Genomic DNA, 56,321 nt, shown 5'->3' on the forward strand with positions numbered 1-56,321 from the left:
ACCACCAGCGCGTCGGCGATCGCGATCCGGTCATCGAGCGAGAGGTAGCGGTCACTGACCGTGGTGGCTGAAGCATCGACTCGGTCCAAGACAGTCTGGTCACCGGCTGTTTATAGACCGATCCGGTGCGATAGTCCACGACCATGCCGTCCGGGTAGATTCGCCTACCGCTGGTGCGTCGGATTCCCTTGCGCCAGTCTCGGGCGGTGCGTTCGTTCACCCCCACCTCACGGGCAGCACGCGCCGACGACCACCCCGGCTCAATCAGCGCAAGGAACCGCGTCCTCGCCTCCGGTTTGCCGACCTCTTTGAGTTTGTCCGCCGTGACCACACCGGCATCGACCAGAACCCGGCGTGCGACCGAGAACGCCACCTCACACTCGATCGACGCCTTGTTGATCGACCCAGTCCGAGCGAACACCGCCACGATCCGCTCTGCATCAACCGGCCTCCCTGGCCCACGCGGGCGCCCCACAGGCCGTCCGATCGCCCGCAAGATCGCATAACACCGCTGCCGCGACACACCAACCACGACAGCGGCCTCCTTCACCAGAACACCGCAATCAACCAGCCGCACCAGCTGATCACCGAACCGGGCACAGTCCTCCTGAAACGACATGATCGCCGCAACCTCTCATCGAGAGTGTTGCGACGATCATGTGAACCCGCCCCCGGCAGACGACCTGGCCCGGTGAACCATCCGCGCCGCCAGTCGAAGACGTTCTCATCGAGGACCGCGACGCTGAGTTTGTCGAATTCGTCTACGCGCAGGTCGCTGAACGCGAGGCACAAGAGGAAGAGTTCTACCGAACCCTCGATGAACACACCGGGGAAAAACGATGAGCACCGCACCGAGCACAAAGGAATCCACCGAACTCGACCGACTCCGACAGGCAGGCCGGGAACTCGGTGCGTCCTTCATGCCGCTGACCAAGAGGCAGGCCGCGGCGGTTCGCACTATCCTGATCGGCTCCACTGGTAAGAGTCAGGAACAGCAAAGCGAGGCGTGATCTTGATCCGCTCGGGATCGAAGATGCCCCCAAGCTGGCGAGCCTTCACGATACGGATATCGAACAGCATCTTCACCAGTCGCCGCTTCTCCAGCAGCACCAGACCCTCCCAAGCCGCGTCAAGGTCCTGAGTTCGAACCAATTCGAGCAGCCCCGCGTCAGACACAGGAGGCACCGCGGCCTTCGCCGCCTGCTCGATCTGCGGGTTCAGGCGCCGCTCGATACTCGACAGCATCGTCAAGCTGATGGCTCCCTCAGAATACTGTTCGGCAGCCTCGTCCAGACGCTGCCGCAGTGCCGCCAAGCGCTCTTCGGCCTCGCCGACACGCTCGCTCCAGCTCTCATCCGACGCAGCAATGACGGCCATGCTCTCGGGCTCGGACAACCAACCCAGGAGCGCACCGACGACGAACGCATCGGTTCGACCGACATCGATGCTGACCTTGCGGCATCCGGCGATCGGACAGACATAGTTGTTCCGGGAGCTTCCGTCCTTGCGCGGGATCACGCCGTTGAGGCGGACCAACGGGCGCGAGCAGTAGCCGCACTTCGCGATGAACGACAGCAACCACTTGGGATGACTGTGATTGTCCTCCTCGACATAGCGCGTGCGGACAGCGCGATCCGACAGCACGCGGTTGACCTCCTCCCAACGCTCCCGAGGGATGATCGCCGGCCAATCAGCATCACCGATCACTTCACCCCGGTACTTCCGCAGTCCCGCGATCGTCGGGCTCTTCAGCAGTTGCCGCAACGAGGAGTTCATCCAGCCGCGGGAGTGATCGCTGGTCGGCTTCATCGGCGTCGGGACGCCTTGCTTGTTCAATCGAGTGACGATCGCGTTCATCGGAACGCCGCTCAAAATCTCGTCCACCGCGTTGACGATGACCGCTGCCTTCTCCGGATCGATCTCCTGACGTAACAGGGCACCCGTGCGCTCGTCGTATACCCTCCGGTATCCATAGGGCAAGCGACCGTGCGGTCGACCCTTCTGCGCGTTGAGACGGACCGTCCGAAGCTGCCGCTCCCGGATGACCGCGGCATCCTTCTCCGCGGTCAGGAACTCCAACCCCATCATGAACGCGTCATCACTGCGCTCGAAGTCATAGACCCGACCACGTGTCAGGTACAGGACGCCAGCCTCCTGACACGCGGCACGGAGCTGGACGTAGGCGAGAAGTTCGCGGCCGGCCCTGGACGGCTCCCACGTGACGAAGGCGTCGTACTCCTTCGACGCGATGAGCTGTAGCGCTTCCTCGAAGCCCTCCCGCTCACGGGTGCGCCACTGAGAGGCGGAGCGGTTCGCGTCGGTGATGACCTTGCCAACCTGCCAGCCCTGCTGGTCACACCAGGCGCGGCAGTCGGTCTCCTGGTCGTCGGTGGCGCGCATCAGATAGTGGCGGTCCATTGAGGCCCGGGTGTATATAAGTGCTGTGGTCTCCATAGCAGTAGGTGCTCTTCCTGTATCTGCTATCGGAGTGCTTGGTGAGACAGACTTGAATGTCGACGGTTCGGAAAAGGGACTGCTCGCCATCCTGACGCCGAAGCTGGACTTTCTCACCGAGGGCGCGAAAACGAACACTGGCGCGGCTGCTGAGCTCGGCCGCGCCGCCGGCAGGGAGCTCGGCAAGGCGGCGCGCTACTACGACAATACGGATCTCGGCGAAGCGGCGAATCTGGACGCGCAGTACCCGCCGGAGCGCTCCGAACCGGTGGACTCGCAGGACGTGCGTGATCCGGCGGCGGCCGAGTCCTTCCGGGATGTCGCCGATCCGCAGGCAGACGCGTCCGGCGAGCCGTTCAGCCCGCGCATGCTGGCGAACACCGGTGATGAGCAGCTGGCCAGGGACCTCACCAGGGACGAGGGCTGGCCAACCGGGCTGGAACAGGAAATCACCGAGATCATCGGCTTCGGCGGTCGGCTGACCTCGATCAACGACTTCATCGCCGAGCAAACCGGGTTCGACATCCTCGAAGAGTGCATCGAGCTGTTCGCCGGTGACTGGCAGGCGCTCTACCGGCAGTCTGTCCTTTTTGATCAGATCGGTACCGCGTTCGACGCGATCAAGGCGAATATTGACCAGGGCAGGGCGGGGATCGCGCCGAACTGGGACGGCAATGCCGCGAGCAACGCGGAGAACTGGCTCGCCCAGTACTCCCGGTCGAGCGCGGCCCACAGCACCTTCATGACCGAGGCCGCGGACCGGATCAGGGATTTCGCGCAGAGCGCGTATCACTACGTGGTCTACATCAAGGACGTGCTCGGGGTCATCGTCGACCTGGCGCTGGAGATCCTGGGCGCGTTCACCGGCGGCACCCTGAACAAGGTGTTGGATGTCATCGGCAAGATCCTCGAAGGTGGGTCCATCGGGACAACGGCCGTCGACCTCGCCGAGAGCCTTGGCGATGGCGTGGATGCGCGGGACATTCTCAAGCTCGTCGCGCTCGTGGCGCAGCTCGAGTCCACGGTCGCTCTACTCGTACAGGCGGTAAGCCTGCTCGTCGGTCTGGCCCATGGCGCGGCCGGTCTGATCGAAGTGATCGCGGCCGCGCAGCCCGTGGAGTCACAGCCGTGGCCGGCGGAACCCTACGACCACCCGGAGGTGTGAGCAATGGACCTGAACATCGAGAACCCGTGGCACAGCACGGAAGGCCGGCGCGCGCGGCAGCACACCTTCGCGGCGCTGGCCGAGGGCAACGGGCCGATCGCGGACTTTGCCGCAGACGTGACCTCCGGACACCGGCAACCCGCTGACCTGCTGAGTTACCCGCCGGCGGCCGAAGATATCCACAAGCGACTGAGTGCCTGCGGCAAGCTCCTGGCGAAACTGTCCACAGCGGAACGCGCGCGCATCGCCCCGCACGCCCCGGCCGTGCTCCGTGAAATGATCTCTACAGCTGCTGGTTAGGCGCTGGCTTTCGTGCGGAACTCGTTGATCGTCACCACCGTGATCCCCGGGTCGCTCTGCTGTGCCAGGTCAATAGCGCCGCCCAGCTCGTAGATCTCGCCGCTTGGTGGTTGTTCGCTGGTCTCGGCGTCCAGCCGCAGGCTTGAACCGGTGTACACGACGAGATCACCAATCCGGTTCGGCACGTGAAACGGCTTCTCCACGGCGAGGCTGAAATCCAGCCGCAACGTGGCAGCCCACCGTGGCTCGTCCGCATCAACAAGCACCAGCTCGCTCGGCGCGGTGCCGGCCGCCGCGTCGAGGTTGATCTCCAGCAGGCCGTAGCCATCCACCGGGCCATCGGCGCCATCTCGTGCGGTCATCCGCAGTTCGCGCACTTCGAGCCGAACCGCGTTGGGCTGACCAGGTTCGGTCCCGGTGACTTCGAGCTCGATCTGACCAGTGAATTTCCTGTTGAGTACGTCGTTCTGGATGGTGAGTTCGGCATCGGTGGACAGATCCATGGAGATCGATGAGCCAACCGCGGGTGGTTTGGTGGCGGCGACCGGGGTGATGTCACCTGCGGGGAGCCGGCCGGTATCCGATTGGCTAGCGACAACCGGTGCACTGCCGAAAGCAGCGATGGCGAGGGCGGCGAGGCTCAGCACTACGGCGCGCTTCGGGAAGCTACGTCGGTGGTGGACCCGCTTTTTCCGGTGCTTCCCGCCCTTGCGTATGGTGGGACGACCCATCTCCGGCGTTGTCCTTTCGTTACCGAATCGTACGGCTCTGAAGCTAGTTCGGTAACGACCCGAGCACAGTGGGTGGTTCTACTCTGCCGCACGGTTGGGCGATCAGGTTCACCCGCTTGTGCAAGCGATTAAGCCGTTCCGGTAACCGCCGATGTGCCCATTCGCCACGTCTTTCAGGTGCTGGGGACGAGGGTGATGGTGCAGCGCGTTCCGGGTGCTCGGGTTAGCCGGGCGTCCGCGGTGAGCAGGGGGCACGCGAGGAACTCGGCCAGCGCGACGTAGGACGCGTCATATGCCGAGATGTTCTCGCGCAGCTCCCATACGCGAGCCAGCAAGGGGAACGTGGGATGGCGCGTCACGCCGAGCTTTTGCCATACGCGCAGGCAGTCCCGTGCCGCCTCTGGGGCGACACGCCCCGCGGTTACCTGCCGGCGAAGCCCGCTGGCTATTTCGGAGTCGATGAGGTGCGGAAGGTGTGCCTGCTGCGTGGACAGGGCTTGCCGGGCGTGTCCGGCGTTCAGTAGTGCGTCGATTGCGGCGGAAGCGTCAACGACGATCACCGCGCGCTGCGCTCCTGGTCCAGGTCGGTGCGGATTGACTCGGTGCTGACGTTGTGGTCCGGCAGTGCATCCAGTAGTTCCAGGTTGTTGGCGCGCCAGGAGACATCGGCAAGTTCTCGTACTGCTATCGCACTGACCGAGGAAACGCCTTCCTGCTTGGCCAGCCGTTCCAGGCGCTCTACGACGTCATCAGGGACGTTCCGCAGGTACAGGGTCTTCATGTTGCACAATGCTAGCACATAATTCGCTAATAGCGACAGCTCTTCATCGTCGAACTGGTTGCGATGTACCCCCCGGGGGTATATATTGCTTACATCCGGGTGAGTTACCGGATACGTGTAAGGGGTATATATGGGTGAGGGTAGAGCGTACCGCGCCCAGCGAGCAAAGGAGAGCACCGTGACCGAGGCGACCTACACCGTAACCGGCATGACCTGCGACCACTGCGCCAGCTCGGTGACCGAAGAGGTTTCCAAGCTCGCCGGCGTTTCCCAGGTCGACGTGGAACTGTCGACCGGTGCCGTCACGGTTACCAGTGCCGCCCCGCTGCCGGCTGAGCAGCTGCGCGAGGCGGTCGAGGAAGCCGGTTACACCTTGTCGGGGGCGTGATGAACGCCGCGACCAAACTATCCGCCTACCTGGGCACGCTCGTGGTCGTCGCCGGCGCGGCCTGGGCCATCGGTTCAGCGGTTGGCCCGCTGAACGTGGCCGCCGACCAGAACGGCGCCGAATCGGGTGGGCACCAGACCGGCGGGCATGGATCCTCCGGCAAGAGCGAGGCCGGTCAGCACGGCGCAGGTCACGGGGCTGGTACCGAGGTCGACGGTCTGGCCAGCAGTGCGAACGGTCTGACCCTCGCGCCGCTGGCCACCACGTTGTCGCGCGGTGCGGACCAGGAGTTCGCGTTCCGCGTGCTGAACGAGGCGGGGCAGCCGGTGACCGAATTCGCGGTCGAACATGAGAAGCGCATGCACCTGGTCGTGGTGCGCAGGGACACCGCGAACTTCCAGCACGTGCACCCGCAAATGGATTCGGACGGCACCTGGCGGGTCGACCTGGACCTGCGCGAAGCGGGCTCCTACCGGGCGTTCGCGGATTTCGTGCCGGCCGATGGCGCGGACAGCACGCTCGGCGTGGACCTCGCGGTGCCCGGCAAGTTCGCGCCACGCGAATACGAGCAGTCCCGTACAGATACGGTGCAGGGGTATGATGTCGAACTGGCCGGCGAGCTGACTGCCGGGCACACCTCGACGCTGTCCATGACCGTACGCAAGGACGGCAAGGAGGTCACCGACCTGCAGCCGTACCTCGGTGCCGCTGGGCACCTGGTCGCGCTGCGGACCGGCGATCTCGGGTATGTGCACGTCCATCCGGACGAGTCGGCGGCCGGGCTGTCCTTCGAGGCAGAGGTGCCCTCTGGGGGTATGTACCGGCTGTTCCTCGACTTCAAACACGACGGCAAGGTCCGCACCGCGGAGTTCACCGTCCCCGCTACGACTGAGGGGGGTCACCGATGAGTTCGACACTCCAGGAAGGCCAGACCAACCAGGTCGAGCTGGCGATCACCGGCATGACCTGTGCTTCCTGCGCGGCGCGGATCGAGAAGCGACTGAACAAGCTCTCCGGCGTCACCGCGTCGGTCAACTACGCCACGGAGAAGGCCAAGGTCAGCTTCGGCGCGGAGGTTTCCCCGGAACAGCTGGTTGAGCAGGTCGCCGAGGCCGGCTACGCCGCCGAGCTGCCCAGCTCTTCGGCGGACGAACCGCAGTCCACCGAGTCCGGCGCGGACGACGAGACCCGCGCCGCCCGGCAGCGGTTGATCGTCTCGGCGGTGCTTTCCGTGCCGGTGATCGTGCTGGCCATGGTCCCGGCTTTCCAGTTCGACTACTGGCAGTGGATCTCGCTGGTACTGGCCGCGCCGGTCGTCGTATGGGCGGGGCTGCCGTTCCACCGCGCCGCCTGGGTGAACCTGAAGCACGGCGCGGCGACCATGGACACGCTGATCTCGATGGGCACCATCGCGGCGCTGCTCTGGTCGATGTACGCGCTGCTGTTCGGCAGCGCCGGCATACCGGGGATGACGCATCCGTTTGAGTTCAGCATCGAACGGATGGCCGGCGACGGGAATATCTACCTCGAGGTCGCGGCCGGCGTGATCACCTTCATCCTGGCCGGCCGGTACTTCGAGGTGCGCTCCAAACGGCGGGCCGGTTCGGCGCTGCGTGCCCTGCTCGAGCTCGGCGCGAAGGACGTCGCGGTACTGCGCGACGGCAAGGAAGAGCGGATCCCGACCGATCAGCTCGCGGTGGGGGATCGCTTCGTGGTTCGCCCTGGCGAGAAGATCGCCACCGACGGCGAGGTCGTGGAAGGCGGCTCCGCGGTCGACGCGAGCATGCTGACCGGTGAGTCGGTTCCGGTGGAGGTGTCGCCAGGAGATGCCGTCACCGGCGGCACGGTGAACGTCGGCGGCCGGTTGGTGGTGCGCGCGACCAGGGTCGGCGCGGATACCCAGCTCGCGCAGATGGCCAAGCTGGTCGAGGACGCGCAGAACGGCAAGGCGGCGATCCAGCGCCTCGCCGACCGCGTGTCCGGCGTGTTCGTGCCGATCGTGATCGCGCTCGCGGTGGGCACGCTGGCCTTCTGGCTTGGTTCCGGCGGTACGACCGGAGCGGCCTTCACCGCCGCCGTTGCCGTGCTGATCATCGCCTGCCCGTGTGCGCTGGGGCTGGCCACGCCGACCGCGCTGATGGTGGGCACCGGGCGGGGTGCCCAGCTGGGCATCCTGATCAAGGGGCCCGAGGTGCTGGAATCCACCCGGCGGATCGACACCGTGGTGCTGGACAAGACCGGCACGGTCACCACCGGCAAGATGTCGCTGGTCGAGGTGCACACCGCGGACGGTGTTGCCGAGGACGAACTGGTGCGGCTGGCTGGCGCGCTCGAGGCGGCTTCCGAGCACCCGATCGCGCAGGCAATCGCGGTTGGCGCGGCCGAGCGGGTTGGCGCACTGCCCGAAGTGGACGGATTCGAGAACGTCGCGGGGCTTGGCGTGCAGGGCCAGGTCGACGGGCACGCCGTGCTCGTTGGGCGCACCGCGCTGCTTGCCGAGTGGAGTCAGCGGTTGCCGGAATCGCTTGCCACGGCGAAAGCCGCTGCGGAGGCGCGCGGGCAGACCGCGGTCGCCGTCGGCTGGGATGGCGCGGCACGGGGCGTGCTGGTTGTCGCGGACACCGTGAAGGCCAGCTCCACCGAAGCGATCCGGCAGTTGCGCGGGCTCGGACTGACCCCGATGTTGCTGACCGGAGACAACGAGGCGGTGGCCCGCTCCATCGCGGGTGAAGTGGGCATCGACGAGGTGATCGCCGAGGTGCTGCCCAAGGACAAGGCCGACGTGGTCGCGCGGCTGCAGTCCGAGGGCAAGGTGGTCGCGATGGTCGGCGACGGCGTGAACGACGCGGCGGCGTTGGCCCAGGCCGACCTCGGGTTGGCGATGGGCACCGGCACGGACGTGGCGATCGAGGCGAGTGACCTGACGCTGGTGCGCGGTGACCTCACCGTGGCCGCGGACGCGATCCGGTTGTCCAGGCGGACCCTTGGCACCATCAAGGGCAACCTGTTCTGGGCGTTCGCGTACAACACCTCCGCGCTGCCGCTGGCGGCCGCCGGCCTGTTGAACCCGATGCTCGCGGGCGCGGCGATGGCACTGTCCTCGGTGTTCGTCGTGTCGAACAGCCTCCGGCTGCGCCGCTTCAAGTAACTCGTCAAGAGGGAGCGTGCTCGACGGTAGGCGCAGGACCGGTGTAGCGGGCGGCAGGACGGATGATCTTGCCGTCCCGCGCCTGTTCCAGGACGTTCGCGCACCAGCCGATCACCCGGCTGGTCGCGAACGTCGGCGTGAACATCTCGCGCGGCAGCCCGCACTGCGACATCACCACACCGGCGTAGAACTCGACGTTCGCATACAGCTCCCTGCCCGGCTTCAGCTCCGCGAGTGCTTCGACCACCCCGCGTTCCACCGCCGTCGCGAACTCCGCGAGCTCACCACCGAGCGTCAACGCGATCTCCCGCAGCAGCGCCGAACGCGGATCCTCGGTGCGATAAACCGCGTGGCCGAACCCCATGATCCGATCACCCGCCGCGACCCTGGCGCGTACCCACGGGCGAATCCGATCAGCGGTGCCGATCTCGTCCAGGCTGGCCAGCGCGCGATCCGGCGCGCCACCGTGCAGCGGACCGGCGAACGCCCCGATCGCGGCGCTCACCGCGGACACTGGATCCGAGCCGGTGGAGGCGACCACCCGCGCGGTGAACGTGGACGCGTTGAACCCGTGGTCGATCGTGGCGATCAGGTACTGCTCGATCGCGCGCACCTGTGCGGGCGCCGGTTCCGTGCCGGTGACCAGATACAGCCAGTTCGCCGCCGCACTGAGGTCGGGGCGGGGTCGCAGCGGTGCCAGCCCGCGGCGTAGCCGGTACAGCGCGGCGAGAATGGTGGGGGTGACCGCGCAGATCGCGAGCGTATTGGCCTTCCTGCGCGCCTCATCCGTGTCCAGCATCGGCGGCACGCCGCGCGCCATGCCGAACATGGACAGCGCGGTGCGCAGCCCGGCTAGTGCGTCGAACCGCTCACCGGTAGTCGCGATCGCCGGCAGTAGCGCGGCGAGTTCCGCGGGCAGCTCGCGCAGCGGGGCCAGTTCGTCGCGCAATCGTGCGGTTTCGGCCGGCTCCGGCAGGCGACCTTCCAGCAGCAGGAACCACACTTCCTCCAGTGTTTTGCTCCGGGCCAGTTCGATCGCCGAGTACTGCCGGTAGTGGTAGAAGCCTTCGCTACCGCGCACATCGCCGAGCTCGGTGTTCGTGACGACGACATTGCGCAAACCAGGTGGCACATCGATGGTCCCAGTCATAGCCGCTTCCTCTCCTGAGTTCCCGTTCCAACCATTGATCTATTGATAGCTAGCTGTCAACGTTGACTAGTCAATACATGTGGATAAAGGCCAGGTCAGGATGCGAATCAGCACTGTGGAAGCAGCGCGCCGGCTGGGGGTGAAGCCGGAGACTGTGTACGCCTACGTCAGCAGGGGACTGCTGCGCAGCGATCGGCAGCCTGGGCAGCGCGGCAGCTTGTTTGACGCCGCCGAGGTGGACGCGCTGGCCGCGCGTGGGCAGGCGGCCCGCCGGCCGGACAACGAGCTCGACCGGATCCGCACCCAGCTGACCTCGTTGGACGATGACGTGTTGCGGTACAGGGGACACGCGGTCGCCGAACTGGCCGCAACCCATCCCGTCGAGTCGATCGCCTGGCTGCTCTGGGCCGGCGAGCTGGCCGAGGCGGAAGCGTTTCCGGTACGCGTCGAGCAGGTTGCCACCGCGCGAGCCGCCATGGCCGCGTTGCCAACCAGCGCGCGGCTTGTTGATCACCTACAGCTCGCGGTGGTCGCGCTCGGCGCGGTTGACCCGCTGCGGTTTGACCGCAACCCGGCGGCGGTGTTGCGTACCGGGCGGGCGCTGCTCGGCAATCTCTGCGCGGGGTTACCCGGTGCGCATACTGGTTTCGGTTACGGGCTGGCCGCACGGCTGTGGCCGGCGTTGGCGCCGGTGCCGGCGATGCCCGCTGATGTCCAGGTGCTGGATGCCGCGCTTGGCCTGCTCGCCGATCACGGTCTTGCGGTGTCCACTGTGGCCGCTCGGGTTGCGGCGAGCGCGCGGGCGAACATCTACGCGGTCATCTCCGCGGGGCTCGGCGCGGCCGATGGTCAGTACCACGGCGCCGCGAGCACATTCGCCTACCGGTTTCTCGAGGATGCGCGCCAGAACATGCCCGGCGCGCTCGCCGAATGGTCGCGCGGAGCCGATGGGATTCCCGGGTTCGGGCATCGCGTGTACCGCCGGCACGATCCGCGGGCCGAGGCGTTGCTTGCATTGCTGCCCGCACATCCGGTGCTCGATGTGGTTCGTACGGTGTGCGCCGAGCTGGCCGAGCGCACCGGGACTTTCCCGAATGTGGATCTCGCGCTTGCCGCGATGATGCACGTCTACGGGATGCGCGCGGATGCCGGCGAGACGGTGTTTCTACTCGCCCGCATCATCGGCTGGATCGCGCATGCCGTGGAGGAATACGCCGAACCGCGCCTGCGCTTTCGCGCCCTCGGTGTGTACACCGGCGATACGCCTGGCTGAACCGGGCTAGGGCCGCATCCGGTTACGCCGCCGGACGAGCCAGACGGTGACGGCCGCGCCACCGAGAAGCACCGCGCCGCCCGCGCCCGCGAGCACGGGGACCAGCGGGAACGAATCGGTGGTTGGCGACTCGGCGATTGCCGGACTGTTCTCGGCATTCCCGTCGCCGAACACGTCGCCGTTGCCCGAATCACCGCCGGAGGCGTATTCGGGGCCGTTCTCCGGTTCGCCGGTAACGGTCAGCTCCAGCTCAGTGTCCACAAGCGCGGGAGGCGGGTCGCCCTCGACGCCCCTGCCGAGTTTGACGCCGATGTAGTACCAGCCGGCAACCGAGGTGGCGCCGCCTTCGTATTCGTCGCGGTTCAGATAGCGAACGGGTGTGGTGGCCAGCGGGCCGAGTGTTGCCGGTGCCCCGTCGTAGGAGTCGGTGTCCTCGCCATCCGACGGCGGTACCTTGCGAAACGGGCTGTAGAGCATGGTGGAGACGTTCGCGAGCCCCGCTTGCTTGTTGCCCGCGTAGTTCACCCGGTAGGCCAGCCCCTGGCCCCATTCCAGCCGCACCCGGTAGAACACGTACTCACCGTGGGCGAGGGAGTCCCGGTACACCTCAGAGCCATCGAGCGTCGCGGCGGAACTGAACGAACCACCACCGACAACGGGTTGTGCCTGGCCGTTCTGTTCCTGGAAACGCACGGTGTCCATTTCGGATGGTTCACCCTTGTTGCCGGTTACCGCCGGCTCCACGCCTACCTGCACCTCGATTGGCAGTTCGGCTTGTTGCGCGGTATCCGAGTCGCGGAGCACGTACATCGTGTAAGTGCCGGCCTCCTGGCAGTCGCCACCCATATTTCCTTCCGTCGTGTCCACAACGGCCGATGTGGACAGTGGCACGCCGTCCTGGCCCATGGTCGATAGCGAGCGGACCCCACCGTCGGTGCAGCTTTCCCCGGATGGGGAGGTCACGTCGATCTCAAGCGAGTTGATATCGCCCATGCCGCCTTCCCCTCGGGTGAGCGGCACGGTGGCGCTGAAGTAGCCGACGCCTCCCTTGGGGATGTGCACGGAGTAGTGCTTGCGCTGTTGTGGCCCGAGGCTGTCCACGTACTGGCCTGGTCCGATTTCCGGTGCGCCGGCTGGCTGCTCGGAGCCTTTCGCTGGGGTGCCGGTTGGTTGGTAGTTGCGCAGCGCGACGGTGGTAACTCGGGGTAGGGCCTTTTCGAGTGCTGTGGCGTCGGGTGCGCGGGTGTAGGTGCCGCCGGTGGTTTCGGCGATGCAGTTGAGTTGTTCGCTGGCTTCGTCGTCGACGCCGAAGCCGACGGCGTGTACGACGGTGTTGATGCCTTCCTCGGCGAGTTCGTCGGCGACTTCGCAGGGGTCGGGTGGTGCGCAGGTGTCGAGTCCGTCGGAGACGAGCACGATGGCGCGTTGCTTGTCGTCGGGTAGTTGGTCGGCTGCGGTGCGCAGGGAGTGTCCGATGGGGGTGTAGCCACTGGGTTGGATGCCGTCCACTGCTGAGGTGATGGCTTGGCGGTCTAGTTGTTTCACGTCTTGCAACACGGAGGTGTCTTGGCAGCCGGTCTCTTTCTCGGCGGGTGTTTCGCCGGTTTCGGTGCCGTAGGTGGTGAGTCCAAATTGGGCGTCGTCGGGCAGCATGTCGACCAGTGAGCGCACCGAGTTCTTCGCGGCCGCCATCTTGGTGCCGCCGCTGGGATCGTTGCCGGTCATGGATCCCGAGCCGTCCAGGACCAACATCGTTGGCGCGTACTCGACCTGCACCCGCGAGTCCTGCTCGTTCCCGGACTGCTGTGCCGCTGCCGGTGTCGCGAGCAGTACAGCGACGATGGATACCGTGGTGAGCGCGGCCAGCTTGCTTCGCCAACGATTCACGTGATTCCCCTAACGCGTTCGCTGTGCCGGTGTGGCAGACATGATCGCGCTAGGACGCAAATGTGGACGGTTCAGTTCCCCGGGCGCGCTCTTGGGGCTACTGCGGGTTGGTGACCTCGCTGGCGTACTTCTTCGTCATATGTTCCACGGCGGACAGTTGTGCTTCGGCGTGCCCGCTGCGGGTATCCGTCGCGTGTTGCTTGGCGAGCAATGTGGACTCCGCGTGCGTTCGGCCGGGACCCTGGAAATGCGGCAGCACGTGTTGTGCGATCAACTCGTACGAGCGTTTTGTCGCTTCCGGGTTCGCCCATTCATGCGCGAGTAGCAGCATCGCGCCGAATCCGCCCGACTGGTCGGCAAGCCGCTGCACCTGGGCACGAGCGTCCTCGGCGGTGCCGATCGCGCCGATACCGGACTCGTTGATGAAATCGATCATCTCCGTGCGGTTGCCGCCTTCCACGACCATCTGCGGGAAAGCAGCGACCTTCTGGAAGTAGCGGAACCACTGCTCGATGCCGTATTCCACGTCTCGGTACGCCTGCTCGCGCGTTTCCGCGATATGCATCAAGCCAACCAGTCGCCAGCCGGAACGATCCGGTGTCGGCTGGCCGAAGTGTGTCGCCCGTTCCTCGACGACATTCCAGTGGTGTGCCAGCGCGTCGAAGCCTTCCTTCGTCAGCGTCGCGCCGATGGAGAGCAGTCCGGTCCCGTACCGGCCGGCCAGCCGCGGTCCGGTGGGCGAAGCAACCGCGGCGACCGCGACATCGAAACATGGTTCGGTGTACGGGCGCAGTTGCAGCCGTGCGTCGACAAGGTTGTGCGTACGGGTTTGTTCGGTGACTGTTTCACCGGCGAGCAGCCGCATGATGATGTCGAAGTTGACGTCCAGCAGTTCCCTGGTGTCCGTGGGATTCAGCCCGATCATCGAGGAGTCCGTCGGCAGCGAACCCGGCCCGACACCGAGCATCGTGCGGCCTCGCGTCAGGTGATCAAGCAGCACCATCCGGTCGGCGACCCACAGCGGATTGTGATAGCTGATCGAGGTCACCCCGGTGCCGAACTTGATGTTCTTGGTGCGCTCGGCGGCTGCCGCCATGACGATCTCCGGCGAGGCGATGATCTCGCTGCCAGCCGAATGGTGCTCGCCGATCCACGCTTCGTCGAAGCCCAGGTAGTCGAGGTGTTCCAGCAGCCGCAAATCGCGTTGCAGCGCGAGGGTGGGGTTCTGTCCGGCCGGATGAAAGGGTGCGAGAAACACGCCGAAGCGCAACCTGCTCATGTGCGGCTCCTAGCTCAGGGATTCGCTCATGTGGAGAAACGGCCCACTTAGTAAGCTACGTCACAAATCGTGTGGTGGTCAAAGCAGGTACTAGCGGGGCTGCCGGTTACCGCTGAGGTGCTGGCTTTGGTGTGTTTCGATGGCAAGAGGAGGTGGGTAAGGGTGCCGAATCAGTCGTATGTGGTGGATTCCCACGCGACCGTGGAGGTGCCCCGGCGCGAGCGCACTGCCTACTGGGCACACCAGGTCGCGTCCCTGCAGGCGGCGTTGGAGCTGCGCGCACCCCGTACCGGGGACTTCCAGGGCGGCTACAGCCGGATTGGTACCGAGCACTATCAACTCGTGGCCTGGCAAGCCGATGAGGCCGAGTATGTCCGCGGAGTTCAGCATGTTCGCACCGCGCCGGATGACAATTTCCGTTTCCTGTTTCCCCTCGACAATCTGTTCATGTTGCGGCACCACGATGCGGTGACCGGATTACGGCCAGGGATGGCGGGCGTGTTCGCCTACGACAAACCTTTTACCGCCTGGCATGACGACGACACCAAGATGATGGTCCTAACGGTTCAGGGCGAGGAGATCGAGAACCGGATCGGCCAGTCGGCGCGCCCCGGTGCGCCGTTGGACGTATCGAAGGGACTGGGGCGGGTGGCACAGGAGCTTGCCGCCGGTCTGCTCCGCGAACGCGACGAGCTCACCCGCGACCAGTTCGAGTCGGCGGCCGAACGCCTCGTCGAACTCCTCTGCATGCAGTTGATGCGGGACAACCAGACAACCACCCCGGCGGCACTGGGCGAGATCGACGTGATGGCGCGCCGGTATATCCGCCAACACGTGGACGAGCGCGACCTGACCGGCGCCACGGTCGCGCAGGCGCTTGGCTGGTCCCTGCGCCAAGTCCAGCTCGCCCTACAGCAAACCGGCACCAGCCCACGCGAACTCATCAGGGAAGAACGCCTCAAGGCCGCCCGCGAACGCCTCCGCGACCCCGCCTACCAACACCTCAGCATCGCCGAGATCGCCGCCCAACTGGGATTCTCCGCCCCCGGCAACTTCAGCAGCGCATTCCGCCACCGCTTCGGCGAACGCCCCCGCGACCTACGCGGCTGAGCTAGTCGGTGGTTGGCCGCTGGTCAACCGCGATCCTGCCAAGGTTCTCCAGCGCTTGGCTGTCCTTGTCCCAGTAGTCGCCGTGCGCCTCGGCGGACAGCGGCCATTTCGAGGTGCGCTCCGAATGGAAGACCTGGCTTTCGCCGAGACCAAAGCTCTCGGCGGTTGGGTCATCGCCATGGGTGCCTGCGGGCGTCGCCCGGATGGCATCGTTTTCCGCGCGAGTTGCCCAGATCTGATCCTTGGGGATGTCGAGCTTGTCGACGGCGGGCTCTACCTCGACGGACGGCGTTGCGGTTGCCTCCGCTGCCACGCCAACACCAGGGCTGCCAACGAAAACCACTTCGTTGTCGTCCGGAAGTCCTTGCCCGCCTTCGGCAACGGTATGCCCGATGAGGGTGGATCCATAACTGTGACCCATGACGACGTTGTGCGAAGGATCCCCAGTACGGGTTTCCTGCAGACCTTCCTGGAAGGAACTCAGGGCGTCCTTGCCGTCCTCCGCGTACCCGGCCTTGGTCGCCTCGGGCAGCACGTTGTCTGGAGCGTCGTAACCGAGCCAGTAGATTGCCGCGTTGTCCGCGTTTTCTTCCAGCTCATCGGCTTGACCTTGCAGACGCTCAACACGACCGAGCTCCTTGCCTGCGGTACCGAGATCGGCGCCGGTGCCAGGGACGTGTGTCGCCACGTTATCGGCCGTGTCGGGATTGCCCACGGACACGATCGCTTGCCCGTCCTTATCGAGGTTCTCTGCGTCGAACCCGATCAGGTAGCCGTTGTCGTCATGATCCTGCAGGAAAGACTGAATATCCTTGACGCCATCCAGTTTGTTGGAAGCGACCAAGGAGTCCTCCGGTGATCCATGGTCCCGCTGCATCTCCAAGATGGACTCGTGCTCGTCGAGGACGAACCGGTTTGCCCGATCCCTTGCCTCGATCGGCAGGCCGTCCAGACTGCCGAGCTTGTGACTGTCGCTGAAGAGGTAGTTTTCCTTCTCTATCGCGGAAAGGCCATTCCACCAGTTGGCGACATCCTCCGGGTCGCTGCCCGGCTTCGGGATCGGTTTGGCCGTAGATCCGGGATCGCTACCGGCATCGATGCCGACTTCGGTAGGTGTGATCGCGCGGATATCGCCGGCTGCCGTCTCGTCGGCTTCGGTAGCGTCCTTGATCGCGGTATCGATCGCGTCCTGGAGCTCCCTGCGCTCGGCGGCTTGTTCCTCGGGGCTGCCGCGTTTCGCGGAAATGTCCACCTCGCCGGACTGCGACACCTCCAGATAGTCCGGTGCTTCGTCGATTGCCGCAGTCATCTTCTTCTGCGCGGAATTGATCGCATCGGCGGCTACTTCGACCTTCCCCGGGATCTTGTCGATCTCGTCGGCCGAGTCCTCAAGCAGGGTCTTTATATCGGCAAGCCCGGAGCGGGCGGCTTCACCAGCGCTGCCCGTCCAATCGCCGAGCGCGTTGATCTGGGTTGCCACAGCTTCGGCCTGGTCGCGTAGGTTGTCCGCGTGGTCGGTCCATGCCTGCGCCACGTCGTCCAGCAGTCCGCGTTCGAACTTCTCCAACTCGGCGTAGCCGACCATCAGTCACCCTCCTCGAGAAACGCGAAGGCCTCTTCCGCGTGGTATTCCTGCTCCCCGTAGTTCTCCGCGGCGAGCATGATCTTGTCGCCGGTCAGCGAGACCTTGGCCAGCATCGTGTCGATCGCGTCTTCCCACTGCGTTTCCACCGTGCCAAGCGCTCCGCTGATAGCGAATCCGTCGAGATCGCCGTCTTGTTTCGCGCCGGTGGTGGTGCCGCTCAAGGCCGATGCGCCTCCGGTGTCACCGCCGCCGAGCTTGCCGTTGTCGGCGGTGTCCATGAGCTCCTGACCGGCGGCGTTCAGCTCGTCCTTGGTCAGTCCATAACCGTTCGCCACGTCGCTTCCTCCGTACGTCCGTGGTTGGCAACTTTTGGTCAGCTACGACGAGTGCCGGTACGGGTACGGATGCGAAGGCTCGGTGGTCGTTCGCGCAGCGATAAGAAGGGTGCGCGTCAGCAGAACCGCAATCTTTAGGGATCTTGCGGTGACGGCGTGTGACCGCGTTCTTTAAGGTTAGCGAGCTTGTAGGTGGGTGCGGAAGGCGTGCCAGGTGGCGGTGGGGAAGTGCAGGGTGCCGGCGGCGTGGTTCTTGGTGTCGCGGACGGCGATGGTGCTCGCGCTGAACCCGATCTCCACACACTCCGTCTGCGAACCGCTGTAGCTGGACTTCCGCCACTGCATCCGAGCAAGATCCATCGCGTTTCACCCCTGGTCGTAATCCGCCGCGATATCGGCAAGAAAGTCGGCCGAATCCGCAGGTCCAAGCGCTGCCCTCAGCAGTGTATCGGTCGCCTCGTGAAACGGTGCCACATCCTCGGGCTGATCGACGAATGCGGACGATCGTTTGTGTTCCAGGTGCACGATATCCCGCGCCCTGGCGAACTCCATCAGTACGTATGAGCCATCCAGCCCGGTATGCGCGCCGTGCGCGAATGGGATCACTCGCACGTCGATATTCGGCTGCTGCGCGCTGGCGATCAGCTTGCGTAGCTGGCCGATCATCAGCCCGGTAGTGCCAATCGGCCGGCGGAGTGCGGCCTCGTCGATGATCGCCGTGTACTGCGGTGGCTGGGCCTTGCTCAGGATCGCCTGCCGGCCGAGCCGGGCGGAGACGCGGGTATTGGCTTCCTCGTCGGGAACCCCGGTTGTGGTCATCACCGCGCGGGTGTACTCGGCGGTCTGCAGGAGTCCAGGTATCCGCAGCATCGCGGCATGCACGATCCTGGTCGCCTCGGCCTCGAAGGTAATCAGCGCTGGTAGTTCCTCGGGCAGACTTCCGCTGGTGATCTCCCACCAGCCCGGCTGGGTCGCCTTACGCGCCAGGTCGAGCACTCGCTCGCGCTCCAGGCCGGTGACGCCGTACACCGCGAGCAATGCCGCCACGTCTTCAGGGGACACTGCCCGGTTGCCGTTTTCCATCCGGTTCAACGTCGCCGCCGATACGCCGATAGCCTTTGCGGCGTCTCGGGTATTCAGGTTGGCTTCGAGTCGCGCATCGATCAATTCCGCCGCGAGTCCGCGCAGTCGCGCGGTACCGTGTCTGTTGGTCATCTTCCCATCCAAACGGGATCCAGCTCGGCAACGCCATCACTCAATCGGATGTGCTGTTTCATGTACCGAGACAAGAAATGGCCTGTCATCGTTATCCCGCATGAGTGTTGAAACGGATCGCCGGGCCCTCGCCGAGCTGGACGAATGGGACATCGGCAAACCGCTGCCACGCGAGCACGTTGGCGCCGTGCTGCGGGCATTGGCCAGAGAGGACGCGCCGCCGCGTTTCGCGCTGTACGCGATCAGCGAGGACGCCTACGGCTGTGACGGTGAGATCATCGCCTGGGGGCTGGATATCGAGGACAGCCTCGTCGTGCACTCGCCGTGCGGCCGGTTCCGTGGCAGTTTCCAGTCCACCACCTCGATGCTGCGCATCCTCGGCGTGCGCGAGGACGTGCGGCTGGTCTGGCTCGACCCAACCGCTCCGTGATCGCGTTCTTTCAGGTAGCGGAGGCTCAGGGGAGCTGGCCGAGTTTGCGGGCGGCGACCACCGCTTCGTACCGGCCGTGCACGTCGAGCTTGCGCATCGCCGCGCGGAGGTAGCTCTTCACCGTCTCCGGCCGCAGCCCGAGCCGGCGCGCTGTTTCCGCGTTTCCGCAACCGGCCGCCACACAGCTGAGCACATCGAGCTCGCGTGGCGCCAGTCGCGGCACCACCGTCTCATCTCGCGCTGGCGTGGTCGCCGAGGTCAACCGGTCGCAGACGCGATAGAGCTCCGCGCGCAATCCGGTGTCCCTGGTGCGCTGGGCGAGCAACCGCAGTTCGGTGTGCGCCTGCCGGACTTCCTCCCACTCCGGCCCGGTCACCTCGCTGCCGGCGACCGCATCCAACGTATCCACCCGCAGCCGCAGCTCATCACGCACCGCGAGGTCCTGTTCCAGGTTGCGCGCGGTGTCCAGTGCCGCGCTCAGCACCTGATCGCCCATCGCCGTGGCATGCCGCACCGCGCCATAGAGCACCCCGCGCACCGACTGGCGGACCACAACCGGCACCGCAACGATGGCGCGCAGTCCCTCGGGTCGGACTGCCGCGTCGTAATCGTGCGTGATCACCGAAGCGCTTGGATAGTCGGTCAGCGCGACCACCCTGCCCAGCCGCACCACCTTGCCGCCGAGCCCGGAACCCGGGCTCACCGCCAGGCCGCGTAGCGAATTGGTCACCGTGCCGACCAGCTCCATCAGCCGCAGCTCGTCACGTCCGGTCACCGGGCCGCCGAATGCCACTGGCAGCCTTGTCCGGCGGCGTAGCTGCAACAACGCGCCGCGGATCGCCGTGCGGTCATCGATCACCGTGTGCACCTCCCAGCCCGCTCACCCCCGAACGGGGGTGGACGACGGCAGTGTCCTGGTCGGACGATGCTACGCAATCGAGTTGAACCAGGAGAGGACCAATGACGACCACCTCCGGCACCGACACCTTCCGCGCCGCGCGTGACCTCCTGCTCAAGCACGGCCAGGACTATGACACCGCGTTCCGGGAGTTCCACTGGCCGGAACTCGACGAGTTCAACTGGGCGCTGGACTGGTTCGACGTGATTGCGCAACGTGAAACAAACGCCGACCGGCCTGCCCTGTGGATCGTCGAGGAGGACGGTACGGAGGGCCGCTGGACCTTCCCCGAGCTGGCTGATCGGTCCAACCGGGTGGCCAACTGGCTCCGCGAGCTCGGCGTGCGGCGTGGCGACCGGATCATCCTGATGCTGGGCAACCAGGTCGAGCTATGGGAATCGATGCTGGCCGCGATGAAACTCGGCGCGGTGGTGATTCCGGCAAGCACCCTGCTTGCCGCGGCGGATCTGCGGGACAGGGTGGACCGCGGTAAGGGCAAGCACGTGATCGCCGGGCCGAAGGAAGCGGCGAAGTTCGCGGATGTGCCCGGCGAGTACACCCGGATCGTGGTCGGCGAGTTCGCTGGCTGGCACAGCTTCGCGGACGCGTATCAGCGCTCCGGTGCGTTCACCGCCGATGGAGTAACCAAGGCAACCGACCCGCTGCTGCTGTACTTCACCTCGGGCACCACCGCGCAGCCGAAGCTGGTCGAGCACACCCATGCCTCCTACCCGGCGGGGCATTTGTCCACAATGTATTGGATTGGTCTCGAGCCAGGTGATGTGCACCTGAACATCTCATCGCCAGGCTGGGCCAAACATGCCTGGAGCAATATCTTCGCGCCGTGGAACGCCGAAGCCACCGTCTTCCTGTTCAACTACACACGATTCGACGCGAGCCGGCTGCTCGCCGAAATGGCCCGCTGTGGAGTGTCCAGTTTCTGTGCGCCGCCAACGGTTTGGCGGATGTTGATCCAGGCAGACCTCAGCCAGTTGAGCACCCCGCCACGCAAGGTGGTCGGCGCGGGTGAACCACTGAACCCCGAGGTCATAGAGCAGGTGCAGCGCGCATGGGGCGTGACGATCCGGGATGGTTACGGGCAGACCGAGACCACTGTTCAGGTGGCGAACACGCCAGGCGCGACGATCAAGCCGGGATCGATGGGGCGGCCGTTGCCGGGCTATGCGATCGAACTGGTCGACCCGGTGACCGGACAGCCAGGCACGGACGGGGAGATCTGCATCGACCTCGCCCGGCGGCCACTCGGACTGATGGTCGGCTACCGCGATGACGAGGAGCGCAACGCCGAGGCGATGCGCGGCGGTTACTACCACACCGGTGATGTCGGCTCGAAGGACGCGGACGGCTATATCACCTACGTCGGCCGCACCGACGACGTGTTCAAGGCCTCCGACTACCGGATCTCGCCATTTGAGCTGGAAAGCGTGCTGATCGAACACGAAGCGGTCGCCGAGGCCGCGGTCGTGCCCTCGCCCGATCCGGTGCGGCTGGCGGTACCCAAGGCGTATGTGGTGCTCGCTGCCGGGTGGGAGCCGAACGCGGCGACCGCGAAGTCCATTATGGAGCACGCGAAGGAAGTCCTCGCACCGTACAAGCGGATCCGTCGGCTGGAGTTCACCGAGCTACCGAAGACGATCTCCGGCAAGATCCGCAGGGTCGAGCTGCGCGGCAAGGAAGACGAGCAGTACGCCGACCCGGATGCCCGGCCGGAAGGCGAGTTCCGCGAGGACGACTAGTTGGCGAGCGCGATCGCGGCTCGGCTGGCCTTCGGTTCGTCGATCACCCGCAGCGCACAGTCCGCGACGTCGGCCCGTGCCACGGTGAGGCCACGCGGCAGGGTGCGGTTGATCGCGGTGCGGTAGTTCCCGGTACGCGGCTTGTCCAGCAGGCGCGGTGGGCGCAGCAGTGTCCAGTTCAGATTGCTCGCCTGTACCGCCTGTTCGGCCATGGCCATATCGGCGAACGCGTGCCGCAGGATGCGTTTGACGATCGGTTTCAGCACGAACTTGAGTACCGGGCCGTCGCCGTCGGTGTGGAACCCAAGGGCGCTGACCATCACGAAGCGGGTCGTGCCGGTGGCTTCCATCGCCTTCATGATGCTGCGCGCGCTGTCCACACAGACAGTGCTTGGCCCGTTATCCCTAGGCCCGATCGCGCTGATCACCGCATCCGCGCCGTTGACTGTATCGACGATCGCGGCCGGGTCCAGCACATCGGCGCGGACCTCGGTTGCCCGCGAGTCCAGCAGCTTGCCGGTGGTCCGCACCACGGCGGTTACCGCATGGCCCGCATCGGCGGCCTGCGTGACGACCTGCTGCCCGACGCCCCCGGTGGCACCGAAGACCGTGATCTTCATACGCTCGCTCCATTAATTCAATATTTGATGAATAGCGGCCTGGTTCTAGGATGGTGAGTACTTACTAACTTGTCAAGGAGGCCCGGTGGGCACACGAGACCGCATACTCGATGCGGCGGCGCGGGTGATGGGCGAGCGCGGGCTGGCGTATGCCACTACGAAGGAGATCGCCAAGGCCGCGGGCTACTCGGAGGCCGCGCTGTACAAGCATTTCCGGGACAAGGGCGAGTTGTGCCTTGCGGTACTGCTGGAACGCATACCCGGTGGGTTCGGCGAGTGGATTCAGGAGCTGCCGCAACGCGTCGGGGTTGGCGAGCTACGTGCGGAACTGGTGTCCCTTGCGCGGCTGGGTGCGGAGTTCTACGCGCACAGTTTCGGAATCATGGCCTCGGTGTTCTCCGATCAGCAACTGCTCGCCGCGCATCGAGCGTCGATGATCGAGCTGGGCGCCGGCCCCCAGTTGCCGCGTGAGCTGGTGGCGGAGTATTTCGCCGCTGAGCAACGAGGTGGCCGGATCAGCCCGGCGATCGCACCGCAGGCAGCGGCCGATCTGCTGGTCGGTGCCTGCTTGCAGTGTGGTTTCCTGGCCAGCTACGAAGCCAGCGCGGACCAGGATTTCACCGCCTTCGCTGAGTCTGTTGTGGATACTTTGCTGGCCGGTGCGGCAGGTTAGTTGGTGGCTGCCCTTTCCAGCAGTAGCGCGAACTCCGTCGCCTCGCGCTGGTTTGCTGGATAGCGCACGTAGAGCTGCCGGTGCAGTACGGGGTCGAGTGGGCGCAATGCCACGCCCGGTGGCGGTTGGCGTGGCACCGCGAGTGCGGGTACCACGCCCGCGGTGATGCCGGCCTTGGCCATGGCGAGCACAGTGGACACATCGCGGACGAGGTGATCTGGTTGCCATGGCACGCCGTTCGCGGCGAAGCCGGCAGCCAGTTGCGGACCGCAGGTTCCGCCGGGATCCGCCACCCCGGCAGCGGTCAACGCGGCTAGCGGTACCCGCTCGGACTGGGCGAGTGGATGCTGGTGCGGTACCACGGCGAGAAACTCGTCCAGCAGGCTGAGCTGGGCTTCGGCCGGGTCGGCGGTGCGCGGCTGGCTGGTGATGGCCAGGTCGATGGTTTCCTCGGCGAGCCAGTCGGCCAGTTCGTCATCGTCGCCCTGCACGGTCCAGACGGTGGCGTGTGGCCAGCTCCGATGCAGCGCGCTGGTCGCTTCCGGCACGAGCCGGGGTAGCGCGCTGGCGATCGCGCCTACCCGTAGCCGAGGGGCGTTTGCGCGCATGGCAAGTGATTCGATCGCGTGGAGTTCGTGCATGGCCAGTTTGCCGTGCCGCGCGGCTTGTTGGCCGAGTTCGGTGAGCACGGCCCCGTCCGTGCCGCGGTGGATTACCGGGGCGCCGAGCTGGTGCTCCAGGCCGGCGATGGCGCGGCTAACCGCGGATTGGGTGCGACCGAGCGACTGGGCCGCGCGGGTGAAGCTGCCGTGTTCGGCGATCGCGAGCAGCGCTTCGAGGTGGGTAATGGTCATATCCACGGATTATGAGCATATCGCATAGCTACTATGTAGCGAAGTTATTGGACGCATATGTCCAGTTCAACTGAACTATAGGGATGTCTCACGTTTCAATACGGCTCGCATTGCCTGCGTTGTGGTTGTGCTGGGGCTCGTCGTTTCCCGCGTTGCGCGTGCTGGTGGAGACGTTGCCGCCGTTGCTCGCTTCGGGAGCCGTGTTTCTGGCCGCCGGTTTGCTGCTCGCGCTGGCCCGCCCGCGCGCGTTGGTCGGGCTGGCCCGGCGGCAGGTGTTGGTAGCGGCCGGAACTGGTGTCTGCTTGCTTGGCGCGCAGGGCGCCGTAGCGGTGGCATTGCGGGAGGTGTATGCCGGCACGGCCGCGTTGGTGGTTGCCGCGGTGCCGCTGTGGGTGGCCGTGTTCCGGGGTGTTCTTGGGGGCAGGCCCACGATCGGTGGCGTCGGTCGAGTTCTGCTCGGCTTTGCCGGAGTGCTGCTTGTGTTGCTTGTGGACGCTGGCAGCTGGTCGGTGGGAGTGCTGGTGGTACTCGCCGCCTCGGTGGGCTGGGCGGCGGGCACGCTGTGGGCCGCCTGGTCGGCTGCGCTGACCGATCCGTGGGCGACGACGATCCTTCAGCTTGGGGCGGGCGGGTTGACGCTGTTGCTCGGTGGTCTCGCGGTGGGCGAGACTCCGGTCGTTGGTGAGCCGAATTCCTGGCTAGCCTTGGGTTACCTCGTACTGGTGGATTCCCTTGCCGGGTTCGCGCTGTACAACTGGCTGCTGCGGTCAGCCCCGCTGGCGGTGGTGAGCAGCTATGCCTACGTGGTCCCGGTGGTTGCCTACCTGATCGGCGTCCTGGTCTTCGCCGAACCGTTTGTCTGGCAGGTGCTGCCAGGGATCGCCGCCATCGTGCTGGCCGTAGCCAGCGAAGTCCGCAATTCGAGCGGTTCTGGTCGCGTACGGAACGCGAGTGCGTACATAATGTAGCCCTCCAGCGCGTCAAAGGCTGGCGAGACGCAGCAAATCGTGGGCGCTTCGACCATGATCACACCTGGGGCGACGACCGGGAGCAGTGCGACCTTGCTCGGGAAATCGCGACGAAGGTCTACGAGGACCTGCCGGGGTAGGGGTTATGGATATTACTGACCCGCGAACGGGGCGATGAGCATATTGCGCTGGACGATGCGCGTAGTTGGCGCCGTCCTTATCTTGCTGGTGATTGCAGCGGCTGGTTACGCGCGCTTCGCTGGTGACTCTGCGCAGGGCGGCCTTCGAGTGAAGTCGGCCACGACCTACTACTTGGTGGTTACTTCCGGCGGTACAGCGACCTGCGAGCTGGCAGAACGTAGCTTTGAAATCCCGCCTCGCGGCGGCGGGCTCGTTGCGGCGGCTCAATTCGTACCGCGAGCGCGTAAGAACACCGACCAGTAAGGCTTTCGCTGAACCGAGTTTGCGCTACTCCGCCCACTGCATGGCGAACCAGAGTTCCATCCGTGCCTGTGGGTCGGTGAGGTCCACACGCAACAGTCGCTCAACGCGGCCGATGCGGTGCCGCACGCTGTTCCGGTGCACGCCGAGCGCAGCCGCCGTGCGATCCCAGTTTCCATGTTGCGCCAACCAGGTCCGCAACGCTGCCAGCAGGTGCGGGTGCTCCTCGATCGGCGACAGCAGCGCGCTAGCCACCGCCCGCGCCGCCTCGGGCCGCACCGCCCAGGCGAACCCGGTGCCCGCCCGATCCGCGTGCAGGGACCGCCCCGCCGCGCGCGCCCGCTCGAGCAACTGCCGCGCCTCGCGCGCGGCCGCCACCAGCTGATCATCCGAGTACGCCGCGCTCACACCGACCAACCCGGCTAATCGTGCGGGATCGACATCTCGCGCCACGATCGCCAGATCACCCGCGATCAACGGGGTGTCCAGCTCAGTCAACAACTCCGCCGATTCCGCCGCGACCACTCGATACCGATCACTCACCGCGCCGAACACCGCGCTCAACTGCCCAGCCGCGCCACCACCGGTCAGCAGCTCCGCCGCCAGCGCGCCAAGCGAACCGGTTGCGCGCTGGCCAGCCACCGCGCCAAGCAACGCGATCGCCACCGCGATGATCCCGCGGTCCGTCACATCGAACCGGTCCGGCTTGCCAGCCACCAGCACCCGCGCACCAGCCGGTTGCGCCACCACCTGTGTGCCATCCGCAAGTTCGGTCGCCGCGCTCGCTACCCCGGTATGCACTCGCTCCGCCAACTGGCCGACCACACCCTGCTCGGCCGCGCCCTGTTCCACCAACAGAGCCCAGCCACCAAGCCAACCACCCAGCTCAGCCAGCACCCGCTGCTCGGCGCCCGAACGGGCAGCGGCCGAAGTCAGCGCCCGCTGCGCCTCGCTGAGCCGGCGTAACGCCGCCTGCGTGCGATTGCTCAGCTCTTCGCCAACCGCCCGGCACACCGCCAGAAACGGGGTCGAGCTGGGGATTTCGAGCAACGGCAGGTCATGCCGCCGGCATGCCTCGATCAGCAGCGGCGGCACCGCCGCATAAACGGGCGTGACCCCGAAGCCAAGAGCACTCACCCCGCCATCCACAAGACCGGCGACGTAGTTATCCACAGGCTGTGGATCGAGCGGGAGTTCCACACCGCAGCAGAGCAGCAGTTCGCCGCCGAGCAGGTAAGGCACCGGATCGCTCAGCTCGCTGACATGCGCCCAACGCACCGGCCGGTCCAGCACGCCAGCAGGGCCAACCAGCAGGTCAGTACCCAGGTCAGCCCGCTCGACGAGCGTCCGCAGCGGGATCGTCGTGGCCAGGAACTCAGCATTGGTCATTTCATCCACAAATTATCCACATTGTGGATATAACATCCAATACCGCCGATGGTTGTGGATGCATACGCTGCTCGGCAATGCGGTGACTTGGGTCACCGCGGTTCTCGGACGTTGCTTCCGGAGGGCGCGATGACGCTGGACTACCTAGTGATCGGCCTCTACCTGGTCGGCGTGCTCGGCATTGGCTGGCGCGGCATGCGGCTGGCGAAAACCCGCAGCGATTTCCTGGTCGCGGGGCGCCGGCTCGGCACTTTCCTGTACGCGGGCACGATGTCCGCGGTCGTCCTCGGCGGCGCTTCCACCATCGGCGGCGTCGGACTTGGCTACACCCACGGCATCTCCGGTGCCTGGTTGGTGATCACCATCGGGCTGGGCATCCTGGTGCTGCACGCGCTGTTCGTCCGCCGGATCGTGCGGCTGAAGGTGTTCACCGTCGCCGAAATGCTCAAGCTGCGCTACGGCAGCACGGTGGAGCTGCTTTCCGGCGTGGTGATGTGGGGCTACACGCTGATGCTCTCGGTGACCTCAATCCTGTCCTTCGCGACCATCTTCACGGTGCTCTTCGATCTGCCAGCCTTCGGCGGCATCGCGCTCGGCGGCGGCATCGTGGTCTGCTATTCGGTACTCGGTGGCATGTGGTCCATCACGCTCACCGATATCGTGCAGTTCCTGGTGACCACCGTCGGCATGTTCTTCCTGCTGCTGCCGATCAGCCTGGCCACGGCTGGCGGCTTCAGCGGTATCGCCGACCGGGTCGGACCGGACTTCTTTGACTTCACCAGCATCGGCGGCGCCACGATTCTCGCCTACGTGCTGACCTACGGCTTCGGTCTGCTGATCGGCCAGGACATCTGGCAGCGGGTGTTCACCGCGCGCAGCCCGAAAGTCGCCACCACCGGCGGGCTGGCAGCCGGTGTGTACTGCGTGCTCTATGCCTTCGCCGGTGCGTTGATCGGCACCGCCGCGCGGGCGGAGTACCCGAATCTGGCCAACGCGGACGACGCTTTTGCGACCATTGTGGACGGAATACTGCCGGCAGGTATCCGAGGTCTGGTGCTGGTAGCCGCGCTAGCCGCGTTGATGTCCACCGCGAGCGGTGCGCTGATCGCTTGTTCGGCAGTGAGCACGAATGACATCTGGGCGAGGCTGCGCGGCCGGCAGCGTCCCTCGGGTGAGGGTGAGGTCGGCGGGAACCGGGTGGCCACCCTGCTGCTTGGCGCGCTCGCGATCGGTATCGCGGGGGTGGTCAACGATGTGGTCGCCGCACTCACCGTCGCCTACAACATCCTGGTTGGCGGCCTGCTGGTGGCGATCCTCGGTGGACTGTTCTGGCGGCGAGCCACGCGCATCGGCGCGGCGGCTTCGATGATCATCGGCTCGGCGGTCGTGCTGCTCACCATGTTCACCAACGGGCTGCTCGCCGAGGAAGCGATCTACTACGGACTCGGCGCGAGCCTGCTCAGCTATGTGCTGGTCAGCCTGGTGACCGCACGTACCGAAGCGGAAGTCCTGGACAACTGGGAACGGCGGCTGGCCGGCGAGCCAGCAACGGAAAGGGAGTTTCAATGACTGACCATATAGGACCGCCGGACGCCTCGATCCTGCCTAGGTACAGCGGGATCGCGACGTTCGCCCGGCTGCCGATGCTTGACCAGGCGCCGGCAGCGGATATCGCGGTACTTGGCGCACCGTTCGATACCGGCGTGTCCTATCGGCCCGGCGCCCGCTTCGGCCCGGCAAGCGTGCGTGCGGGCAGCCGCTTGTTGCGCCCCTACAACCCCGGCCTGGACGTCTCGCCGTTCCAGGAGAAACAGGTGGTCGACGCCGGCGATATCGGGCTCAACCCGTACAACATTGGCGCGGCCATTGAAACGCTGCAACACGAGGCCCAGCAGTTCGGTGCGCGGGGCACCAAGCTGGTCACCGTCGGCGGCGATCACACGATCGCGCTGCCGTTGCTGCGCGCCGCCGCCGCGAAACACGGGCCCGTTGCCCTCCTGCACTTCGACGCGCACCTGGACACCTGGGACACCTACTTCGGTGAGCCGTACACCCACGGCACCCCGTTTCGCCGCGCGGTCGAAGAGGGCGTGCTGGACACCGAAGCGGTGTGCCACGTCGGCACTCGCGGCCCGCTGTACGGCCGGAAAGATCTGGACGAGGACGAGCGGCTCGGTTTTGGCATCATCACCTCGGCCGATGTACTGCGGCGCGGCGTCGACGAGGTCAGCGACGCGCTGCGGGCCAGGATCGGGAACCGGCCGTTGTATGTCTCGATCGATATCGACGTGCTCGATCCAGCGCATGCGCCCGGCACCGGCACCCCCGAAGCCGGCGGGATGACCAGTAGGGAGCTGCTGGAGATCCTGCGTGGCCTGCGTGGCACGAAGCTGGTCGGTGCGGACGTGGTCGAGGTCGCGCCGGCCTACGACCATGCGGAGATCACCGCGATTGCCGCCGCGCATGTGACCTACGACCTTGTATCCCTGCTCGCGTTGTGCGGTGATGCTGATGGTTAACCAGCGGATAGCGAGGTGTGCGGGTACATGAGTGAAGGGCGCATTGGTGGGGACCTGGTCGTCGAGTCGCTGCGGGCACTCGGCGCAACCACCGTTTTCGGCATTCCCGGGCAGCATGCGCTCGGCCTGTTTGATGCGCTGCGCCGAACACCGGAGTTGCGCCTGATCGCCTCGCGCGTGGAGAACAACGCCGCGTTCGCCGCGGACGGCTACGCACGGGAAACCGGCGAGGTCGCCCCACTCGTGGTCTCCACCGGACCGGGCGCCCTGCTCACCCTTGCCTCTTTGCAGGAAGCCAGGGCTTCCTCGGTGCCGCTGCTGGTGATCTCCAGCCAGGTGCCGCGCGCGGGGCTCGGCGGCGGTCGGCACGGCTACCTGCACGAGCTGCCCGACCAGCAGGCGATCGCGGCGGGCGTGGTGAAGTCAACCTGGGTGGTGCGGGACGTGACGCAGTTGCCGACCGTGTTGCGCGAGGCATGGAGTGCCGCGGCAGCCGCGCCGGCCGGCCCGGTATGGGTGGAGATCCCCGAGGACGTGTTGCGGGCTCCTGCAACACTGCCACCGGTACGTGCCCTGCCAGCCGAGGTACCCACGCTCGGTGCCCAGCCGGACGCGCTCGCCGAAGCGGCGCGGCTGCTGGACACGGCGCGAAACCCGGTGATCCTCGCCGGCGGCGGCGTGCTGCGTGCCGGCGCGCGGGAACCGCTGCGCGAGCTGGCGGAGAAACTGCGTGCCCCGGTGCTGTGCACCATCGGTGGTAAGGGCGCATTTGACTGGGAACATCCGCTTTCCGGACAGTCCTGGATAGAGGACTGGCACAGTACGGAGTTTCTTGCCGCGGCCGACGTGTTGCTCGTCGTCGGCTCCGGGCTCGGCGAACTGTCCAGCAACTACCACACCTTCAGTCCACAGGGGACGATGATCCAGCTGGAGGCGGACGCCGGGAAACTTGGCGCCAACTATCCGGTGTTCGGGCTGCACGCGGATGCCCGGGAAGGACTCACCGCGCTCGCCGGCGCGGTAGCTGAGCGCAAAGCGGATGGGGTAGCCGAGGCCGCCGTCGCGGAACTGCTCGGCAAGGTGCGTTCCCGGCTGGACAGTCAGGGACTGGGACTGGAACGGCGGGTGCTCGGCGAGGTGCGGGCGGCGCTGCCGGCGAACGTGCCGAGCTGCTGGGATATGACCATCCTCGGTTACTGGGCGTGGTCGGCGTGGCCGGGGCAGCTGCACTCCGCGCAGGGCTCCGGCGGGCTCGGCTACGGCTTTCCCGCCGCGCTCGGCTGTGCCGTGGCCACCGAAGGTCCGGCGCTCGCCGTTTCCGGGGACGGCGGCGCACTGTACGGGATCGGCGAGTTGGCCTCGGCCCGGCAGCATCAGCTGGACGTGACCTGGTTGATCATCGACGACGGTGGTTACGGGATCCTGCGTGAATACCTGGACGGCGCGTTCGGCGTGACCACCGCGACCGAACTGGTGCGGCCGGACTACGTGGAGCTCGCGAGATCTTTCGGGGTATCCGCGCGGGAAACCACAGTGGACAATCTGCGCGCCGACCTTGCCGAGGCACTTGCCGAACCGGGTCCCAGCGTGGTGCTGCTCAACCAGCGGTTGGCGATGTTCGCGGCGACACACCCACAGGAGGCCTGACGCCTGGCATCCGTGGACCGAACGTGCCGTTCGTTCACGGGGTATCCCATCAACATATCGTAGTGGAGGGGGTGTGGTTGGGGTAGCGGCTTTTGTGCTGCCGCTATGCCGACAAACCAGTTCTGGCGCGCGCCGGCGCCAACATCACGGACAGATTGACATTGGGTCAAACATGTCTCAACGAGCCATCGAAATCGAAGTGCACGGCGTCGAACCCATCCCGGAAGCCGAACGGACCTCCACCCCGTGGCACCTGTTCCGGCTTTCCTTTGGCGGGGCCAACACCTTCGCCACGATAATCCTCGGCTCGCTGCCCATCGCCTACGGCCTTGGCTTTCTCGCCGCGCTGAGCGCCACGGTCGTCGGGGTGCTGATTGGCGCGCTGATTCTCGCGCCAATGGCGTTGTTCGGCCCCAAGAACCACACCAACAACGCGGTTTCCTCCGGCGCGCACTTCGGCGTCGTCGGCCGGATCGTCGGATCCTTCCTCTCGCTGCTGACCGCCGTCGCGTTCTTCTCCATCTCGGTGTGGGTTTCCGGCGACGCGCTGACCGGAGCCGTTCGTCGCCTGTTCGGAGTGGACGGTGGCGACCTGCTGCGCGGGTTCGCCTACGGCGTCATCGCGGTGACCACCCTGATCGTCTGTATCTACGGATACCGGCTGATGCTCGCGGTCAACCGGGTCGCGGTTTTCGCGTGCAGCGCCGTGATGCTACTGGGCTTTTTCGCCTACGCGGGCGATTTCGACCCAACCTTCGCCGGACAGGGCGGCTACGCGCTCGGTGACTTCTGGCCCACCTGGGTACTCGCGGTACTGACCACAATGGCCAACCCGATCTCGTTCGGCGCGTTCCTCGGTGACTGGTCCCGCTACATACCAGACAGCGTGCCGAAACCCAAAGTGTTCGCCGCACCACTGGCGGCCCAGCTGGCCACACTGCTGCCGTTCGGATTCGGCGTCGTCACCGCGACACTCGTGGCCGACCCGAACGACTACGTCGTGGGGCTGACCTTGATATCGCCACTGTGGTACGCGTTCCCACTGATCGTGGTGGCCCTGATCGGCGGCCTATCCACCGGAACAACCGCGCTGTACGGCACCGGGCTCGACTTCAGTTCCATGTTTCCCCGACTCTCGCGGGTACGCGCCACCGCGCTGGTCGGCAGTATCGCCGTGGCCTTCATCTTCCTCGGCTCGTTCGTGTTCAACGTGGTCGCCAGCATCAACGCCTTCGTCACGCTGATCCTGCTGTGCACCTCACCATGGATGATGATCATGATCATCGGCTACTGGGTGCGGCGCGGCTACTACCTGCCCGACGACCTCCAGGTATTCAATCGGGGCCAGCAGGGCGGCACCTACTGGTACACCCGAGGAGTGAACTGGCGAGCGATGGCCGCCTGGATCCCGGCGACCACAATCGGCCTGCTGATGGCGAACACACCACTGATCGTCGGCCCCTTCGCCGGGATCGCCGGCGGGGTCGACATCAGCCTGGTCGCCACCTTGATTGTCGCCGCACTGCTCTATCTGGTGACGTTGCAACTGTTTCCGGAACCGCGCGCCGTATTCGGGCCAGCCGGGCCACGACTGGTACGTGCGGGCAGTCAACAAGTAGCCGCTATCCGCGCTGTTCGGCCACGTACCGAGCGGCGCGCCGACCGACCAGCGAATCCAGCCCCACCGCGCTGAGCAGCACCGTCGATATCGCGAAGAGCGCGCCGCCCGCGATATCGGCCGCATGGTGGTAGCCAAGGCCGATCAGCGCGACACCCGCGCCACACACCAGCACCGCGGAAAGGGCGATCGCGGCCGTGCGCCGCGCCACGCGGTGCGTGCACAGCAGCACCACCACGGTGAGCACGGCCACCAGCGACACCGTATGCCCGCTCGGATAGGCGAGATGCGTCGCCACGTAACGACGACCGAACGCCGGTTTCAACGCGAAAGTGTTCAACCCGATCGCGAGCAAAGGCGCGCCAACGGCCAGTACCGCCGCCGGAAACCGCCTGCGCCGGAGCAGGGCCGCGCAGAGCACGACCAGCACCGCGGCCAGCAGGACCGGCTCGGTCGGCACGGCCAGTGCCGACAACACCCAGGAACCGCCGAGCGCGGAATCGATCCCAGCCGCAAGCGCCGCCTCGAAGCCGACCGCATTCGTCCAGGTACGCACCGTGAGACCCAGTACCAGCGTGCCGAGCAGGCCGAATACCGCAATCAACACCGCAAGATGCCGCGCTCGGGAAGAGGTAAACAACTAGATCTGGTCCTCGCTACCGGGTTCGTCCAGTCCACGTTAGTGCCTGGGTAACCCTGTGAGCTGGGACGCACCCTGAAGATTGGCTGTGAGTTCGACCCATTGGGGCATTCCAGCGCGCTGTCGTACGTTGGAGATGATGTAGGAAACGCACGAACGTCCGCCCTAGAGGGTGATCACATGACCACAGCATTCGCGCTGAGCCCATCGAACCCGGGGATGCCGAACACGCCGACCATGCCGAGCGGTTGGCCGATTGGCTCCTACGACACCTACGAGCAGGCTCGGCGTGCCGTGCATCACCTCGCGACAAGCGACTTCCCCGTCGCCGATGTCACCATCGTCGGGGTGGAGCCGATGCTGGTCGAGCGGATCGCCGGCAAACTGAGTTGGAGCCGAGTACTTCAACGTGGCGCGATGTCCGGGCTCTGGTTCGGTCTGTTCGCTGGGCTGCTGCTCGGCATGGTCAACCCGGCCGCTGGACCGCTGCCGGTGCTGATCGGTCTGGTCAGCGGCTTGGCGCTGGGCATGGGATTCTCCGCCGCCGGCTACGCGGCGACCAGGAAACGGCAGAACTACATCTCGCAGAGCCAACTGGTCGCGCGCCGCTACGACGTACTCTCCCAGCCACGCAACGCCGAACGCGGCCGTGACCTGCTCGCCTCGCTCGCGATGCAGGGCCCACAACCTCGCTAACCTTAAAGAACGCGGTCACCGAGCGTGCTGCTCCGCTGGCCGCGCTCTTACCCCATCCGGGCCAGGTCGGTGGCGCGTACCTCGTGTTTCAGTGTTTCACCACGAAGAAACCGTGCCACCTCGGCCACGATCAACCCGCCCTGCCGCCGCCGCGCCTGCCGGGTGCCTGCCGCCTCATGCGGCGTAAGCAGCACATTCGGCAACCCGCGAAACGGATGCTCGGCCGGCAGCGGTTCCTCGTCGAACACATCCAGCGCCGCATCAATCCGCCCGCTGCGCAACTCCGCGAGCAGCGCGTCCTGGTCGACCAGCCAGGAACGGGCGGTGTTGACCAGCCCAGCCCCATCCGGCAACAACGCCAGCTCCCGCGCTCCGAGCAGGTGTCGCGTCTCCGGCAACACCGGCGCGTGCACAGCCACGATCGCGCTACTGGCAAGCAGCTCATCGAGCTCGCAATGCCGCGCACCCAGCTCGCGCGCCTGTCCGGTGGACAGATACGGATCGGCAACCAGCACCTCCGCGCCCAGCGCGCGTACCAGCCGGAGGTAGTGCCGCCCGGTACGCGAGGCACCGAGTACCCCAACCGTGCTCGCCGCCAGCTCGTTACGCGGCGGCGCGGCTTTCGCCGCCTGCCACGAGGCGCCGGTATGCAGCGCGTGGTCGAACCTCGGTAGCTGATGCAACAGCGCAAGGGTGCTGGCGAGCGCGGCCTCGCCAACCGCATAGGCCATCGCCTCGCCGGCCTGCGTCACCCGGATCCCGCGTGCCCACACCGCATCCGTCACGAACGGTTTCACCGTGCCGCCGGTATGCGCCACCAGCTCGAGATCGGGCACGCCGGCAAGCAACTCCGCCGACAACACTGGCGCGCCCCAACCAGTAACCAGCACCCTGGTCTCCGGCGGCAACGGCGCGTCCTGCGGTAACACCGTCACCTCGCCGAGCGTGCCCAACTCGTCCCGCGCGAAAAACACCGCGCGCCAATGTTCCGGCACCGCGACGGTGATCACCGCAACCACGCATCCCGATGTTCGGCCACGAACTCATCGTCCGGCAGCCACGGATACGCCGCACGCACCCTGGCGATCTCGGCTGCCTGGCCAGGCGACAACCCCTCGGTGGGATCGAGGCACCAGGTTCCAGCCAGCAACCCCTGGGCACGCAGCACCTCGTGCACCCCGGCGATGCAGCCACGGAAACCGTGCGCCACATCAAAAACCGCCGCGTTCGCGTCGGTCAGTTCCGGTGCCCGGTTGACCGCCAACCGCAGCGCCGCGCCATCTCCGCCGACCGCGCGTTGCGCGAGCCGCAGAGTGTCCACCGCGGAGCGTGTCCACACCGCCCACTGGCCAAGCAACCCGCCGACGATCCGGCCACCGCCCGCGCCGAGCAGATCAGCCAGGATCGCATCGTCGTTGCCGGTGTACAGCGCGATCTCCTCGGCCCGGCCAGATGCGGCGACCCCACGCACCACATCCATCGTGCGGTACCGATCGAACGGCGCCAGCTTGATGGCAACCACGCTCGGCAGCTCGGCGAGGCGGCGCCAGAAATCCACCGAGAGTCGCCGACCACCCACCGCTTCCTGCAGGTAGAACCCGATCACCGGCAGTACCTCGCCCACCGCCCGCGCGCGCCGCAGCAGCTCCTCCTCACTGACATCCGGCAAGCCGCCGGGGGAGAGCAGGATCGCGTGATAGCCCAGCTCGGCTGCCAGCTCAGCCTCGGCAACCGCCTGCGCGGTCGGCCCACAGGCGCCCGCGATGCGCAGGAACGGCCGCCCGCCCAGCTCGCCGTCCAATGTGTCCGCAGCCAGTTCCAGCACCGGCCGCAGCAATCCGACTTCCGGCTGGCGGATCTCGAACTGCGTGGTATGCACCGCGACCGCGCAGCCGCCGGCCCCTGCGGCCACGTAATACCGCGTCAACGCGCGCTGCCTGCGCTCGTCCAGCTTGCGGTCGGCGGTCAACGCGAGCGGATGCGCGGGAATGACCGTGCCCCGCGCGAGCAGTTCGGCCTCGGCAGTGGGCAGCATCAGAACCGCCCGTCTCTGCGCTGGAACTTCGTCGGCTTGTCCCACAGCACGCCGCCGCGGACCAGCCACCGCGCCTGCCAATCGACCAGCGTGCCAAGCGCGACATCCGGGTAACCGAACATCGCGTGACAGCGCGCAGCGTTGTTCAGCAACGCCGTGGATTGCTCGGTTCCAGTGAAAACCGGCTCGCGATCAAGTAAACCGCCAAGCTGCTCGGCCACCTGACGCACCGAAACGGTCTCCGGACCGGTCAGGTTCAGCACCAGCGGCGGGCTGCTCGCCCGGGTCAGGCAGCGCAGCGCCACCTCGTTCGCGTACCGCTGCCAGACCACGTTGACGTAGGCGGTGCCGAGGTCCACGGGCTCTCCAGAGTGGATAGTCCGGGCGAGATCGGCCAGTACCCCGTAGCGCGGTTCCACCGCGTAGTTCAACCGCAGCAGCGCCGACCTGGTGCCGTACTCCTGGGCGGCGTGTTCCAGCACGCGTTCCCTGCCCAAGCAGGACATCGCGTACTCGCCGACCGGTTCAGGAGCCTGCTCCTCGGCACAGCCGCCGGATCCGGCCGGCACCAGCGGGTAGACGTTACCGGTGGAAAACGCCACGATACTGGCCTCGGCGTACCGGCGAGCGACCAGCGCCGGCAGCACGGTGTTGGTCGCCCAGGCATCGAACGGCTTCGCCGCCGAGCCGAACTTGGCGCCAACCAGGTACACCACGTTGGCTGCCTCAGGCAGTGCGGTGAGGTCCGCGGTCAACCCAAGGGAAGCGACCACCGGCTCGACGCCAACCGCACGCAGCCGGTCCGCGGCGTCCTGATCGGACCAGCGGGACACCGCGAGCACGCGGATCCCGTTGCCAGCCGCATCAGCCGCGCGCTTTGCCATCCGGCACAGTGTCGGCCCCATCTTGCCGCCCGCGCCAAGCACCACGAGATCGCCCGACCAGCTGGCGGCCTCGGCAACCAGCGCGTCGGATGGCTCGGAGAGCGCATCCTCGAGCGCAGCTTCGTTCTCGAACACCCTGTTGGTTTCCTTCCCCGTCATCCCTTGATCCCCGCCGCGACGGCGTTTTCCGTGACATAGCGCTGACCGACCAGATAGGCCACGAAGATCGGCACGAAGGCGAGCACCGCGCCGGCAAACACCTGCGGCAGCGGCACTTGTTCGGCCTGCAACGAGGCGATACCCGTAGTCAGCGTGCGCATCTCCGGCGACTGCCCGACAAGCAGCGGCCAGAGGAAATCGTTCCAGTGCCAGAGGAAAACAAAGATCCCCAGCGTAGCGAGGATCGGTTTGCACAGTGGCAGCACGATCCGCCAGAAGATGGTCCAGTCGTTGCAACCGTCCACCCTTGCCGCTTCGAGAAGTTCGTCCGGGATTCCCTTGATGAACTGTCGCATCAGGAAGATCGCCTGGACGTTCGCCAATCCCGGCAGGATCAGCCCCCAGTAGGTGTCGATGCCACCGGAGCGGGCAATGAGGATGAACAGCGGGATCAGCGTGATGTGGTACGGCACCATCAGCATGGAGACCAGCGACCAGAACATCACCTCCCTGCCGCGGAACCGTTTCTTCGCGAAGGCGTAGCCGGCCATCGCGGATAGCAGCAGGATCAGTACCACGGAGACCACGGCGTAGATCGCGGTGTTGATCATCCAGCGCCAGATCTCCGGCGAGGTGAAGATAGCCTGGAACGCCTCGGTGGAGAAGTCCCATGGCACCAGGCTGGCCGGAAACTCGATCGAACCCTGTTGCTTGAACGACAGGATCACCATGGCATACAGCGGGAACGCGGTGACGAACGCGCACAGCACGGCGACCACATGGATCGCGACCTTGCCGAGTCCCCGTGGCGCGAAGGTTTCGGTGGTCATCAGGACTCCTTGCCGAACACGATGCGCTGGATCAGGGCCACGATCAGTGTGAGCACGAACAGCACGACACCGATCGCGCCGGCATAGCCGAAGTCGAAGTTCGCGAAACTCTCCCGGTACAGCGAGAACACCAGGGTGTAAGTGGCATCAACCGGGCCGCCCGAGGTCATCACGTAGATCGTGTCGAAGGCCTGGAAGGAGAACGTGGTCTCGATGACGATCAGGAAGAAGATCGCCGGTCGCAGCTCGGGAAGTACGATCCGCCGGAACCGCTGCCAGGGACCGGCGCCATCCATCAGCGCGGCCTCCTCCAGTTCCTTCGGCACTTCCTGCAGTTTGGCCAGCATGATCAGCACGCCATAGCCGAACCGGGTCCATACGCCAACCAGCGCGACCGCGGGCAGCGCGAAGGTGCTGCTCTCCAACCAGTTCGTAACCGGAAAGCCCACTGATTCCAGAATCGACGACCAGGGCCCGTCCACGGAGAAGATCCAGGTGAACACCACGCCGGCGAGGATCAGGCTGGTGACCACCGGCAGGAAGAACACCGAGCGATACAGCCGTGCACCCCGGAACGCTCGCCTGGTCAGCAAAGCCAGGCCGGTTGCGGCCACAATGGTCAGTGGCACGCTGATCAGCGCATAGACCAGCGTGACGCGTAAGGCGTTCCAGAACCCCGGATCGGCGATCAACCGCTGATAGTTCAGCAGGCCCTTCCACTCAAGGCTGCCGCCGACCGTGTAGTTCGCGAAGCTGAGCAGGACCCCGCCGAGCGCGGGACCGAACCGGAATGCCAGGAACAGTACGAATACCGGCAGCACGAAGGCAAGGCCGATCCATCCGCCCCGGGAGATCCGCCGCTTGCGTGCGTTCCCTTGCCGGGCATCCCCGTCCCGGGAACCCCTGTCTCGGGTATCCACAGTGGTCACGACGTGTCCTTAGCTCCGCAGGATCGGTTCGGCTTGGCTCGCGGCCTCGGCGAGCGCGTCCTCCGGCGTGCGCTGGCCGAGCAGCACCGCCTGCACCAGTGGCGCGAGAATGTTCACCACTTCCTGGAACCGCGGATTCGGCTCGCCAGGAATGGTTCGGTCCAGGTACTTCTCCGCTTCGGACATCATCGGGTCGTCCGGGTAGAGGTTCGTCACCGACTCGCGCGGCGAGAAGTAACCAGCCGTGCGGTTGTAGTCGCTCATCACCTCGGTACTGGTCAAATAGGACAGCCAGGCGCGCACCGCGGCAGGGTCGCGGGCGTCCTGGAACACGCCGTAGCCACCTACGACCCCATAGGCCGCTTGCACCTGCTCGGTCAGCGGCGGGGCGATCTGGATGTGTTCGGTGCTGCCCATCGCGTTGCCCACATCCAGCGGTGCCTGGTTGTACACGCAGGCCACCTCACCGCGAGCCATCGGAGACTGATCCGGCTGGTAGGCCTGGGTGAGTGCGGAGCGCTCGACATAACCGTTGTCCACCAGCTTCTTCAGGAAGCGCAGCGCCTGCACCCCTGCGGGGCTGTCCACCGCGAGACTGCGACCGTCCTCGCTGAACACCTTTCCGCCGGCCTGCCAGAGGAACTGGTAGAAGTTCATGTTCAGCGAGGTATCCAGATCGCCCTGGTAATAGGTCGCGTAGTAGCCGGCGCGTTTCAGCTTCGGCGCGATCGCCAGCAGCTCGTCCCAGGTCTCCGGCGGCTCGACGCCGGCGTCGGCAAGCACCCTGGTGTCGCAGCTACCAGCCAGCGCGGCCATCAGAATCGGTGCCACATAAGGCTTTCCATCCATGGTGACCGCGTCGAGCGCGTTGTCCCGGTAATCGGTGAGCGTCCGTTCGGGCAGGTAGTCCTCGATCGGACTGAGCAGATCCTGGTCGTAATAGCGGCCAACCTGATCCGGAATGAGATAAGCCAGATCCGGTCCCTTGCCGGCCATCAACGCCATGGTGAGCGAGGCGTCCCGGTCATCCCACGGGCGGGAGACGACGTCCACGTTGATGTCCGGATGCTCGGCGCGGAAACCCTCGACGGTGCGTTCCCAGAACGCCCGATCGGCAGCCGGGTCGGTGATGATCGGGTAGGTCCACATGGTGACGGTGTTCCGCTGGTCCTCGGCGCCACACCCGCTGAGCAGCGCACTTCCGAGCAGCCCGACGGTAAGTGCGGTGAGGAACTTGCGCGTCCTGCCCACGACCACCTCCTAATTACGGACGTGACCGTATATCTGGCCCGGTGAGCGCGTCAAGAACGGGCTAGCTTGGCTGCTTCGAGTACCGCGCGGAGCACTTCCCTGCTGCGTTGCCAGGGCACCGGTGCCGGTTCGCCTTCGGCCATCCGCAGGATCGCCCGCATCGCGTCCCGGTAGCCGAGCGCGGTGAGCTTGTCCGGGCCCGCCAGCGCGTGGTGCAGCTCCTGCGTCGCGGTCTGCGCGCTGATCGCGTAGTGCTCCGTGCCAGCGCCGACCAGCTCGATGCTGCCCAGCGCCCCGGTTGGCCAGCGCAGCAGCACCGCACCGGTGTCCTCCGAGTTGGTGGGGTGCACGTGGCTGGCACGTAGTGCGGATACCGTGCGCGCGCCTTCGCCGAGTACTGCGTCGAGTAGTTCCACGCCGTGCAAACCGACCGAAACCAAGGTGCCCCCGCCCTGTTGCGGGTCATCCTGCCAGGCGCGTTCCGGGCGCAGAAACGCGGAAATATCGTGCCGCACGGTTGCCCTCACCAGCAGGGCTGGTTCGCTCAACTGGGCCTTCAACTCAACAACAGCCGGCGAGAAGCGCAGCACGGAAGAGGTGCAGAAACGCCCGGGATGCCCGCTGACCACGCGATCCAGCTCCTCCAGCTGCACCTCATTGGCGGCAACCACCTTGTTTGCGAAACAGGGCACACCGGCCGCGAGTACGCCCTCGATCAGTGCCGTCGCCTTGCCTGGCCGTGCCGTCACGATGACGACGTCCGGGCCGGCGGCGAGCAACTCGGCCAGCGAATGAACAACGTGACAGTCGTATTGTTGCTGGAACATGGCCAGCCGGTCCGGTTCGGTCGAGCAGACCACGATGTCCTCGACGCCCTCGCTGCGGGCGACACCCGCATCGGTGAATGGATGGGAATGGGCGAGTCCGGCGAATCCGATACGCATCATGACAGTGTCCGCGCTGGACTTCTGGCATTACTGTGGGGGCGCGCGTTGGCGGGACGATAGGAGTGGCGATGTCCCAGGGACTACCGGACTTCGCGGCGATGGCCGAGGATGCCGAGCGGGTCGAGCGGAAGGCTCGAGCGCTGTACGAGGAACACGGCCCGACGATCGCGCAAGTGACCGGCGACCCGGGAGCCGATGGCCTACTGGACTTCGTCACCGCCACCGCACTGGGGACGGAAGCATGCCACGCATGGGCACGCGGTGATTTCGAGACAGGCAACGATTTCCTCGAACGAGCGAACGGCTACTTGGACAGCGCGCGCAAAGCGGGCGAGTAGGCTACCGACAGTTGGTTGAGAATTCGCAAACATTTCCCGTGAAAAGCTGGCCCTGCGAAGCAATTACGGGAGCAATATGGATATGGAAAAAAATTCCCTGCGCTGTTCGTCGATTTACCTCTGTGGAATAGCGGGGTTTGCCTGCTAGCTTTGCGGCTGTGTCCGTAACGATCGACACTCCGGTGGGCTTGTTCGACTGTGACCTGCTGCTCGGCGGCTCGCCGGGCCTCGAAGGGAAGACGAGCCCGGACGAGTTGCGCGCCAGGTTGGACAGCGCGGGTATTGGCGGCGGGTTGGTCAGCTCAATGCGCGCGTTGTTGTTCGACCTGACCGGTGGAAATGACGAGGTATGCGCGCTCGCCGAAGCTTATCCGGAGTGCTATCCGGCGGGCGTACTCGATTTAAGGGACCCGGTTGGCGCGGCCGCGGAGATCGAGCGACTTGCGGAAAATGGCGTGAAAGCGTTTCGGATTACCCCGGATGCACAGCGGGTACCGCCGACCGCGCCCTCGTTGCACTACCTGGCCAGCGTGCTTGCCGAGCGCGGGTTGGTTGCGTTGGTGGAAGGCGATCTGCGCACCCTGTGGCAACCCTTCGTCGGCCGGGACGCGAAGGTGGTTTTCCTCGACGCCCGAGTAGATGATCTTGGCGACCTACTGCTGCTTTGCCGGGACGAACCCGGATTTCACGCAAGCACGCGGATGTTGACCGGAGTGGAAACACTGGAGAAGGCGGTGTACCGGCTTGGCGCGGAGCGACTGTTGTTCGGTTCCGCTGGGCCGCTGTACGAGGTGGCGCCGACCGCGCTGCGGCTGCACTGCTCCGGACTGGGGTCCAGTGAAGTGGAACTGATCGCCAGCGAGAATGCCCGCCGGCTGCTGCGGCCCTGATCGTACGGACTGCCTGCACCGGGCGCGGCGATGCACGAGCACCATCGGTGCGGCTTAGACTGCGGCAATGTTCGTGCAGCACGAGGGAACCCGATGAACCCGCCCACGATTGGTGTGGTCGGGCCGAGCGACCTCGTCGCGCAGCTCGCCGAAATCGTGCGGAACAGTGGCAAGTGTCCGGTCGTGCCGATCGCCTATCAACATGAGAACGAGACGGTCGGGCTGCTGCGCGAACACCACGACGCGGTGGATGCCTGGCTGTTCACTGGGATCGTGCCGCATACGATCGCGCGCGCCGCCGCGGCCGTGGAACACCCGGCGGAACATGTCTCCTACAGCGGGGTCACCCTGCTGAGCATTGTGGTGCGACTGCTTTCCGAGGGCCGCGCGGTCCGCGCGCTGAGCGTGGACACCCTCGGCGCCGACGAGGTACGGGAAACCCTGGATGCGGCCGGGCTGGCGGACACCGCGACCGAGGTCTTCGAGTACCGGGAAGGGCAGACCAACGCGGAACTGCTCGCCTTCCACCGCGCCGCGCGGAAACGCCTCGGGCCGGACGCGATCGCGCTGACCTGTCTCGGCTCGGCGTTTCACGCGCTACACGACGAACTGCCCTCGGTACGTATGGTTCCGTCCATTAGGGATACCCGGGAGGCCGTCGCTTCGCTGCTGCTCAAGACGCAGAGCCATCGCTACTCCGATGCGCAGGTCGCGGTCGGATTCGCGGAACTCGACGAGGCGCGAGTGAGCCTGGCACCGCTGCTCAGCAGGCTCGGCGCGAGCAGCTTCGAGCTGGACGACGGTCGGCTGGCGTTCGTCACCACGCGCGGCCCACTTTCCGCCGCGACGGCCGAGTTCAGCTGCCTGCCGCTGCTCGCGGGGCTGACCGCTCCAGCACATATCGGCATGGGTGTTGGTCGTTCGGCAGCCGAAGCCGAAGCCCTCGCGCAGGCCGCGCTCGGCAGGGCGCAGGAAGCAGACCAGGTTGCCGGGGCGGTTGCGCTGCCCAATGATGTGCCACGGATACTCGATTCCGCACCGGAGGCGGAGGTGGGCACGCGCGATCTGCGGCAGCTCGCCACCCGGGCCGGGGTCAGCAAGCAAACCCTGCTGACGCTGCGCTCGATGCTTGCCGATCGACGCTCGGGCGAAGTGACCGCGCAGGATATCGCCGAGGCCTTCGGGGTACATGAACGCAGCGCCCGCCGACTGGTGAAACAGCTGGAACGGGCGGGAATCGCAGTGCCGAGCGGACGCCGGATCAACGGCCCCGGCCGGCCGCTGGTTGTTTACGACTTCAAGCTATAACGGGAGGTTCGGTGCACGCGGCAACGAAGGCGCTGATCGACAAGCTGCGACACGGCCTGGTGCCGGCGGCACTCACGCCGATGGACTCGCATGGTCAGGTGGACGTGCACGCGCTGGAGGAATACGCGATCGCGCTCACTGGCGCGGGCATCGCCGGCGTGGCGGTATGGGCGCATACCGGCAGGGGCCTGTACCTGACCGAGGCGGACCGGCTGCGCGTGCTGGACACGTTCCGGCAGGCGAGTAAGCGGCCGGTGATCGCCGGCGCGGGAGTGCCGGTTGGGGCGACGGATTCCTATGAGCTGGCCACGCTGCGGATGGCCGAGCGGGCCGCGGCGCATGGCGCGGATGCGCTGATGGTGTATCCGCCGGCCGCGCTGCGGGATGTGCCGCAGCGGGAGGCGGATCTGCTCAAGCTGCACTGCCGGGTCGCCGAGCTCGGCTTGCCGATCATCGGTTTCTACCTACACGATGCGGCCGGCGGGTACGAGTATCCACAGTCGCTTGTGGACGAACTGCTGACGATACCGGAACTGGCCGGGATCAAGGTCGCCACGCTGGACAGGGCGATCGGCAGTCAGGACACGTTGCAGCGGATCCGTGCCGTCTCCGATCGGCTGGCGATCACCGGCGAGGACCGGATGTTCGGGCCCTCGCTGATGTGGGGCGGGGACTGTGCGCTGGTTGGTATCGCGGCGGCCAGGGTAGAGCTCTCCAGAGCGTTGCTCGAGTACTGGTTCGCCGGTGATTACCCGGCGTTTCACGCGGCCTCGACGCGGCTGGACGAGTTCGCCGCGCGGACCTTCCGCGCCCCGATCGAGGGTTACGTGCAGCTGATGTTCGATGCTGCTGTCCAAGATGGACTAATCCCTGAGCAGGCCGCGCACGATCCATACGGCCCGCTTCCGGTCGGCGCGCTTTCCCTCTAACCTCGCTAACCTTAAAGAACGCGGTCACGCACAGTCACCGCAAGATCCTTAAAGATTGCGGTTTTGTGGGGTTGGCTGCGCGGTGGCTTAGCCGAATTCGGCGGTGGTGACGATCGAGTTGACGGCATTGCTGGTGTCGAGGGACAACGGCTCGCCCTTGCCGTCTGACTGCACATAGAAGAGCAGATCACCCTTGCGCAGCAGGTAGTACTCGATCTCGGCGTGCCCAGCCCGACCCTCGGCCAGCCAGAGACCCTCATCAACCCGCTCCGCTACCGTCGTCACCGTGGGTCCGTGATGCCGAACATCGACGTATGTCACGTCTTCCCGATCCAGCTCGCGAACCTTGCGTGCGTACAGCTGCCTTGCCGCGCTCACACTGGGCAATTGGTGCAGTCGCACATCGACGACCTGCTTGTCGTAGTCGTACTTGATGTGCTGCTGGGAGCCGAGTTCAGCCTCAGCGGACCCATTGACGCCTTCGGGCGCGGCAAAGGTGAACGGTACATGCGAGGCGGCCTGTTCGCCGGTGCCGACGCCGGAGATCTTCGAATCGTCGAACTCGATGCTCTCCGCGAGCTGATGCACATCGTCCCACCAACCCTCCGGCGGCTCGGTGTCCGCCGGTACGAACGCGCTCACCGTCGCAGTGACGGCATCCTTGGCGACCATATAGAACCGCATCGTGCCGGCTCCGAGCTCGCTGTCCTCCGCATGCTCTTCCTCACTCCACTGGCCGGGTTGCCCGTCGGCCTGGAACGTCTTCGGCTCGACGCGCCGTTCCTGCCACCGTTGCTCGTTCTCCGCAACCAAGGCCGAAGCGTCCCGATTCTCCTCGTCGATCCGGAAACCCACGGTCAGCTCGGTCGGTTCGGACTGCAGCTCGACGGTCCCATCGCCGTACCAGAACAGGTAGCTGTCCGCTTCCGTGTCGAAGGTGTAGGTCACCGGCGCGGGGAAGTCGACGCTGAACCGGTTCTCCTCGTCGCTGGCGACGGCTTCGCCCGAGGTCGTGCTACAGGATGTGGTCAGTACGGACAAGACCGCGATACTTGCGATCACGCCGATCCGCGAACCTGGCCGCATGGGTCTCCTCGCTCAGTTGCTTGATACCCACCGAGGATACGGCCAGGACGCGAATCGACCTCACGTCGCTGGACGGTAACGAAGCAGTTCCGCTCCGTCGTTGGCGAACACATCACCGTTGCTGTGCACGAACATCCGGTAAACCGGTCGATCGGTCAGCACCTCGGACTCGCCGGATTCGCTGTCCACCTTGGCCAGACCAAGGTTCGGGATCGACGCGTAGAACGCGCCGTCGGCTTCGTTGTAGTCCAGGTCGCCAACCGCGTACGCGCCGTCGATCGGCCACTCGTAGTCCGCATGCCGCTTCTCGGAAAGCACCGAACCATCCTCAGTGGATACCTGGAACACGACCCCTGCGGTGAGACCCCACAGCGTGCCGTCCGGGCCGAAGGCCAGATCCGAGACCGTGCGCTCGCCGGCCACCGGCACCGTTTCCCACAGCTTCTCGCCGCGCTCGATGTCCCAGGCGAACAACTTCGCCTCGGTCTGGGTCTCCTCGGCCCCATAGCCGCCATACACCGAGGTGCCGACGTACAGCACGCCGTCGCGGTGCGCGATGGAGATCACGCTCTGCTCGGGCACCGGCTCGGGGAACTCGGTGTTCTCCCCGCTGGCGATATCGTGCAACACCAGCGAGCCGCCGAGATAGCCGCTCTTGTTCACCGTGCCGAAAGCGAGCCTACCTTCGCCCGCGCCGACTATCGCAAATGGACGGTCGCCATTACTCGCGTCGCCGTTGTAGATCTCGCTCGGGTTGACCTTGCCGCCCTCGTCGATATTCGCCCACTCCCACGGCTGGTCCCGGTCGTAGGAGTACACCCGCCCGCGTGGGTAGGCACCGAGATAGACCCGCTGGTCATCCGCGTGCATGCCCATCACCTCGGAGAACCGGTGATCCTCCCGGACCTCGCCGGATTCCGGGTCAACAGCGGCGAACGCGCCTGTTCCGGTGCCGCCGGTGAGCACCTCGCCGTTCTGGCCTTCCTCGAGCGAACGCATCCGCACCGGGTTCGTTTCGATCTCCGATTCGAACACGTCATGCTCGCCGGTTTCCGGGTTGTACCGGAACACCTCGCCGGTCCACACCATGCCGAGCACGGATTCGCCGGGGTAGTCGTCCACGGTGCCCAGTCCGAGGGAGCGCAACTGCGCGGTGAACTCGAACTTCAGCGAGGTGGGGGAGACCTCCCTGGTTTCCGGGTCGTACCCGGTGAGCACGCCGTCCTGGGCGAAGTAGACCTTGCCGTCCGAAGCGCGTTGCGTCACGTCCAGCCCGCTTACCCCGTCCAGCGAGTCGATCCATTCGCCGGTGCGCAGATCCTTGACGAGCAAGGTGCCGATCAGGCCGGTCTTGGTGAGCCTGGTGAACAGCAGATCGCCGACGATGTTGATGTCGTAGACGACCTGGTCGGGGTCCGTGCCCTCGGGTAGCTGGACCTCGCTGCGCTCGCCACTGTCCACATCGATCGCGACAAGATGGGCATGTGGCTGGGTTCCGGCATACAACGTGTTGCCGTGCAGGCCGATGCTGCGTACGTAACTCTGCCCTTCGGCGGCTTGCCCGTAATCGTGCACCTCGTCTGTTCGCACGTCGTAGCGGAAAACCTTGCCACTCGGGTAGGTGCCGCCGTACACATTGCCCTGCTCGTCAAAGGTGAGCTTGTAGAGGTGGCTCTCCGATTCGAACAGCCTGCCCAGGTCTTCCAGCTCGTCCGCGCCCTGCTGCCAGCGAAGCAGCTGTCCGGAGCCGGTGGTGGAGATGTAGACGGTGCCGTCTGGTGCCACCGCGACGCCGTAGGAGTGCACCCCTCGGCCGAGGTCGAACTGGTGTTTCACCGCGCCGGTGTTCGCGTCCACCACGTAGAACACGCCCATGTCGTTGTCCCGGCTGGCAACCGTGTACACCTCCGGTTCGCCAGTCGCGGACTCACCGACCGCGCCGCCAACCGTGGTGGCGTAGCTCATCGGCACACCGAGCGAGGTCAGCTCGCCAGTGGGTCTGGCAGCGGCGGTCCAAGCGGGCAATGCGGTGAGCAACAGGGCGAGTACGACTGTCGCGGCGATCCGGCGTCGGCGGCGCATGGCACTCCTTCGTGCTGGGACGACTCCGCAGCATATTTACGGACGTGACCGAAATTAGCCAGAGTGGAGATTGCGCGTCAAGACCTCGCCTGTCGGAGAGCTCGTATGAACTGGATGCCCGACGTGAGTCCGGAACACTGTGCGGGGCGCCATTTTGGTTGCACTCGGTCACCGCAATGTCCCCAAGGATTGCGGCCAGGCGGCGTTCTCCATGGAATGAGATTACGGAAAGTAACTAGACGAGGACGGGGATGCGCGCTGGGGTTTCAATGAGGCGTAGGGGGAACCAATTCGTTCACTGGCGCACCGAATTGCGTGTGATTAAGGGGAACAGCGTGCAAAGGTTTGTGACCGGGGCGGTACTGGCGGCAAGCGTGCTGCTGTTGGCGGCCTGTAATGACGACGAGCCGAATCCGGCTGCGAACGAAACGACCAGTCCGGCGCCGACGTCGAGCTCGGCACCAACGTCCAGTTCGGCGCCCACGTCGAGCGCACCGCCGACGAGCGAAGAGCCAGCGCCGACCGAGGAACCGGCCGGCGACCCGCCGGGTACCGAATGCGAAACCGTGGTGATGACCGCCGCGGACTTTCCCGCGTACGTCTTCATCCGCGAGGGCGTAGTGCCCTGCAGCGAAGCGACCAGGGTGATGCAGGACTACTACCTCGCGCTCGGCCGGGGCGAAGCGCCAGGTGCCGGCGGCGGTGGGCCGGTGCAGGTGCGGGATTGGACCTGCACCAGCGGGCCGGCCACCGACCCGGGCTCGACCTGCACGACCGCGGACGGTCGCAAGATCGAGGCGGAAATCGAGGCTTAAAGCCCGGGAGCCCTACCAGTTCTGCTGGTTGGGGAAGGTGTTTCGAGCCGGGAACGCCTGCTGGATCGAGCTGGTATGTCCAGCGGGCGGCCCGGATGCCTCCGGCCAGATCGACTGGCCGGGTGGCGGCTGGTTGGTCGGCATTCCTGGTGGTGGCACGTTAAGCGGCGGCTGCGGTTGCGCGTGTCGGCCAAGTGCCCGACCGACCGGCGGCAGCAGCACCAGCACCATACCGAGTAGCCAGGCCGCGCCGGCCGCGATCGGTACCACGGTGTAGCCGGCGAGATTGTCGCCGAACAGCGCGATCGCCGTGTACGCGTAGTAGCCGGCAACCAGCAGGCCAAGCACGGCCAGCATCGGGCGGCCGATCCGGAAGCGGCAGGCGAGTAGCACGGCGAACACGAGGGTCAGCGCGCCGACCGCCATCGTCACGATGAGCGCGAAGGTGACATCACCGGTTACCGCTTCGCTGAACATGAGGCCGAGCACGCCCGAGAACAGGTGCAGATTCGTCGGCGCGCCGTCGAGCGACACGATTCCGGTCGCAATCGCGAAACCAGCGCAGGCAATGAACAGTGCGGCGGTCAGCCTGGCAAGCAGGGCGCTCGGCCGCGCGGCTGGCGGGTAGCTGGGCTGTCCCCCGTAGGGCATACCGGACGGTGATGGCCAACCCTGTTGTGGGTAGTTCATGTAACGAGTTTCCTTCACTCGAACGGGGGACGCATCTATTCGACCGTGCATTGTCGGTTAAATTCAAGCACTCGGAGTGAAGAGGTTACGCAGAATCTCCCGGTCGGGCTTACCCGGCCCGCGTAATGGGAGCTCGGGCACGAACACGAACTGTTTCGGGACGGCCGCCTTGCCAACCTGTTCGCGCACCGCCCCGCGCAACTCCTCGAGATCTGGTTCCGAGCCGGTTGGCACTACCGCGGCGCCCACCGCCGCGCCCCATTCGCGATTCGGGACGCCAAGCACGCACACTTCGCGCACCCCGGGCACTCCGGCCAGTGCCCGCTCAACGAGTACCGGTGGCACATTGACTCCGCCGGTGACGATCATGTCGTCCGCCCTGCCCAGTACCTCCAGCCGGCCGTCCGGCAACAGTCTGCCGAGGTCTCCAGTATGGAAGCGACCGCTCGCAAACGCTTGCGCAGTCTGCTCCGGTTCGCCCCGGTAGCCGTGCGCCAGCATCGGGCCGGCGATCGTGATGGCCCCCGAACCATCCGGGGTAGTGGAGTCGACCTCGATTCGCACTCCGGCCAGCGGATGCTGGTCGTAGACGCAGCCTCCGGCTGTTTCACTCATGCCGTAGGTGGTCACCACCGGTACGCCGTGTTGTTCCGCGCGAGCGCGCAGGCTGCTCGGGGTGGCCGCGCCGCCGAGTAGCACGGCGTCGAACCGGCTCAGCGCGGCGAGTCCGGCGCCCCCTTCGTCCAGCAGCCGGACAAGTTGGGTCGGCACCAGCGCGGTGTAGTGCCGGCCCGGCTCGCGAAGTACCCGCTCAGCGGCATCCGCAAACGCTTGCGCACGGAAGCCTCCGGCCAGCGCCAGTACGCCTGGCTCGGTGTTCGCGAGCAGTGCACGGATCAACACCTGGATACCGGCGATATGGTGCGCCGGCATCGCGAGGAGCCAGTGCCCCTGCCCGCCGAGCCGCGCGTGTGTCGCGTTCGCCGAGGCGCGTAGTGCTTCCGCGGACAGCATCACCTGTTTGGCGAGCCCGGTCGAACCGGATGTTTCCACCACGACCGCCGTCGTGTCCTCGGCACTGCCGAGCTGCCCGAGTACGGCGGGATCACTACCCGCGGCGCCCGGCAGCAGTGCCGGGCCGGTGCCGGCGAGCGCGGCGCGCAGCGCGGGCAGCACCTCGCGTACCGCCGGCCCGTCCGGCATGGGCAACCGGCGGAGCTCCCGCATCAGAAGTACCAGGGGAACGGGGTGAAGTCCGGCGTGCGCTTTTCCAGGAAGGCGTTGCGGCCCTCGATCGCCTCGTCCTGCATATAGGCGAGCCGGGTGGTTTCGCCGGCAAACAGTTGCTGCCCGACTAGGCCGTCGTCGATCGCGTTGAAGGCGTACTTGAGCATCCGCTGCGCGGTTGGCGATTTGCCGTTCACCTCGCGGGCCCATTCGAGCGCGGTGGTTTCCAGCTCGGCGTGCGGTACTACCTCGTTCACCGCGCCCATCTCGTATGCCCGCTGTGCGTTGTACTCGCGACCGAGGAAGAAGATCTCCCTGGCGAACTTCTGCCCGGTCTGCCGGGCCAGGTAGGCAGAGCCGAAGCCCCCGTCGAAGCTGCCCACATCCGCGTCGGTCTGCTTGAACATGGCGTGTTCCGCGCTGGCCAGGGTCAGATCGCAGACCACGTGTAGGGAATGGCCGCCGCCGGCCGCCCAGCCGGGCACCACCGCGATCACCACCTTCGGCATGAACCGGATCAGCCGTTGCACTTCGAGGATGTGCAGCCGGCCAGCCCGCGCCGGGTCCACTGTTTCAGCTGTTTCACCGGCTGCGTACTGGTATCCGGAGCGGCCGCGAATGCGCTGGTCGCCGCCGGAGCAAAACGCCCAGCCGCCGTCCTTCGGGGATGGCCCGTTTCCGGTGAGCAACACGCAGCCGACGTCCGAGGTCATCCGGGCGTGGTCGAGTGCGGTGTAGAGCTCGTCCACGGTGTGCGGACGGAAGGCGTTGCGTACCTCCGGTCGGTCGAAGGCGATGCGAACCGTGCCGTGCTCGACGGAACGGTGGTAGCTGATGTCCGTGAACTCGAAACCTGGAACGGCGCGCCAAGCGGCGGGATCAAACAGTGCGGCGGTCATGGTCGTTGACTCTATTGGCCGCGAGCACGCCGTTCACCAAGCGGTGCTGCGGGAGTGTGCCTCAAGTTCAGGGGTAGGAGATACGTCCGGGCGTAGGTTGCGGGGCGGGGCGGCGCGCGGGAATCCGGGGTCGCACCGTGGCGCCAGCCGGTGCCGTGCTGGACATCGGGCGTGCCGGTGTCCGCACTGGCGGTGCCGGATAGGACTTTGCCTCGGTCCGGCCCTGCCCGGGTTCCCAGTCTAGCGAGCTGGTGCCGACCAGGCCGACCTTATGTGCCACCGCCGCCGCTTCAGTGCGGTTTGCCGCACCGAGCTTGCGTAGAATCCGTAGTACGTGTGAGCCAACGGTGGCCCTGGTGATGTGCAGCTTCTTGGCGATCCCGGAATTCGAGTACCCGTGTGCCATGCAGACCAACACGTCGTGTTCCCGTTCGGTCAGCTCGGCGAGCTGGGTGCAGGTGGGTGTATTGATCATGTCGACCAGCTGCCGCTGGTGTTTGGTGAGCACCGCTGGCGAGACGAAAAGTTGGCGTGCGGCGGCGGCGTGTACCGCAGCGGCGAGCAGCCACGGTGACTCGTTCGGTAGCACGATGGCGGCTATGCCCTCGGCAAGGCAGCGGCCAATCTCCTCGTCATCGGCGGGACAGATCGCCACGATCGGCTTGAGCGCCTGACGTTCGGTGTCCCGGGACAGTGCTCGCCAGGTATGCGAACGAAGCAACGTGCTTGATCGCAGCATCCATACATCGGTGTGTTCGCCTGGCCGTGCATTTGCCGCTTGCTCGGCACTTCTGGCGGTCTGCTTGATATTTATGTTGAACCGATTCAGGTCCAGCGCGTGTAGCCAGGAAAAACAGAACGCGCTACCCGGTTGAGCTTGCTCTTCGTCAATTAACCCGACAGTGACCACAATGAGCCCCAGTGATTTTGGCCATCGCTAACGATGGGCTCGGAATTTTAGTATTGGCCGATTCTGGCAGTGGCTAAACAACTTGGTTAACTATATTCCTAGTCTTGGTATATCTGGGAAATTTAAAACCAACTGGGCCGAAACAGTAGCGAAGCGGGCCAGCGTACGCAGTGCAGTGTGATCTGCGTCACTATCTATCCAACCAAAGTAGGGGTTTGGCTGGCTTCGAGTTAGTGGCTTGCGATTTTGTGTTGGTTACCGGGAACATGAGACATGAACCCTTTTCAGGAATTACCGGCGGTACCAGCGTTTCATTTTCAACTATTTGTTGGCGCAAGCAGTACCGGGAGTTGCCGTACCGAGCGCAGGAATGGGCTCGTCAGCCACTCCAACTCGGTGGTTCGGGCATTCAGCCGAACGTTCGGGTATCGCCGCAGCACTATTCGTAGGGCGACTTCCGCTTGCTGGCGGGCGTAGCTGGCGCCGAACGCGTGATGCGCTCCGTAGCCAAAGGCGAGATGCCCGCCCGCGCACCGGGCGACCTGCTGCATATGTGGATCGCCGAAGTCCGCTGGTGGCCTGTCGGAGAGCGTGAATGCGACCAGGTCACCCGGCTGGATCCGCTGATCGGCGATCCTGATCGGCTCGGTAGCGCAGCTGATGGAGCTGATGTTCTGCGCATGGTTCACCCGCAGCAGTGCCGCGACCGCTGCCGGGATTCGCTCCGGCGCCGCGCGCAGCTGATCGAGCAGCACATCGTCGGTGAGCAGCCGGTAGAACATATTGCCGATGATGCTGAATGTGGTCTCTACGGATACCACAAGTAGCAGGATTGCCCCGTGTACGACGTCTTCCTCGGTCGCGCCAGTGCGCGTGCTGATCCGGCCGCTGAGTGTGCTGAGCAGGTCCCTGCGTGGATGGACCCTTCGCGCGGTGAACAGCGCTGCCAGTTTCTCGGCGAGCTGGCCGCTCGCGGAGCGCTCGATTGCCCTGCTCGGCGACAGGATGATCAGATCAAGCCATTCGGTGACGTCCGCCCGGTCGTGTTCGGCGATACCGACCAGTTCGCAGACGCTGTGCACCGCATAGGGCATCGCGAAATCCGCGACGAGGTCGATGGAATTCTCGGTGCCCGCGAATGAGTCAAGTAAGGCATGCGTGACGCGTTCGAAGGGATCGCGGAGTTCGGTGGCCGCGCCTTCCGGGAATTCGTTGTGGACGGCCTTGTTCGCATGCTGAATAAATGAGCGCAGAACGGTCGTGTAGTGCCCAGCCCTTGCATTCATCTCCGCGTCACCACAGTCTTTGGTAAACCGTTCGCGGATCGCGGCGGAGATGGTCGCCGGGTCGGTGCTGAGCCGTGCGTCGGCGGCCATCTTCGGCGCTGCCTCATGCCCGGTGACCAGCCAGAGTGCCGTGTCCGGGCCAGTGCTGACGCGCTGCACCGGCCCGTAGGTACGCAGCGCGCGATAGGTGGAGAACGGGTCCGAAAGATCGCCGTCCCCGATATGCACTCCGCACCTCCTGCCCCCAAGGTTGCCCACGGTACGAGGGTGCCGTTGGTGATCGGATCCAGGTTTTCGGTGCTTTTTGATCTCTCAGCCGTCCGCATTCTGGTGGAGTCCCGGCGACCATGGCACGCGATATCGCCAGCGCCACTACTTTCCGTGACCGCGTTCTTTAAGGTTAGCGAGACTACTGGGTGGTTAGATCCAGCCTTCTTCCCAGGCGCGGCGGGCTGCTTCGTGTCGGGTTTGCACGCCGAGCTTGGTCATCGCGGAGGACAGGTAGTTGCGCACCGTACCGGTGGCCAGATGTGCCTGCTCGGCGATCGAGTTGATCGTGCCACCGTGCTGTGCGATCCGCAGCAGTTCCAGCTCGCGTGCGGTGAGCGGGCAGTTCGCCGCGGTCAACGCCGAGGCCGCGATCTCCGGATCGACGTAGCGGCCGCCGGCGTGCACATCGCGCAGGATCTCGGCGAGCTTGCTTGCCGGGGTGGTTTTCGGCACGAAACCGCGCACGCCCTCGGTGAGCGCGCGTTTCAGTACACCGGGCCGGGCATGCCGGGTTACCAGTACGACGGGTATGCCAAGTTCGGCGGTGCGCAACTGGTGCGCCGCGGCCAGCCCGTCCCAGCCGGGCATTTCCAGATCGAATACCGCCAGATCGGGACGGTGCTCCTGGGCCAGTCGCACGGCGGCGACCCCGTCGTCGGCTTGCGCGACCACCTCGATATCGCTTTCGAGGTTCAGCAACGCGGCGAGCGCGCCCCGGATCAGATCCTCGTCGTCGGCGAGCACGATGCGGATCATGTCGCACGCTCCAAATGTCGTGGGGTTTGCCCGGCCAGTTCGAACCGCCCTTCCGGCGTCCTGGCCGCGGTGACCTGCCCGCCGAGGGTGGCGAACCGATCGCGTAGTCCGGTGATCCCGCTGCCGGGCACGTAGTCGCTCACCGTTGCCCCGTCGTTCACCAATCGGACCTCTGTCTGTCCGTTTTGGACGTCCATGGTCAGCTTACAGTTGCGCGCGTCGCTGTGCCGGAGGATGTTGGTCGTGCCCTCCTTCACCAGCGCACCGAACAGGTGTTGCACGGGCGGTGGGATATCCGTTGGATCGCCGTGTACCTCGGTGGCGATTCCCGCCGCCCGCAACAGTTCCGCCGCATTGGCGATCTCGTTGCGCAGGTCCGTCGCCCGGTAGCCGTGCACCACATCCCTGGTGTCGGTGAGCGCCTTGCGCGCCAGGTCAGTCAGCTCGGTGGCCTGTTGCCGCGCGGCCGCGTCGTCCGTGCCGATCAGCCGCTCGGCGAGCTCGCCCTTGAGCACGATCGCCTGTAGATAGTGTCCTTGCACATCATGCAAATCGGCGGCGAACCGCAGGCGCTCGTTCACCACGGCGAGTTCCCGTTGCGCCGTCCTCGCCCGATCTACCTGGACGATCACTTCCCAGAACCACAGTTGCAGGGCATCGAGCAGCACGATGATCGCCCACAACACCATCGCGAAGCCGGCATTGACCAGCACGCTATCCAATATGGACCGATAATCGTCGCGCAGTGCCAGCCCACCGGCGCCGACCAAGCCGATGATCAGTCCAATCGGTACCGCCCGCCGCCAGCGTTGCGCGGTTGGCCAGCGCAGCACGATCGGTGCGCCAATCAGTGCTGGCAGCAACGCCCAGGAAATCGGGTTCGTCGAGTACACGGCCGCGTAAGCCCAGCTGGCGATGGCGAACCCGAGCGCGGCCAGGCCGGGCCAGTTCGCGACGTCCCTTGCTGACTCCCCGCGCATTACCTCGGTGACCAGCCAGATCCGTAGCACCGAGACGACGACCGCGGCAATGGTCAGCGGAACGATCGTGGTGAGCTCGGGCGGCGACCGGAGCACCTCGTAGATCGGAACAAGGGCGCAGATCAGCGTCATCCCGACAAGGGACCACCACGTATACCGGCGCATCCGCCGGATTCGCGGGCTCACCTCGGGGTCCCATTCGGTCATCGGGACAGCATAACCAGCCCAGCACTCATGACATCTGTCATGACTGACCAGTGTGGATTACACGGCAACCGTTGACAGCTGGCGCTACCGCGACCGGCGCGCGCTCGGCAAGCTTAACGCTATGACGAAACCAGTGATCGAGGTCAGCGACCTGCGCTGCGCCTACGGTGCTTTCGAAGCGGTTCGCGGGTTGACCTTCGAGGTGCACAAGGGCGAGCTGTTCGCGCTGCTCGGCACCAACGGCGCCGGTAAGACAACCACACTGGAAACCATTGAGGGGCACCGGAAACCATCCTCGGGCGCGGTACGAGTGCTTGGCGCGGATCCGGTCAGCCAGCGCTCCTGGGTGCGCCAGCGCTGCGGGATCATGTTGCAGGAAAGCGGTTTCGCCGGCGACCTGACGGTCACCGAGACCGTTCAGCTGTGGCAGGGCATCCTCGGCATATCCTCCATTGTGGAGGACGGGCTTGCCAGGTTGAACCTGACGCACCGCCGCGATGTACGCGTGAAGCAGCTCTCCGGCGGCGAGCGGCGCCGGCTCGACCTGGTGCTCGCCACGCTCGGCCAGCCCGAAGTGGTGTTCCTGGACGAACCGACCACTGGACTCGATCCGCAATCGCGGGAGGCCACCTGGCAGGTGGTGCGGGAGCTGCTTGCCGGGG

55 protein-coding genes and 1 pseudogene (1 of these 56 running past the window's edge) are annotated in these 56,321 nt (G+C 65.8%); 22 read left to right on the top strand and 34 right to left on the bottom strand.

The annotated features are described in order from the left end of the window. From EV191_RS30345 to EV191_RS10305, 3 genes and pseudogenes are all read right to left on the bottom strand, one after another. Positions 1–421, bottom strand: a pseudogene (locus EV191_RS30345) (hypothetical protein); the annotation flags it as partial. Between the two features lie 125 nt (positions 422–546). After that, on the bottom strand, positions 547–825 hold the full coding sequence (locus EV191_RS10300) for a hypothetical protein (RefSeq protein WP_132876755.1): 279 nt from the start codon (positions 823–825) through the stop codon (positions 547–549). A 132-nt stretch (positions 826–957) separates the two neighbouring features. Further along, a complete protein-coding gene (locus tag EV191_RS10305; protein ID WP_132876756.1) occupies positions 958–2,544 on the bottom strand; it encodes a recombinase family protein in 1,587 nt (528 codons plus the stop codon). On the opposite strand from EV191_RS10305, the gene EV191_RS10310 reads away from it, so the two are divergent. Further along, positions 2,489–3,619, top strand: a complete 1,131-nt coding sequence (locus EV191_RS10310) for a hypothetical protein (protein ID WP_165912904.1) — start codon at positions 2,489–2,491, stop codon at positions 3,617–3,619. The two genes, EV191_RS10305 and EV191_RS10310, sit on opposite strands and share 56 nt — an antisense overlap. A gap of 3 nt (positions 3,620–3,622) precedes the next feature. After that, complete coding sequence (locus EV191_RS10315; RefSeq protein WP_132876758.1) at positions 3,623–3,919, top strand: hypothetical protein; 297 nt, start codon at positions 3,623–3,625, stop codon at positions 3,917–3,919. Here the strand turns inward: EV191_RS10315 and EV191_RS10320 are convergent. From EV191_RS10320 to EV191_RS10330, 3 genes are all read right to left on the bottom strand, one after another. Beyond that, complete coding sequence (locus EV191_RS10320) at positions 3,916–4,650, bottom strand: hypothetical protein (protein WP_132876759.1); 735 nt, start codon at positions 4,648–4,650, stop codon at positions 3,916–3,918. The genes EV191_RS10315 and EV191_RS10320 overlap by 4 nt on opposite strands. 173 nt (positions 4,651–4,823) lie before the next feature. Then, positions 4,824–5,210 (bottom strand): type II toxin-antitoxin system VapC family toxin, encoded by a 387-nt coding sequence (locus tag EV191_RS10325; protein WP_132876760.1) that lies wholly within the window; start codon positions 5,208–5,210, stop codon positions 4,824–4,826. Next, positions 5,207–5,431 carry a ribbon-helix-helix protein, CopG family gene (locus tag EV191_RS10330; protein ID WP_132876761.1) on the bottom strand — a complete coding sequence of 75 codons (225 nt, stop codon included), beginning with the start codon at positions 5,429–5,431 and terminating at the stop codon, positions 5,207–5,209. The genes EV191_RS10325 and EV191_RS10330 overlap by 4 nt, the downstream gene beginning before the upstream one ends. Positions 5,432–5,609: 178 nt before the next feature. On the opposite strand from EV191_RS10330, the gene EV191_RS10335 reads away from it, so the two are divergent. Genes EV191_RS10335 through EV191_RS10345 form a run of 3 tightly spaced genes read left to right on the top strand, consistent with a single transcriptional unit; the run spans position 5,610 to position 8,967 of the window. Continuing rightward, complete coding sequence (locus EV191_RS10335; RefSeq protein ID WP_132876762.1) at positions 5,610–5,819, top strand: heavy-metal-associated domain-containing protein; 210 nt, start codon at positions 5,610–5,612, stop codon at positions 5,817–5,819. Then, positions 5,819–6,727 (top strand): hypothetical protein, encoded by a 909-nt coding sequence (locus EV191_RS10340; protein WP_132876763.1) that lies wholly within the window; start codon positions 5,819–5,821, stop codon positions 6,725–6,727. Before EV191_RS10335 ends, EV191_RS10340 begins: the two co-directional genes overlap by 1 nt. After that, positions 6,724–8,967, top strand: coding sequence for a heavy metal translocating P-type ATPase (locus EV191_RS10345; protein WP_132876764.1), 2,244 nt, complete (start codon positions 6,724–6,726; stop codon positions 8,965–8,967). Before EV191_RS10340 ends, EV191_RS10345 begins: the two co-directional genes overlap by 4 nt. 4 nt (positions 8,968–8,971) lie before the next feature. Here the strand turns inward: EV191_RS10345 and EV191_RS10350 are convergent, their stop codons facing one another. Continuing rightward, the gene (locus tag EV191_RS10350) at positions 8,972–10,117 is read right to left on the bottom strand and encodes a citrate/2-methylcitrate synthase (protein ID WP_132876765.1); all 1,146 of its coding nucleotides are present in this window, start codon (positions 10,115–10,117) and stop codon (positions 8,972–8,974) included. A gap of 100 nt (positions 10,118–10,217) precedes the next feature. Between EV191_RS10350 and EV191_RS10355 the strand changes: the two genes are divergently transcribed. Further along, complete coding sequence (locus EV191_RS10355) at positions 10,218–11,390, top strand: citrate/2-methylcitrate synthase (protein ID WP_132876766.1); 1,173 nt, start codon at positions 10,218–10,220, stop codon at positions 11,388–11,390. 6 nt (positions 11,391–11,396) lie between these two features. Here the strand turns inward: EV191_RS10355 and EV191_RS10360 are convergent, their stop codons facing one another. Both EV191_RS10360 and EV191_RS10365 read right to left on the bottom strand, forming a co-directional pair. Continuing rightward, complete coding sequence (locus EV191_RS10360) at positions 11,397–13,277, bottom strand: vWA domain-containing protein (protein ID WP_165912905.1); 1,881 nt, start codon at positions 13,275–13,277, stop codon at positions 11,397–11,399. Positions 13,278–13,374: 97 nt separating this feature from the next. After that, positions 13,375–14,556: an LLM class flavin-dependent oxidoreductase gene (locus EV191_RS10365; RefSeq protein ID WP_132876767.1), complete on the bottom strand. Its 1,182-nt coding sequence runs from the start codon at positions 14,554–14,556 to the stop codon at positions 13,375–13,377. 162 nt (positions 14,557–14,718) lie between these two features. Between EV191_RS10365 and EV191_RS10370 the strand changes: the two genes are divergently transcribed. Beyond that, positions 14,719–15,666 (top strand): helix-turn-helix transcriptional regulator, encoded by a 948-nt coding sequence (locus tag EV191_RS10370; RefSeq protein WP_132876768.1) that lies wholly within the window; start codon positions 14,719–14,721, stop codon positions 15,664–15,666. A 1-nt stretch (position 15,667) separates the two neighbouring features. On the opposite strand, the gene EV191_RS10375 is transcribed toward EV191_RS10370, so the two are convergent. The 4 genes from EV191_RS10375 to EV191_RS10390 all read right to left on the bottom strand — a co-directional run bounded on the left by EV191_RS10375 (position 15,668) and on the right by EV191_RS10390 (position 18,801). Further along, on the bottom strand, positions 15,668–17,251 hold the full coding sequence (locus tag EV191_RS10375) for an alpha/beta hydrolase (RefSeq protein ID WP_132876769.1): 1,584 nt from the start codon (positions 17,249–17,251) through the stop codon (positions 15,668–15,670). Beyond that, positions 17,251–17,586, bottom strand: a complete 336-nt coding sequence (locus EV191_RS10380; RefSeq protein ID WP_132876770.1) for a hypothetical protein — start codon at positions 17,584–17,586, stop codon at positions 17,251–17,253. The genes EV191_RS10375 and EV191_RS10380 overlap by 1 nt, the downstream gene beginning before the upstream one ends. A 177-nt stretch (positions 17,587–17,763) precedes the next feature. Continuing rightward, positions 17,764–17,946: a DUF397 domain-containing protein gene (locus tag EV191_RS10385; protein WP_132876771.1), complete on the bottom strand. Its 183-nt coding sequence runs from the start codon at positions 17,944–17,946 to the stop codon at positions 17,764–17,766. 6 nt (positions 17,947–17,952) lie between these two features. Then, positions 17,953–18,801 (bottom strand): helix-turn-helix domain-containing protein, encoded by an 849-nt coding sequence (locus EV191_RS10390; RefSeq protein WP_132876772.1) that lies wholly within the window; start codon positions 18,799–18,801, stop codon positions 17,953–17,955. Positions 18,802–18,901: 100 nt separating this feature from the next. Here EV191_RS10390 and EV191_RS10395 point away from each other — a divergent pair, with 100 nt between their 5' ends. After that, entirely contained in the window at positions 18,902–19,231 is a 330-nt protein-coding gene (locus EV191_RS10395) for a hypothetical protein (RefSeq protein WP_132876773.1), read from the top strand. Between the two features lie 25 nt (positions 19,232–19,256). Here EV191_RS10395 and EV191_RS10400 read toward each other — a convergent pair whose 3' ends face one another. Then, a complete protein-coding gene (locus EV191_RS10400; RefSeq protein WP_207894493.1) occupies positions 19,257–20,090 on the bottom strand; it encodes a LuxR C-terminal-related transcriptional regulator in 834 nt (277 codons plus the stop codon). 101 nt (positions 20,091–20,191) lie between these two features. Between EV191_RS10400 and EV191_RS10405 the strand changes: the two genes are divergently transcribed. After that, positions 20,192–21,886, top strand: coding sequence for an AMP-binding protein (locus EV191_RS10405; RefSeq protein ID WP_132876775.1), 1,695 nt, complete (start codon positions 20,192–20,194; stop codon positions 21,884–21,886). Here the strand turns inward: EV191_RS10405 and EV191_RS10410 are convergent. Then, on the bottom strand, positions 21,883–22,506 hold the full coding sequence (locus EV191_RS10410) for an NAD(P)-dependent oxidoreductase (RefSeq protein WP_132876776.1): 624 nt from the start codon (positions 22,504–22,506) through the stop codon (positions 21,883–21,885). The two genes, EV191_RS10405 and EV191_RS10410, sit on opposite strands and share 4 nt — an antisense overlap. Positions 22,507–22,591: 85 nt before the next feature. Here EV191_RS10410 and EV191_RS10415 point away from each other — a divergent pair, with 85 nt between their 5' ends. Beyond that, positions 22,592–23,179: a TetR/AcrR family transcriptional regulator gene (locus EV191_RS10415; RefSeq protein ID WP_132876777.1), complete on the top strand. Its 588-nt coding sequence runs from the start codon at positions 22,592–22,594 to the stop codon at positions 23,177–23,179. Here the strand turns inward: EV191_RS10415 and EV191_RS10420 are convergent. Then, complete coding sequence (locus EV191_RS10420; protein WP_243658874.1) at positions 23,176–24,033, bottom strand: LysR family transcriptional regulator; 858 nt, start codon at positions 24,031–24,033, stop codon at positions 23,176–23,178. The two genes, EV191_RS10415 and EV191_RS10420, sit on opposite strands and share 4 nt — an antisense overlap. 83 nt (positions 24,034–24,116) lie before the next feature. Between EV191_RS10420 and EV191_RS10425 the strand changes: the two genes are divergently transcribed. Further along, on the top strand, positions 24,117–25,001 hold the full coding sequence (locus EV191_RS10425; RefSeq protein ID WP_243658875.1) for an EamA family transporter: 885 nt from the start codon (positions 24,117–24,119) through the stop codon (positions 24,999–25,001). A 468-nt stretch (positions 25,002–25,469) separates the two neighbouring features. On the opposite strand, the gene EV191_RS10430 is transcribed toward EV191_RS10425, so the two are convergent. Further along, the gene (locus EV191_RS10430; RefSeq protein ID WP_132876779.1) at positions 25,470–26,831 is read right to left on the bottom strand and encodes a PucR family transcriptional regulator; all 1,362 of its coding nucleotides are present in this window, start codon (positions 26,829–26,831) and stop codon (positions 25,470–25,472) included. A gap of 129 nt (positions 26,832–26,960) precedes the next feature. On the opposite strand from EV191_RS10430, the gene EV191_RS10435 reads away from it, so the two are divergent. The 4 genes from EV191_RS10435 (at position 26,961) to EV191_RS10450 (ending at position 32,690) form a co-directional block, all read left to right on the top strand. Next, positions 26,961–28,400, top strand: a complete 1,440-nt coding sequence (locus EV191_RS10435; RefSeq protein WP_132876780.1) for a sodium:solute symporter family protein — start codon at positions 26,961–26,963, stop codon at positions 28,398–28,400. Next, positions 28,397–29,350: an agmatinase gene (speB, locus tag EV191_RS10440; protein ID WP_132876781.1), complete on the top strand. Its 954-nt coding sequence runs from the start codon at positions 28,397–28,399 to the stop codon at positions 29,348–29,350. Before EV191_RS10435 ends, speB begins: the two co-directional genes overlap by 4 nt. Positions 29,351–29,377: 27 nt before the next feature. Continuing rightward, positions 29,378–30,997 (top strand): thiamine pyrophosphate-binding protein, encoded by a 1,620-nt coding sequence (locus EV191_RS10445; protein ID WP_132876782.1) that lies wholly within the window; start codon positions 29,378–29,380, stop codon positions 30,995–30,997. Positions 30,998–31,169: 172 nt separating this feature from the next. Then, positions 31,170–32,690, top strand: coding sequence for a purine-cytosine permease family protein (locus tag EV191_RS10450; RefSeq protein WP_132876783.1), 1,521 nt, complete (start codon positions 31,170–31,172; stop codon positions 32,688–32,690). On the opposite strand, the gene EV191_RS10455 is transcribed toward EV191_RS10450, so the two are convergent. After that, on the bottom strand, positions 32,620–33,222 hold the full coding sequence (locus EV191_RS10455) for a phosphatase PAP2 family protein (RefSeq protein ID WP_424565447.1): 603 nt from the start codon (positions 33,220–33,222) through the stop codon (positions 32,620–32,622). The genes EV191_RS10450 and EV191_RS10455 overlap by 71 nt on opposite strands. Before the next feature lie 213 nt (positions 33,223–33,435). Between EV191_RS10455 and EV191_RS10460 the strand changes: the two genes are divergently transcribed. After that, positions 33,436–33,951 carry a YflT domain-containing protein gene (locus EV191_RS10460; RefSeq protein WP_132876784.1) on the top strand — a complete coding sequence of 172 codons (516 nt, stop codon included), beginning with the start codon at positions 33,436–33,438 and terminating at the stop codon, positions 33,949–33,951. 47 nt (positions 33,952–33,998) lie between these two features. Here the strand turns inward: EV191_RS10460 and EV191_RS10465 are convergent, their stop codons facing one another. Genes EV191_RS10465 through EV191_RS10495 form a run of 7 tightly spaced genes read right to left on the bottom strand, consistent with a single transcriptional unit; the run spans position 33,999 to position 40,983 of the window. Continuing rightward, positions 33,999–34,970 carry a hydroxyacid dehydrogenase gene (locus EV191_RS10465; RefSeq protein WP_132876785.1) on the bottom strand — a complete coding sequence of 324 codons (972 nt, stop codon included), beginning with the start codon at positions 34,968–34,970 and terminating at the stop codon, positions 33,999–34,001. Next, a complete protein-coding gene (locus EV191_RS10470; RefSeq protein ID WP_132876786.1) occupies positions 34,958–35,986 on the bottom strand; it encodes a dihydrodipicolinate synthase family protein in 1,029 nt (342 codons plus the stop codon). The genes EV191_RS10465 and EV191_RS10470 overlap by 13 nt, the downstream gene beginning before the upstream one ends. Beyond that, positions 35,986–37,029 carry an NAD-dependent epimerase/dehydratase family protein gene (locus tag EV191_RS10475; RefSeq protein ID WP_132876787.1) on the bottom strand — a complete coding sequence of 348 codons (1,044 nt, stop codon included), beginning with the start codon at positions 37,027–37,029 and terminating at the stop codon, positions 35,986–35,988. The genes EV191_RS10470 and EV191_RS10475 overlap by 1 nt, the downstream gene beginning before the upstream one ends. Then, entirely contained in the window at positions 37,026–37,859 is an 834-nt protein-coding gene (locus tag EV191_RS10480) for a carbohydrate ABC transporter permease (RefSeq protein ID WP_132876788.1), read from the bottom strand. Before EV191_RS10480 ends, EV191_RS10475 begins: the two co-directional genes overlap by 4 nt. Then, entirely contained in the window at positions 37,859–38,788 is a 930-nt protein-coding gene (locus tag EV191_RS10485) for a carbohydrate ABC transporter permease (protein ID WP_207894494.1), read from the bottom strand. Before EV191_RS10485 ends, EV191_RS10480 begins: the two co-directional genes overlap by 1 nt. Before the next feature lie 9 nt (positions 38,789–38,797). Beyond that, the gene (locus tag EV191_RS10490) at positions 38,798–40,039 is read right to left on the bottom strand and encodes an ABC transporter substrate-binding protein (protein ID WP_132876789.1); all 1,242 of its coding nucleotides are present in this window, start codon (positions 40,037–40,039) and stop codon (positions 38,798–38,800) included. 50 nt (positions 40,040–40,089) lie between these two features. After that, complete coding sequence (locus EV191_RS10495; RefSeq protein WP_165912906.1) at positions 40,090–40,983, bottom strand: Gfo/Idh/MocA family protein; 894 nt, start codon at positions 40,981–40,983, stop codon at positions 40,090–40,092. Between the two features lie 71 nt (positions 40,984–41,054). Between EV191_RS10495 and EV191_RS10500 the strand changes: the two genes are divergently transcribed. The 4 genes from EV191_RS10500 to EV191_RS10515 all read left to right on the top strand — a co-directional run bounded on the left by EV191_RS10500 (position 41,055) and on the right by EV191_RS10515 (position 44,451). Then, on the top strand, positions 41,055–41,324 hold the full coding sequence (locus EV191_RS10500) for a hypothetical protein (RefSeq protein WP_132876791.1): 270 nt from the start codon (positions 41,055–41,057) through the stop codon (positions 41,322–41,324). Positions 41,325–41,482: 158 nt separating this feature from the next. Then, positions 41,483–42,214, top strand: coding sequence for an amidohydrolase family protein (locus EV191_RS10505; protein ID WP_132876792.1), 732 nt, complete (start codon positions 41,483–41,485; stop codon positions 42,212–42,214). Between the two features lie 93 nt (positions 42,215–42,307). Next, positions 42,308–43,522 carry a helix-turn-helix domain-containing protein gene (locus tag EV191_RS10510; protein WP_165912907.1) on the top strand — a complete coding sequence of 405 codons (1,215 nt, stop codon included), beginning with the start codon at positions 42,308–42,310 and terminating at the stop codon, positions 43,520–43,522. An 11-nt stretch (positions 43,523–43,533) separates the two neighbouring features. Beyond that, entirely contained in the window at positions 43,534–44,451 is a 918-nt protein-coding gene (locus EV191_RS10515) for a dihydrodipicolinate synthase family protein (RefSeq protein WP_207894495.1), read from the top strand. Positions 44,452–44,538: 87 nt separating this feature from the next. Here EV191_RS10515 and EV191_RS10520 read toward each other — a convergent pair whose 3' ends face one another. Together EV191_RS10520 and EV191_RS10525 are read right to left on the bottom strand one after the other, a co-directional pair. After that, a complete protein-coding gene (locus tag EV191_RS10520) occupies positions 44,539–45,537 on the bottom strand; it encodes a hypothetical protein (protein WP_132876794.1) in 999 nt (332 codons plus the stop codon). A 60-nt stretch (positions 45,538–45,597) separates the two neighbouring features. After that, on the bottom strand, positions 45,598–47,619 hold the full coding sequence (locus EV191_RS10525) for a PQQ-binding-like beta-propeller repeat protein (protein WP_132876795.1): 2,022 nt from the start codon (positions 47,617–47,619) through the stop codon (positions 45,598–45,600). A gap of 335 nt (positions 47,620–47,954) precedes the next feature. On the opposite strand from EV191_RS10525, the gene EV191_RS10530 reads away from it, so the two are divergent. Beyond that, a complete protein-coding gene (locus EV191_RS10530) occupies positions 47,955–48,434 on the top strand; it encodes a hypothetical protein (RefSeq protein ID WP_132876796.1) in 480 nt (159 codons plus the stop codon). Between the two features lie 12 nt (positions 48,435–48,446). Here the strand turns inward: EV191_RS10530 and EV191_RS10535 are convergent, their stop codons facing one another. The 7 genes from EV191_RS10535 to EV191_RS10565 all read right to left on the bottom strand — a co-directional run bounded on the left by EV191_RS10535 (position 48,447) and on the right by EV191_RS10565 (position 55,659). Next, positions 48,447–49,124, bottom strand: coding sequence for a hypothetical protein (locus EV191_RS10535; protein ID WP_132876797.1), 678 nt, complete (start codon positions 49,122–49,124; stop codon positions 48,447–48,449). 63 nt (positions 49,125–49,187) lie between these two features. After that, on the bottom strand, positions 49,188–50,351 hold the full coding sequence (gene menE, locus EV191_RS10540; RefSeq protein WP_132876798.1) for an o-succinylbenzoate--CoA ligase: 1,164 nt from the start codon (positions 50,349–50,351) through the stop codon (positions 49,188–49,190). Then, positions 50,351–51,250 (bottom strand): 1,4-dihydroxy-2-naphthoyl-CoA synthase, encoded by a 900-nt coding sequence (locus EV191_RS10545; RefSeq protein WP_132876799.1) that lies wholly within the window; start codon positions 51,248–51,250, stop codon positions 50,351–50,353. The genes menE and EV191_RS10545 overlap by 1 nt, the downstream gene beginning before the upstream one ends. A 67-nt stretch (positions 51,251–51,317) precedes the next feature. After that, on the bottom strand, positions 51,318–51,989 hold the full coding sequence (locus EV191_RS10550) for a helix-turn-helix transcriptional regulator (protein ID WP_132876800.1): 672 nt from the start codon (positions 51,987–51,989) through the stop codon (positions 51,318–51,320). A 488-nt stretch (positions 51,990–52,477) separates the two neighbouring features. Then, positions 52,478–53,674, bottom strand: coding sequence for a cytochrome P450 family protein (locus EV191_RS10555; RefSeq protein ID WP_132876801.1), 1,197 nt, complete (start codon positions 53,672–53,674; stop codon positions 52,478–52,480). A 192-nt stretch (positions 53,675–53,866) separates the two neighbouring features. Further along, the gene (locus tag EV191_RS10560) at positions 53,867–54,472 is read right to left on the bottom strand and encodes a response regulator transcription factor (RefSeq protein ID WP_132876802.1); all 606 of its coding nucleotides are present in this window, start codon (positions 54,470–54,472) and stop codon (positions 53,867–53,869) included. Further along, positions 54,469–55,659 carry a sensor histidine kinase gene (locus EV191_RS10565; protein WP_132876803.1) on the bottom strand — a complete coding sequence of 397 codons (1,191 nt, stop codon included), beginning with the start codon at positions 55,657–55,659 and terminating at the stop codon, positions 54,469–54,471. Before EV191_RS10565 ends, EV191_RS10560 begins: the two co-directional genes overlap by 4 nt. Positions 55,660–55,780: 121 nt before the next feature. Here EV191_RS10565 and EV191_RS10570 point away from each other — a divergent pair, with 121 nt between their 5' ends. After that, positions 55,781–56,321 carry the 5' portion of an ABC transporter ATP-binding protein gene (locus EV191_RS10570; RefSeq protein WP_132876804.1) on the top strand. Its footprint extends 401 nt past the window's final position, so the window shows 541 of its 942 coding nt (coding positions 1–541); it begins with the start codon at positions 55,781–55,783; its stop codon lies beyond the right edge, outside the window.

This window comes from Tamaricihabitans halophyticus, assembly GCF_004340875.1.
GTDB lineage: Bacteria > Actinomycetota > Actinomycetes > Mycobacteriales > Pseudonocardiaceae > Tamaricihabitans > Tamaricihabitans halophyticus.

Bases quoted from the DNA above. Each gene is read 5' to 3' on its own strand.
- EV191_RS10305 (WP_132876756.1), bottom strand. From the start codon at position 2,544: ATGGCGAGCAGTCCCTTTTCCGAACCGTCGACATTCAAGTCTGTCTCA.
- EV191_RS10315 (WP_132876758.1), top strand. From the start codon at position 3,623: ATGGACCTGAACATCGAGAACCCGTGGCACAGCACGGAAGGCCGGCGC.
- EV191_RS10320 (WP_132876759.1), bottom strand. From the start codon at position 4,650: ATGGGTCGTCCCACCATACGCAAGGGCGGGAAGCACCGGAAAAAGCGG.
- EV191_RS10330 (WP_132876761.1), bottom strand. From the start codon at position 5,431: ATGAAGACCCTGTACCTGCGGAACGTCCCTGATGACGTCGTAGAGCGC.
- EV191_RS10340 (WP_132876763.1), top strand. From the start codon at position 5,819: ATGAACGCCGCGACCAAACTATCCGCCTACCTGGGCACGCTCGTGGTC.
- EV191_RS10345 (WP_132876764.1), top strand. From the start codon at position 6,724: ATGAGTTCGACACTCCAGGAAGGCCAGACCAACCAGGTCGAGCTGGCG.
- EV191_RS10350 (WP_132876765.1), bottom strand. From the start codon at position 10,117: ATGACTGGGACCATCGATGTGCCACCTGGTTTGCGCAATGTCGTCGTC.
- EV191_RS10355 (WP_132876766.1), top strand. From the start codon at position 10,218: ATGCGAATCAGCACTGTGGAAGCAGCGCGCCGGCTGGGGGTGAAGCCG.
- EV191_RS10365 (WP_132876767.1), bottom strand. From the start codon at position 14,556: ATGAGCAGGTTGCGCTTCGGCGTGTTTCTCGCACCCTTTCATCCGGCC.
- EV191_RS10375 (WP_132876769.1), bottom strand. From the start codon at position 17,251: ATGGTCGGCTACGCCGAGTTGGAGAAGTTCGAACGCGGACTGCTGGAC.
- EV191_RS10385 (WP_132876771.1), bottom strand. From the start codon at position 17,946: ATGGATCTTGCTCGGATGCAGTGGCGGAAGTCCAGCTACAGCGGTTCG.
- EV191_RS10390 (WP_132876772.1), bottom strand. From the start codon at position 18,801: ATGACCAACAGACACGGTACCGCGCGACTGCGCGGACTCGCGGCGGAA.
- EV191_RS10395 (WP_132876773.1), top strand. From the start codon at position 18,902: ATGAGTGTTGAAACGGATCGCCGGGCCCTCGCCGAGCTGGACGAATGG.
- EV191_RS10405 (WP_132876775.1), top strand. From the start codon at position 20,192: ATGACGACCACCTCCGGCACCGACACCTTCCGCGCCGCGCGTGACCTC.
- EV191_RS10410 (WP_132876776.1), bottom strand. From the start codon at position 22,506: ATGAAGATCACGGTCTTCGGTGCCACCGGGGGCGTCGGGCAGCAGGTC.
- EV191_RS10420 (WP_243658874.1), bottom strand. From the start codon at position 24,033: ATGACCATTACCCACCTCGAAGCGCTGCTCGCGATCGCCGAACACGGC.
- EV191_RS10425 (WP_243658875.1), top strand. From the start codon at position 24,117: ATGTCTCACGTTTCAATACGGCTCGCATTGCCTGCGTTGTGGTTGTGC.
- EV191_RS10430 (WP_132876779.1), bottom strand. From the start codon at position 26,831: ATGACCAATGCTGAGTTCCTGGCCACGACGATCCCGCTGCGGACGCTC.
- EV191_RS10435 (WP_132876780.1), top strand. From the start codon at position 26,961: ATGACGCTGGACTACCTAGTGATCGGCCTCTACCTGGTCGGCGTGCTC.
- speB (WP_132876781.1), top strand. From the start codon at position 28,397: ATGACTGACCATATAGGACCGCCGGACGCCTCGATCCTGCCTAGGTAC.
- EV191_RS10445 (WP_132876782.1), top strand. From the start codon at position 29,378: ATGAGTGAAGGGCGCATTGGTGGGGACCTGGTCGTCGAGTCGCTGCGG.
- EV191_RS10450 (WP_132876783.1), top strand. From the start codon at position 31,170: ATGTCTCAACGAGCCATCGAAATCGAAGTGCACGGCGTCGAACCCATC.
- EV191_RS10460 (WP_132876784.1), top strand. From the start codon at position 33,436: ATGACCACAGCATTCGCGCTGAGCCCATCGAACCCGGGGATGCCGAAC.
- EV191_RS10470 (WP_132876786.1), bottom strand. From the start codon at position 35,986: ATGCTGCCCACTGCCGAGGCCGAACTGCTCGCGCGGGGCACGGTCATT.
- EV191_RS10475 (WP_132876787.1), bottom strand. From the start codon at position 37,029: ATGACGGGGAAGGAAACCAACAGGGTGTTCGAGAACGAAGCTGCGCTC.
- EV191_RS10480 (WP_132876788.1), bottom strand. From the start codon at position 37,859: ATGACCACCGAAACCTTCGCGCCACGGGGACTCGGCAAGGTCGCGATC.
- EV191_RS10495 (WP_165912906.1), bottom strand. From the start codon at position 40,983: ATGCGTATCGGATTCGCCGGACTCGCCCATTCCCATCCATTCACCGAT.
- EV191_RS10500 (WP_132876791.1), top strand. From the start codon at position 41,055: ATGTCCCAGGGACTACCGGACTTCGCGGCGATGGCCGAGGATGCCGAG.
- EV191_RS10510 (WP_165912907.1), top strand. From the start codon at position 42,308: ATGAACCCGCCCACGATTGGTGTGGTCGGGCCGAGCGACCTCGTCGCG.
- EV191_RS10520 (WP_132876794.1), bottom strand. From the start codon at position 45,537: ATGCGGCCAGGTTCGCGGATCGGCGTGATCGCAAGTATCGCGGTCTTG.
- EV191_RS10525 (WP_132876795.1), bottom strand. From the start codon at position 47,619: ATGCGCCGCCGACGCCGGATCGCCGCGACAGTCGTACTCGCCCTGTTG.
- EV191_RS10535 (WP_132876797.1), bottom strand. From the start codon at position 49,124: ATGAACTACCCACAACAGGGTTGGCCATCACCGTCCGGTATGCCCTAC.
- menE (WP_132876798.1), bottom strand. From the start codon at position 50,351: ATGCGGGAGCTCCGCCGGTTGCCCATGCCGGACGGGCCGGCGGTACGC.
- EV191_RS10545 (WP_132876799.1), bottom strand. From the start codon at position 51,250: ATGACCGCCGCACTGTTTGATCCCGCCGCTTGGCGCGCCGTTCCAGGT.
- EV191_RS10550 (WP_132876800.1), bottom strand. From the start codon at position 51,989: ATGCTGCGATCAAGCACGTTGCTTCGTTCGCATACCTGGCGAGCACTG.
- EV191_RS10560 (WP_132876802.1), bottom strand. From the start codon at position 54,472: ATGATCCGCATCGTGCTCGCCGACGACGAGGATCTGATCCGGGGCGCG.
- EV191_RS10565 (WP_132876803.1), bottom strand. From the start codon at position 55,659: ATGACCGAATGGGACCCCGAGGTGAGCCCGCGAATCCGGCGGATGCGC.